The organism is Roseivirga ehrenbergii (assembly GCF_001593005.1).
Classification (GTDB): domain Bacteria; phylum Bacteroidota; class Bacteroidia; order Cytophagales; family Cyclobacteriaceae; genus Roseivirga; species Roseivirga ehrenbergii.
In genome coordinates this window covers 173,015-230,685 of sequence record NZ_LQZQ01000002.1, presented here as the reverse complement: position 1 = coordinate 230,685, position 57,671 = coordinate 173,015, and the positions used below count along the sequence as shown (strand labels likewise).

The 57,671-nt window shown below is 39.4% G+C and carries 49 protein-coding genes (1 of these 49 cut by a window edge); 37 read left to right on the top strand and 12 right to left on the bottom strand.

Features of this window, described 5'->3' with window-relative positions:
• The first annotated feature begins 1 nt into the window (after window position 1).
• The 4 genes from MB14_RS02995 (at window position 2) to MB14_RS02980 (ending at window position 3,893) form a co-directional block, all read left to right on the top strand.
• Window positions 2–340: a hypothetical protein gene (locus MB14_RS02995; RefSeq protein ID WP_062588551.1), complete on the top strand. Its 339-nt coding sequence runs from the start codon at window positions 2–4 to the stop codon at window positions 338–340.
• Window positions 315–1,283, top strand: coding sequence for an IS3 family transposase (locus MB14_RS02990; protein WP_089082144.1), 969 nt, complete (start codon window positions 315–317; stop codon window positions 1,281–1,283). Before MB14_RS02995 ends, MB14_RS02990 begins: the two co-directional genes overlap by 26 nt.
• A gap of 151 nt (window positions 1,284–1,434) precedes the next feature.
• Window positions 1,435–2,754, top strand: a complete 1,320-nt coding sequence (locus MB14_RS02985) for an acyl-CoA dehydrogenase family protein (protein WP_062588549.1) — start codon at window positions 1,435–1,437, stop codon at window positions 2,752–2,754.
• Between the two features lie 110 nt (window positions 2,755–2,864).
• Complete coding sequence (locus MB14_RS02980; protein WP_062588547.1) at window positions 2,865–3,893, top strand: RluA family pseudouridine synthase; 1,029 nt, start codon at window positions 2,865–2,867, stop codon at window positions 3,891–3,893.
• Here the strand turns inward: MB14_RS02980 and MB14_RS02975 are convergent.
• Together MB14_RS02975 and MB14_RS02970 are read right to left on the bottom strand one after the other, a co-directional pair.
• Window positions 3,890–4,726 carry a DUF3298 and DUF4163 domain-containing protein gene (locus tag MB14_RS02975; RefSeq protein WP_062588545.1) on the bottom strand — a complete coding sequence of 279 codons (837 nt, stop codon included), beginning with the start codon at window positions 4,724–4,726 and terminating at the stop codon, window positions 3,890–3,892. The genes MB14_RS02980 and MB14_RS02975 overlap by 4 nt on opposite strands.
• The gene (locus MB14_RS02970; RefSeq protein ID WP_062588544.1) at window positions 4,723–5,220 is read right to left on the bottom strand and encodes a DUF6702 family protein; all 498 of its coding nucleotides are present in this window, start codon (window positions 5,218–5,220) and stop codon (window positions 4,723–4,725) included. Before MB14_RS02970 ends, MB14_RS02975 begins: the two co-directional genes overlap by 4 nt.
• A 63-nt stretch (window positions 5,221–5,283) precedes the next feature.
• Here MB14_RS02970 and MB14_RS02965 point away from each other — a divergent pair, with 63 nt between their 5' ends.
• Both MB14_RS02965 and MB14_RS02960 read left to right on the top strand, forming a co-directional pair.
• Entirely contained in the window at window positions 5,284–5,895 is a 612-nt protein-coding gene (locus MB14_RS02965) for a HupE/UreJ family protein (RefSeq protein ID WP_511475973.1), read from the top strand.
• Window positions 5,896–6,058: 163 nt separating this feature from the next.
• Window positions 6,059–8,395, top strand: a complete 2,337-nt coding sequence (locus tag MB14_RS02960; RefSeq protein WP_062589024.1) for a M1 family metallopeptidase — start codon at window positions 6,059–6,061, stop codon at window positions 8,393–8,395.
• A gap of 79 nt (window positions 8,396–8,474) precedes the next feature.
• Here the strand turns inward: MB14_RS02960 and MB14_RS02955 are convergent, their stop codons facing one another.
• On the bottom strand, window positions 8,475–11,549 hold the full coding sequence (locus MB14_RS02955; RefSeq protein WP_062588542.1) for a CHAT domain-containing protein: 3,075 nt from the start codon (window positions 11,547–11,549) through the stop codon (window positions 8,475–8,477).
• Between the two features lie 107 nt (window positions 11,550–11,656).
• On the opposite strand from MB14_RS02955, the gene MB14_RS02950 reads away from it, so the two are divergent.
• Both MB14_RS02950 and MB14_RS02945 read left to right on the top strand, forming a co-directional pair.
• Entirely contained in the window at window positions 11,657–12,094 is a 438-nt protein-coding gene (locus tag MB14_RS02950) for an SRPBCC family protein (protein ID WP_062588540.1), read from the top strand.
• 91 nt (window positions 12,095–12,185) lie between these two features.
• On the top strand, window positions 12,186–13,430 hold the full coding sequence (locus MB14_RS02945) for an aspartyl protease family protein (RefSeq protein ID WP_062588538.1): 1,245 nt from the start codon (window positions 12,186–12,188) through the stop codon (window positions 13,428–13,430).
• Window positions 13,431–13,485: 55 nt separating this feature from the next.
• On the opposite strand, the gene MB14_RS02940 is transcribed toward MB14_RS02945, so the two are convergent.
• Window positions 13,486–15,966, bottom strand: coding sequence for a zinc-dependent metalloprotease (locus tag MB14_RS02940; RefSeq protein ID WP_062588536.1), 2,481 nt, complete (start codon window positions 15,964–15,966; stop codon window positions 13,486–13,488).
• Between the two features lie 106 nt (window positions 15,967–16,072).
• Here MB14_RS02940 and MB14_RS02935 point away from each other — a divergent pair, with 106 nt between their 5' ends.
• The gene (locus tag MB14_RS02935) at window positions 16,073–17,188 is read left to right on the top strand and encodes an NAD(P)/FAD-dependent oxidoreductase (RefSeq protein ID WP_062588534.1); all 1,116 of its coding nucleotides are present in this window, start codon (window positions 16,073–16,075) and stop codon (window positions 17,186–17,188) included.
• Window positions 17,189–17,298: 110 nt separating this feature from the next.
• Here the strand turns inward: MB14_RS02935 and MB14_RS02930 are convergent, their stop codons facing one another.
• Window positions 17,299–17,787 carry a hypothetical protein gene (locus MB14_RS02930; RefSeq protein WP_062588532.1) on the bottom strand — a complete coding sequence of 163 codons (489 nt, stop codon included), beginning with the start codon at window positions 17,785–17,787 and terminating at the stop codon, window positions 17,299–17,301.
• 216 nt (window positions 17,788–18,003) lie between these two features.
• Here MB14_RS02930 and MB14_RS02925 point away from each other — a divergent pair, with 216 nt between their 5' ends.
• Window positions 18,004–18,567 (top strand): RNA polymerase sigma factor, encoded by a 564-nt coding sequence (locus MB14_RS02925; protein WP_132644045.1) that lies wholly within the window; start codon window positions 18,004–18,006, stop codon window positions 18,565–18,567.
• Entirely contained in the window at window positions 18,521–19,267 is a 747-nt protein-coding gene (locus MB14_RS02920; protein WP_132644044.1) for a tetratricopeptide repeat protein, read from the top strand. The genes MB14_RS02925 and MB14_RS02920 overlap by 47 nt, the downstream gene beginning before the upstream one ends.
• On the opposite strand, the gene MB14_RS02915 is transcribed toward MB14_RS02920, so the two are convergent.
• Window positions 19,264–22,671, bottom strand: coding sequence for a CHAT domain-containing protein (locus tag MB14_RS02915; protein WP_062588526.1), 3,408 nt, complete (start codon window positions 22,669–22,671; stop codon window positions 19,264–19,266). The two genes, MB14_RS02920 and MB14_RS02915, sit on opposite strands and share 4 nt — an antisense overlap.
• Window positions 22,672–23,033: 362 nt before the next feature.
• The gene (locus MB14_RS02910) at window positions 23,034–23,939 is read right to left on the bottom strand and encodes a UbiA family prenyltransferase (RefSeq protein ID WP_062588524.1); all 906 of its coding nucleotides are present in this window, start codon (window positions 23,937–23,939) and stop codon (window positions 23,034–23,036) included.
• 50 nt (window positions 23,940–23,989) lie between these two features.
• Between MB14_RS02910 and MB14_RS02905 the strand changes: the two genes are divergently transcribed.
• From MB14_RS02905 to MB14_RS02895, 3 genes are read left to right on the top strand one after another with little or no spacing between them, the layout of a single operon-like run.
• Window positions 23,990–25,081: a type III polyketide synthase gene (locus tag MB14_RS02905; protein ID WP_062588522.1), complete on the top strand. Its 1,092-nt coding sequence runs from the start codon at window positions 23,990–23,992 to the stop codon at window positions 25,079–25,081.
• An 11-nt stretch (window positions 25,082–25,092) separates the two neighbouring features.
• On the top strand, window positions 25,093–25,401 hold the full coding sequence (locus tag MB14_RS02900; protein ID WP_132644043.1) for a DUF3192 domain-containing protein: 309 nt from the start codon (window positions 25,093–25,095) through the stop codon (window positions 25,399–25,401).
• A gap of 26 nt (window positions 25,402–25,427) precedes the next feature.
• Complete coding sequence (locus MB14_RS02895; protein WP_246032606.1) at window positions 25,428–26,117, top strand: methyltransferase domain-containing protein; 690 nt, start codon at window positions 25,428–25,430, stop codon at window positions 26,115–26,117.
• 55 nt (window positions 26,118–26,172) lie between these two features.
• On the opposite strand, the gene MB14_RS02890 is transcribed toward MB14_RS02895, so the two are convergent.
• Window positions 26,173–26,766 carry a nitroreductase family protein gene (locus MB14_RS02890; protein WP_062588518.1) on the bottom strand — a complete coding sequence of 198 codons (594 nt, stop codon included), beginning with the start codon at window positions 26,764–26,766 and terminating at the stop codon, window positions 26,173–26,175.
• Window positions 26,767–26,864: 98 nt separating this feature from the next.
• On the opposite strand from MB14_RS02890, the gene MB14_RS02885 reads away from it, so the two are divergent.
• Genes MB14_RS02885 through MB14_RS02870 form a run of 4 tightly spaced genes read left to right on the top strand, consistent with a single transcriptional unit; the run spans window position 26,865 to window position 31,040 of the window.
• Entirely contained in the window at window positions 26,865–27,647 is a 783-nt protein-coding gene (locus MB14_RS02885) for a peptidase-C39 like family protein (protein ID WP_246032605.1), read from the top strand.
• Complete coding sequence (locus MB14_RS02880; RefSeq protein WP_062588515.1) at window positions 27,647–29,095, top strand: RimK family ATP-grasp domain-containing protein; 1,449 nt, start codon at window positions 27,647–27,649, stop codon at window positions 29,093–29,095. Before MB14_RS02885 ends, MB14_RS02880 begins: the two co-directional genes overlap by 1 nt.
• 5 nt (window positions 29,096–29,100) lie before the next feature.
• Complete coding sequence (locus MB14_RS02875) at window positions 29,101–30,366, top strand: carboxylate-amine ligase (protein WP_062588513.1); 1,266 nt, start codon at window positions 29,101–29,103, stop codon at window positions 30,364–30,366.
• Window positions 30,345–31,040, top strand: coding sequence for an N-formylglutamate amidohydrolase (locus MB14_RS02870; protein WP_062588511.1), 696 nt, complete (start codon window positions 30,345–30,347; stop codon window positions 31,038–31,040). The genes MB14_RS02875 and MB14_RS02870 overlap by 22 nt, the downstream gene beginning before the upstream one ends.
• A gap of 7 nt (window positions 31,041–31,047) precedes the next feature.
• On the opposite strand, the gene MB14_RS02865 is transcribed toward MB14_RS02870, so the two are convergent.
• Window positions 31,048–31,824 (bottom strand): hypothetical protein, encoded by a 777-nt coding sequence (locus MB14_RS02865; protein ID WP_132644042.1) that lies wholly within the window; start codon window positions 31,822–31,824, stop codon window positions 31,048–31,050.
• Between the two features lie 188 nt (window positions 31,825–32,012).
• On the opposite strand from MB14_RS02865, the gene MB14_RS02860 reads away from it, so the two are divergent.
• Window positions 32,013–32,795, top strand: a complete 783-nt coding sequence (locus tag MB14_RS02860) for an inositol monophosphatase family protein (protein ID WP_062301266.1) — start codon at window positions 32,013–32,015, stop codon at window positions 32,793–32,795.
• A gap of 107 nt (window positions 32,796–32,902) precedes the next feature.
• On the opposite strand, the gene MB14_RS02855 is transcribed toward MB14_RS02860, so the two are convergent.
• Window positions 32,903–33,145 carry a type B 50S ribosomal protein L31 gene (locus MB14_RS02855; protein WP_062588506.1) on the bottom strand — a complete coding sequence of 81 codons (243 nt, stop codon included), beginning with the start codon at window positions 33,143–33,145 and terminating at the stop codon, window positions 32,903–32,905.
• 161 nt (window positions 33,146–33,306) lie between these two features.
• Between MB14_RS02855 and MB14_RS02850 the strand changes: the two genes are divergently transcribed.
• From MB14_RS02850 to MB14_RS02830, 5 genes are all read left to right on the top strand, one after another.
• Window positions 33,307–34,971, top strand: coding sequence for a hypothetical protein (locus MB14_RS02850; protein ID WP_062588504.1), 1,665 nt, complete (start codon window positions 33,307–33,309; stop codon window positions 34,969–34,971).
• Window positions 34,972–35,020: 49 nt separating this feature from the next.
• On the top strand, window positions 35,021–36,850 hold the full coding sequence (locus MB14_RS02845) for an ABC transporter ATP-binding protein (protein WP_062588502.1): 1,830 nt from the start codon (window positions 35,021–35,023) through the stop codon (window positions 36,848–36,850).
• 65 nt (window positions 36,851–36,915) lie between these two features.
• Window positions 36,916–37,503 (top strand): D-sedoheptulose 7-phosphate isomerase, encoded by a 588-nt coding sequence (gene lpcA, locus MB14_RS02840; protein WP_062588500.1) that lies wholly within the window; start codon window positions 36,916–36,918, stop codon window positions 37,501–37,503.
• Window positions 37,493–39,028, top strand: a complete 1,536-nt coding sequence (locus tag MB14_RS02835) for a YifB family Mg chelatase-like AAA ATPase (RefSeq protein ID WP_062588498.1) — start codon at window positions 37,493–37,495, stop codon at window positions 39,026–39,028. The genes lpcA and MB14_RS02835 overlap by 11 nt, the downstream gene beginning before the upstream one ends.
• Before the next feature lie 130 nt (window positions 39,029–39,158).
• Entirely contained in the window at window positions 39,159–39,641 is a 483-nt protein-coding gene (locus MB14_RS02830; protein ID WP_084375941.1) for a DUF695 domain-containing protein, read from the top strand.
• 766 nt (window positions 39,642–40,407) lie between these two features.
• Here MB14_RS02830 and MB14_RS02825 read toward each other — a convergent pair.
• Both MB14_RS02825 and MB14_RS02820 read right to left on the bottom strand, forming a co-directional pair.
• Window positions 40,408–43,086: an ABC transporter permease gene (locus MB14_RS02825; RefSeq protein WP_221405452.1), complete on the bottom strand. Its 2,679-nt coding sequence runs from the start codon at window positions 43,084–43,086 to the stop codon at window positions 40,408–40,410.
• The gene (locus MB14_RS02820; protein ID WP_062588496.1) at window positions 43,083–43,412 is read right to left on the bottom strand and encodes a PadR family transcriptional regulator; all 330 of its coding nucleotides are present in this window, start codon (window positions 43,410–43,412) and stop codon (window positions 43,083–43,085) included. Before MB14_RS02820 ends, MB14_RS02825 begins: the two co-directional genes overlap by 4 nt.
• A gap of 579 nt (window positions 43,413–43,991) precedes the next feature.
• On the opposite strand from MB14_RS02820, the gene MB14_RS02815 reads away from it, so the two are divergent.
• The 13 genes from MB14_RS02815 to MB14_RS02755 form a co-directional block, all read left to right on the top strand.
• A complete protein-coding gene (locus tag MB14_RS02815; protein ID WP_132644041.1) occupies window positions 43,992–44,387 on the top strand; it encodes a hypothetical protein in 396 nt (131 codons plus the stop codon).
• Window positions 44,374–44,937 (top strand): RNA polymerase sigma factor, encoded by a 564-nt coding sequence (locus MB14_RS02810; protein ID WP_062588491.1) that lies wholly within the window; start codon window positions 44,374–44,376, stop codon window positions 44,935–44,937. Before MB14_RS02815 ends, MB14_RS02810 begins: the two co-directional genes overlap by 14 nt.
• A gap of 37 nt (window positions 44,938–44,974) precedes the next feature.
• Complete coding sequence (locus MB14_RS02805) at window positions 44,975–45,187, top strand: hypothetical protein (RefSeq protein WP_062588489.1); 213 nt, start codon at window positions 44,975–44,977, stop codon at window positions 45,185–45,187.
• Between the two features lie 230 nt (window positions 45,188–45,417).
• Window positions 45,418–45,990, top strand: coding sequence for a Crp/Fnr family transcriptional regulator (locus MB14_RS02800; protein ID WP_062588487.1), 573 nt, complete (start codon window positions 45,418–45,420; stop codon window positions 45,988–45,990).
• Window positions 45,991–46,108: 118 nt separating this feature from the next.
• The gene (locus MB14_RS02795) at window positions 46,109–46,591 is read left to right on the top strand and encodes a cupin domain-containing protein (RefSeq protein WP_062588484.1); all 483 of its coding nucleotides are present in this window, start codon (window positions 46,109–46,111) and stop codon (window positions 46,589–46,591) included.
• A gap of 33 nt (window positions 46,592–46,624) precedes the next feature.
• Window positions 46,625–47,722 carry an L-dopachrome tautomerase-related protein gene (locus tag MB14_RS02790; protein WP_084375939.1) on the top strand — a complete coding sequence of 366 codons (1,098 nt, stop codon included), beginning with the start codon at window positions 46,625–46,627 and terminating at the stop codon, window positions 47,720–47,722.
• Between the two features lie 132 nt (window positions 47,723–47,854).
• Window positions 47,855–48,793, top strand: coding sequence for a cyclase family protein (locus MB14_RS02785; RefSeq protein WP_062588480.1), 939 nt, complete (start codon window positions 47,855–47,857; stop codon window positions 48,791–48,793).
• A gap of 26 nt (window positions 48,794–48,819) precedes the next feature.
• Window positions 48,820–50,028 (top strand): MFS transporter, encoded by a 1,209-nt coding sequence (locus MB14_RS02780; RefSeq protein WP_062588478.1) that lies wholly within the window; start codon window positions 48,820–48,822, stop codon window positions 50,026–50,028.
• A 7-nt stretch (window positions 50,029–50,035) separates the two neighbouring features.
• Window positions 50,036–50,977, top strand: coding sequence for an aldo/keto reductase (locus tag MB14_RS02775; RefSeq protein ID WP_311316233.1), 942 nt, complete (start codon window positions 50,036–50,038; stop codon window positions 50,975–50,977).
• Window positions 50,978–51,031: 54 nt separating this feature from the next.
• The gene (locus tag MB14_RS02770) at window positions 51,032–52,000 is read left to right on the top strand and encodes a TIGR03571 family LLM class oxidoreductase (protein ID WP_062588476.1); all 969 of its coding nucleotides are present in this window, start codon (window positions 51,032–51,034) and stop codon (window positions 51,998–52,000) included.
• A gap of 390 nt (window positions 52,001–52,390) precedes the next feature.
• Window positions 52,391–53,878: a bifunctional metallophosphatase/5'-nucleotidase gene (locus MB14_RS02765; RefSeq protein ID WP_062588474.1), complete on the top strand. Its 1,488-nt coding sequence runs from the start codon at window positions 52,391–52,393 to the stop codon at window positions 53,876–53,878.
• 864 nt (window positions 53,879–54,742) lie between these two features.
• On the top strand, window positions 54,743–55,069 hold the full coding sequence (locus MB14_RS02760; RefSeq protein ID WP_062588472.1) for a PadR family transcriptional regulator: 327 nt from the start codon (window positions 54,743–54,745) through the stop codon (window positions 55,067–55,069).
• Between the two features lies 1 nt (window position 55,070).
• Window positions 55,071–57,671: the 5' portion of an ABC transporter permease gene (locus tag MB14_RS02755; protein ID WP_062588470.1), read on the top strand. Its footprint extends 6 nt past the window's final position; the window shows 2,601 of its 2,607 coding nt (coding positions 1–2,601); the start codon lies at window positions 55,071–55,073; its stop codon lies beyond the right edge, outside the window.

The following is a 57,671-nucleotide window of genomic DNA, read 5'->3' as shown; positions in this document are numbered from 1 at the left end:
AATGAATAATAGGTATGAGACAAGTTTTAAGCATAAGGTATGCCGAGAGTATTTGAAAGGTGGTGTATCGAAGGTAGAATTACAATATAGATATGGTATTGGCGGAAAGTCTGCTATAGTTAATTGGCTTCGAGATTTAGGATATCTTGCAGACGATAGAATAAAGCCTAATAGCCCAATTAAATTGTCAGCGAACGAAAAATCAGATTCTGCCCAACTCAAGGCAATCAAAAAGGAACTAGAAGATGCTCAGCTAAAGCTGGAGGCCTACCAGCGTATGATTGCAATAGCGGAGAAGAAGTTCAAGATTGAGATTGAAAAAAAGTCAGATTCCAAGTGATCCCTATCATGCGGTAAGCTTGGTAAGATTGTGTCGATTACTTGGTGTTAGCCGCCAGGCCTATTATCAGCATTTATGGGTAAGAGAAGAAAGAAGTATTGAGGAGCACCTGATAGTGCAGCAAGTACATGAGATAAGAAAGACTCACAGGCGTATGGGCGGTAGAAAACTGTATGAGTTATTAGAGCCGTTCATGCTGGAACATCAGATTAAGATGGGCAGAGATGCACTATTCGACTTACTAGGCAGAAACTACTTATTGGTTAAAAAGAGACGCAGCAGGGTTTATACCACACAATCATCTCATTGGTTGAGGAAGTATCCGAACTTGATAAAAGACCAGAGCATTGACAGAAAGAACCAAGTATGGGTGAGCGACATAACCTATTGGAAGTCAAAAAGTAAAAACTACTATATATCATTCATAACAGATGCGTACTCAAAGAAGATTGTAGGGTATAGAATAGCTGAGACACTAGAGGCAGTAGAATCAGTGAGAGCGCTCAAAATGGCTGTCTCTGGCTTAAAGAAAGAGCCAGACAGCCCTTTGTCGCTCATCCATCACTCAGACAGAGGAATACAATATTGTTGTAAAGAATATGTAAAGTTATTACAGGACAACCAGATCAACATAAGCATGACAGAGCATGGAGATCCCCTCGAAAATGCAATAGCAGAGAGAGTCAATGGCATTATAAAAAATGAATATCTGAATGACTATGAGGTAGACAACCTCACAGAAGCCAGAGCTTTGCTCAAAGAAATAGTGAAACTATACAATGAAGAAAGGCCGCACATGAGTTTAGATATGTTGACTCCAGAACTAGTACATCAACAAAACCTTAATCCAAAAGGCCTATGGAAAAACTATTACAAGAAAAAACCTGATATTGTAAACATAGATCAGGACAATCAAACAACTGTAAATCTATTACAGTACTAAATGTTAAACCTGTAAACTTTTTTTAGGACGAGTCAGGCAGTGACTTCCCCCTTTTTGGAAAAGGGGGTTAGGGGGATTAGATTTTCGCAAAGCGAATCCTTGAGCTAAAACCTTAATTCCCAAACCAAGTTTATATGCTAAACTATAAACTATGTCTGTTTTCTCCAGCCTACGCAAATTCGGTAAAGTATTCTCTCAAATCGATGTATCCGAAACCATCGATGCCCTAGGTAAACTCAATCAAACCGAGCTTTACCAAATCATGAAAATCATCAAGTCTAAGGGTAAAGTATATCAGCCGCCAGAGATAGACGGAGATTATTACCACCTCAGCCGTTTTCTTACTCCAGAAGAAAGAGAAATTCAGTTGAAAGTACGTGAGTTCATGAACGAGCATGTAAGGCCCATCGCTAACGACTGCTGGAATAAGGCTAAATTCCCGATGGAGTTGATTCCAAAAATGGCAGAACTCAACATTGCTGGCTTAACTTATGAAGGTTACGATAGCCCTATGGGGAGTTATCTGCTTGAAGGTTTTATCACGATGGAAATGGCAAGGGTCGACACGTCAATTTCCACCTTTTTTGGGGTGCAAAGTGGCTTGGCCATGGGCAGCATTTACTTCTGCGGAAGCGAAGAGCAAAAATGGAAATGGTTACCAGCCATGCAGCGAATGGAGAAAATTGGTGCCTTTGGTTTGACCGAGCCCAACGTGGGTTCGGCTGTAGCAGGTGGCCTAGAAACTACCTGCAAAAGAGACGGAGATAGCTGGATTTTGAACGGACAAAAGAAATGGATCGGCAATGCAACATTCGCTGACTTGACCATTATTTGGGCGAGAGATCTGGACGATAATCAGGTGAAAGGTTTTATTGTAGAAAAAGGAACCAAGGGTTTTAAGGCTGAAAAACAAGAAGACAAAATGGCCTTACGAACCGTTCAGAATGCCTTAATTACTCTGACGAACTGCGAGATTTCGGAAGAAAATAGATTACAAGAATGTAATTCGTTTAAAGACACTTCTAAAGTGTTAAAAGCTACCCGAGCTGGTGTGGCTTGGCAGGCGGTGGGTTGTGCCAGAGGTGCTTACGAATGTGCTTTAGAATATTCTACCCAACGTTACCAATTCGGAAAACCCATTGCGAGTTTCCAGCTGGTGCAAGATTTATTGGTGCAAATGCTTACGGATTTAACCGCCATTCAGAGTATGGCTTTTCACCTTTCAAAATTACAAGATGAAGGCACCATGACCGACCAGCAAGCTTCATTGGCCAAGGTCGCCTGTACAAAACACACCCGAGAAATAGTAGGTCATGCACGCGAGATTTTTGGCGGAAACGGAATTTTATTAGAACACAACATCGCTCGATTTGTGGCCGATGCCGAAGCTCTCTATACTTATGAAGGCACCAAAGAGGTCAATTCATTGATTGTGGGCAGAGACATTACTGGGATTAGCGCTTTTGTATAATAGAAGCGACAAACAACTGATTTTCTGATCCCTGTTCAACTTCTTCGCCAAAGGCCATGCCCTTGCTTTATAAGCCTTAATAGCGGAAGTTTGTAGCCAGATAGGAATACATGAAGAATTACGCGGAAGACATAGACGAACAAGACGAACTTTTTGAGCATCATAGAATTGTGGCTGATAAAGGCCAAGTGCCTTATCGCATCGACAAATTCTTGATGGACAGATTGCCCAACGTGACCCGAAATAAGGTACAACAAGGCATCAAAGATGGTTTTGTATTAGTTAATGGTGAAGCAATAAAGCCTAATTATAAGGTACATCCTGGTGATGAAATTGTGGTGGCTTTACCAGAGCCTCCGCGCGATACCGAAGTAGTTGCGGAAGATATTCCTCTCAACATTGTATTTGAAGACGATCACTTGATGATCGTAAATAAAGAAGCTGGAATGGTGGTGCATCCTGCTTATAACAATTGGTCGGGTACGTTGGTAAATGCGCTCACCTACCATTTTCAGAACCTGCCTACCATGCAAAACAATGAGGGCAGACCTGGCCTTGTACACCGAATAGACAAAGATACTTCTGGGCTTTTGGTGATTGCCAAAAGCGAAAAGGCTATGGCTGGTTTGGCCAAGCAGTTTTTCGATCACTCTATTGAGCGTACCTATTATGCTTTAGTTTGGGGCGAACCCAATGAAGAAATGGGTACTATTGATGTGAACCTTGGCCGTAGCGAGAAAGACCGCAGGGTTACTGTGGCCATTGAAGATGGAAGTCGTGGCCGCCATGCGGTAACGCACTATAAAATCTTGAAGAAACTCCGTTACGTAACTCTAATCCAGTGTAACCTAGAAACAGGCCGCACGCATCAAATTAGAGCGCATATGAAGCACCTTGGGCATCCGCTTTTTAATGATGCTACTTACGGTGGAGATAAAGTTTTGAAGGGGACACAATTTTCTAAGTACAAATCTTTTGTAGACAACTGCTTTAAAATTATGCCTAGACAAGCCCTTCACGCTAAATCGTTGGGTTTTGTGCATCCCGTAACGGGTCAGTTTGAGCAATTCAATTCAGAATTGCCCGAAGACTTTAAAGCGGTAATTGAAAAGTGGGAGCACTATGTGCAACACAATTAATTCTTCAGGTCGCCAATCACTCCCGAAGGTTTAATCAAGTCTATATAATCGGTTAGCTTAAGTTCCAACTCGGTGGGTCCCATAGAATAGGGGCCAATTTCGTATGCATTGTAATAAAACAACAAAGTCTTATTCATAATGGCAAAATTGCTGTTGAGCTGAAATTGGCCATTTTCGAAGAAGTAACCTTGTTCATCTAAAGGTTCGCTAGGCGGAATTTTCTTGTCCATGCGAAATTCTATTTCGGCTAACTTATTCAGTTCTTCTTCATAACCTTCCACAAGGATATCGCTTAACTCCAACACTTTGCCTGTAGTTAAATCATAGCTGCGATACACCTGCATTGAGTTGGGGTGCGCGCCACCCGTGAAGGTGAAAATGGTGGTTGCAGTACTGATATAGCTTGAATCTTGATGAATGATATCTGAGCTAATTTCTAAAAGCCAGCCCGTCTTATAGTCTGAGTTTTCATCCAGTATTTTTTCATACTCTTGGCTCATCTCCTCAATCAGCAATTTGAAGTCATCTTTAGGTTCGCTGATAAAGGCATAGTTCAAAATATCATGCTGTATTTGTCGGTTGATTGAATCCAACACTGCGTCAGAGGCTCCGCCTTCGAGAGTTGGGTACTGAATTTCTATACTCAAACATTTCTCTCCTTTTCCATCGGCCACGCATGGCCCTTTTTTTTCTGAAATTTTATTGAGTTCGTAACTCACAAAAGTGGCTTTGGGAATAGGCTGAACTATTTCTGGAGTAGTTACACTTTCCTTTTTTCCAAACTCACAAGCGGTAAGTAAAAGCAGTATAGATAAAAAACCTAAAGGTTTCATTGGGTAAATTTAAAGAGGTGTGAAATTTCCTTTTTATTGAGTTTATAGCTTTTTAGCTGATCGTTCACTTTAAGGTGAACTATGTTTTCTTGCTCCGGAAACGACTCGAATAATACAACGTTCGAAATGTCTAACTCAGAAATGGAACTTATGTTTTTTACTTCAATATAGCACCAGCGCGCATCGCCTTCTAACTCGCTACCGATATAATCGAGTTTGGCATTTTTACCATCAATGGTAATGAAAATCTTGGCTTGAATGTATTCATTAATCAAACTGTCGAGTTTTTTTGGGTCTTTAGGTTTGTAGGTGTCTATGTAGTCCATTTTATGGAAGCTCTGAAGGCCAGTGGCGAGATCGTCCATAAATATGCGTTGGCTAATTTGAAGTGCTTTTGCCTCTTGATTGTACTCCATATCGCAAACACTCACATGAAAAGGGTGTAAGCTCCAAAAAAGGCCAATTATCACCGTATATAAAAGCTTAGTGGGCATGGTTTAAGCTATTTGTATGTGCTTCAAAAATTAAGTTTTATTATTGCAAAGCTAAGTGAAAATCTGTCAGCAAGTCACCAAAATACAAGAATGGATCAGTTTAAGCTTTATTTCCAACTAGGACACGAACACATCCTCGACATCTATGGTTTCGACCACATACTTTTTGTAATCGCGCTTTGTGCCATTTACGTAGCCCAAGATTGGAAAAAAGTACTGATTCTGGTCACCGCTTTTACCATTGGACATTCCATTACACTTGCTTTGAGTACTTTCGAACTAGTCAATTTCCGTACCGATATCATTGAGTTTTTAATTCCTGTTACCATTTTCATTACTGCTTTTAGCAATATTATTCGCAAACAAAACTCGTTAAAACCTTCGGTACTCAACCTCAATTACTTTTTTGCCCTGTTTTTTGGTCTGATTCATGGTTTAGGTTTTTCGAATTATTTAAAAAGCCTTTTAGGAAAAAACGAGAGTATCATTACCCAATTATTGGCCTTCAATATTGGTCTTGAACTCGGACAGATAATCATTGTCGCGGTTTTCATGATTATTTCAGCAGTTTTTACTGGCCTATTTAGTGTTTCAAGAAGAGACTGGAATTTGGTAGTTTCTTCTGCTATAGCTGGTATAGCAATTACCATGATGATAGAGATGAAGTTTTGGTAATATCCTCTCGGCTTTAATAGCAAAGAGATTAAACTATATCTATCAATTTTAGAATAGCTTTTATAAATTGAGCCCTTATTTCTCGAGGTTTTAGAGGAAAGATATTTGCCTTTTGAGAGAAAGGTTACCCAATAAGTTTTAAAAATCTAACAAACGAATGAATATGAAACGATTACTTTTCGTAGTAGCAGCGGTTGTTTTCATTTCTGGTCAATCATTGGCCCAAGTGATTAATAGCAACCACGGTAAACGTTTTGAGCAATTGGAGCGCATGCTCCGTGACCCAAGTGTGTACCGTACCGCGTCTGGAGCCCCAGGCCATGAATATTGGCAACAAAAGGCCGATTATGTGATTGAAGCCGAGTTGGACGATACCAATCAGCGACTAACGGGTTCTGAAAAAATCACATATTACAACAACTCCCCTGATGCACTTCAGTATTTGTGGATTTCTTTAGATGAGAACGTAAGACAGCCAGATAATCCAGTGTATAAGTGGGAAGAAAGTGCTATTCGAAACAGAATGAGTTATGATCAGATTAAAGCACTAAATGGTCACGATAATGATTGGGGCTTTCACATTACCGAAGTGAAAGATGCGAAAGGTGCTGACATGACCTATACCATTAACCAAACCATGATGCGAATCGACCTTCCTTCGCCTTTGAAGCCAGGAGATAAAATGACATTCGGAATTAAGTGGTGGTACAATACAACGCCAAGAGATGAATCTGGTGCTAGAGGTGGTCATGAGTATTTTCCTGAAGATGGAAACTACTTGTATACCATTACTGGCTGGTACCCAAGAATGGCCGTATACTCTGATTTCCAAGGCTGGAACAACAAGCAGTTTACAGGCCGTGGAGAGTTTGCTTTGACTTTTGGAGATTTTGATGTGAAAATGACAGTGCCAAACGATCATATTGTTGGTTCAACAGGGGTGCTTCAAAATCCTAACGCTGTACTCACTGCCGAACAAAGAAAAAGATGGGAGCAAGCGAAAAAATCGCATGATGAACCAGTTGAAATTGTGACTTTAGAAGAAGCCAAAGCTGCTGAAAAAGGAAAACCAACAGGTAAGAAAACTTGGAATTTTAAAGCGGAAAATGTTCGTGATTTTGCATGGACGTCTTCTAGAAAATTTGTTTGGGATGCGATGGCCGTAGATATTGAAGGCCGTAGTGAAAATCCAATGGCCATGTCGTATTATGCGAAAGAAGCCTATGGAATTTATGCGCGTTATTCAACCAAAGCCGTAGCGCATACGCTTAAAACGTATTCAAAATATACTATACCGTATCCATATCCAGTAGCGATTTCTGTAGAGGCTTCTAACGGAATGGAGTACCCAATGATTTGTTTTAACTATGGAAGAACATTGCCTGACGGCACTTACCCAGAATCGACTAAATGGGGTGCAATTGGTGTAATCATTCACGAAGTAGGGCATAACTTCTTCCCAATGATTGTAAATTCTGATGAGCGTCAATGGACATGGATGGATGAAGGTTTGAACACTTTCATGCAATACTTAACCGAACAAGAGTTTGACGAAAACTATCCGTCAAGAAGAGGACCAGCACATAAAATTGCTCCTTATATGGCTTTACCAAAGGACCAATTGGAGCCAATTATGACCAACTCTGAAAATATTATTGGTTTTGGAAATAATGCTTATGCTAAAGCGGCTACTGGTTTAAATATTTTGAGAGAAACCATTATGGGCCGTGAGCTTTTTGATTTTGCGTTTAAAGAATATGCAAAACGTTGGGCTTTCAAACACCCTACTCCGGACGATCTTTTCAGAACTTTAGAAGATGCTTCAGCAGTAGATATTGACTGGTTTATTAGAGGTTGGTACTTCACTATTGATCATACTGATATTTCGATTGACGATGTAAAATGGTACAAACTAGATACTAAAAATCCAGAGGTGGAGTACCCAAGAATGAAGGCAGAAGCAGATGCAGCTGATTATGACATCAGAAAGGACAAGAATAAAGAAGAAGGCATGACATATTATGCAGAGAAGGACAAAGGCCTTCAAGATTTCTATTATTCTTATGATGAATTCAAAGTGACCGAAGAGGCTAAAACTGCCTACCGAAGATTCAGTGCTTCATTAAGTGATGAGGAACGAGCCATGTTAGGTAGTAACAAAAACTTCTACCAAATAGATTTTTCTAATCAAGGCGGCCTGGTAATGCCAATCATTATTGAATGGACATATGCCGATGGAACTACTGAAATTGAAAGAATTCCTGCTTATATCTGGAGAAAGAACGAAGATAAAGTGACAAAGGCTTTTATGAAAGACAAGGAAGTGGTTCAGATTCGTATTGACCCTAAGCGCGAAACAGCAGACACCAATGAGGACAATAATTACTTCCCAAGAGTAAACAAACCTTCTCGTTTCGAAATGTTTAGAGGTGGAGGCGCTGGCGCTAGAGGCCAAGCCACAGGTTCTAACCCAATGCAGAAAGCAAACGGAGGAAATTAATCTTTCTCAAATAGAAATAATGGAAGCCCAGAGCGCTATATGTGCTTTGGGCTTTTCTTTTTTCAACCTTTATTTTGAATTAAAATACAGGAGATTGATTTGATTTTCTCTTCCGCCAGATTAGAAATAAAAGCAGTACTAAAACTACTATGGAGCCAATTAATACAATATTGACCCATGTATGAGTTGTTGATTCTATGGCAATTGGAGAACCTAATGATATGAATGCTGCCCAATAATATGGGTGAGCAGTATAGTTGTCGGATTTTTTTAGATAGTCCCTTTTGGTTTGGGCAATGGCCATATTAATCGGCACTTTCTCATTCAGTAGCTTATGTGTATTCACCATTAACTCTGAAGTAACTTTATCATTTACACTCCAAAGGCTCATTACTATTGAAGGTACTCCAACAAGGGCAAAACCCCTAGCAATACTAAATGCTCCTTCACCTTTGTTTAATTCTCCTACCCCGCTTTCACAAGCGCTGAGTATGGCTAGTCTGGCCTGTAATCCGGCCAAATAGAGGTCGCTGGTTTTAAGAACGTTGTCTTTCCCATTAAAAATCAATTTAGACTCGTACTTCCCTGTACTATCAGCTCGCCCATGAATGGCCAGATGAAGTATATCATAATCCTTAGCGGTTTCTAAAAACACGCTCTTGGTACCTTCATTGCCTAAATAATAGTCGCCTTCAATTTTCGATTGCAGAAACTTGATTTCTCTATCCGTACCAGGAAGCCCCGCAAATCCTAAATTATTATCTCCCTGACTGTAGCCAATTCCCATTAAATTCTTTGGGGTTCTTTTTGTTGTGGCTTTGTTAAGGTCGCGATTTGAAGAAAGCTGATAATTAATGATGTAGTTGTTAATAAGGTAGGGCAAGTCCTTAAATGATCTTGGGTTTTTTACTTCAGAAGTAATTAGCGTTTCAAAAGGAAGTCGGGATAGATACTCATCTGGAATAATGGTGAGGTCGTTTATCTTATTATCTAGTTGATCGATAACAGGCTTTAGAAGTAGATTATAGATATAATTAGCGTTTGCGCTGAATGCGCTAAGTTTGTTTTCATAATCCGAAAGTTGTGGTCTGTTGCCTACTTCTGAGATTAAGTCATTAAAAGAATTTTTGAATCGTTCGTCAATACTTATCCTTTCAAAAACTTGCTTATTGGCCGATTTTCCTAATATGAATATTTGACTCTCGCCAACAAAAAACTCGATTATGGCTTTGTTTTGGGCTATTTTATCTTGGGTGTTGTTTTTAAAAACTAGGTAGTCGTCATTGGCTTGGTCATCTAAAAAGAGGGAAACACTGTCTTTTAAATCCTTCAGTTTTTCACTGGCATTTAATAACCTGTTGTTGATTCTTCCTACAGAATCACTTGTAGGAGATGATTTGTCTAAAATTGAATAGAAGGTAGAGTTTAAACCTTCTATTTCGGTTTTTAACTGGTAAAACTCACTTCTTAAATATTGGGGAACATTGGAGTTTTGAATTTTTCCAAACTCACCCGATTGCTCTAAAAACAATACCGCTTTACTCAACCTGAAAAACTCAGAAGCATTTTCGAAACCAAGGTTTTTACTGCCAAGTTTAAACATTAAGTAAGATGCCTCTATGCCTGCCTCATATAACGATTTAAAGTTTTCTGACAAGAATAGTTTTCCTTCGGTTCTCATTAATTCTTGCCTACTGCTCATTAAAATATTGTGTGTGTTACTAGCATAATTGCTAGCGGATAACAATACACTTAAACTGTCTTTTAGGCTTTGGTTATAGTAGCTAATTAATGATATGGCTTTGTCGCGTAATGAGCTAAGGGCAGTAATTGTAAGTTTTTGATTTTTGATTTCTGGAAACTCTAAAATATCAGCGCTGTAGTATTCAGGAATACTGTTTCTCACGGCAGAGTCGTAGTAATAGAACGAAAGCTCAGCTTTGCCAAGCTCTTGATAAAGCGACCCTGCTACATTGAACAGTGATTCGGCCTGCTTATTCGGAAATGCAGGCCTTAACTCAGTTAAAACATCTTCTATATATGACCTCGCCCCTTCGTAATTACCTAAACCGAGTAATCCGTTGGCAATATTTATTTTTTGTTGAATAACAAACCGTGACTCACCAGGATTTGCTATGATAATTTCTTGAAGGCTATTGATGGACTCTTTATACCGGTTTAACCCCAGTAGAATGGCTGCTTTTAAAGCCTTCATTCCAATAATTCCGTTTTCTACACTTGCCCTTTCTCTAGGAGAAAGTGGGCCGAAAAACTGAGTTATATTTTTGGTTTCATTAATTAATTCATTGCATACTTTTAAGCCACGCTCCAAGTCCTTCATTTTATAGAGAACGTTCCCCAGGTTAAACCGGGAGTCTATATATTTTGATTTGTTTACCGAGTCGTATTTTTCTTTTGAGTAAGCCACTTCTTCAATAGCATAGGCCAATGCTTGAGCGTAATCTCCTTTTTGCATATATACCTTGGCGAAGTCGTTCATCACATAGAGGATTTCATCGGGGTTAGGATTTTTCTTGCTTAACCGCGTTTCCATCCGTTGTTCTAAATACTTTGCAAGGGTATCTAGGTTCATTTCTCCGTAACTGTAGGCATAATATTTATATTCTATCAAGGTCTCATAATAGGCCGAATCGTAGTTTTTTGAAGCCTGATAAACCGTTTGGGCAGAGTCTAAATCAGAGCCAGCATTGTAGAAGTTATTCGTGCTGTGTTCTATGGACCCTCTTCTAAAGTATGCTCTCGACAGTAAAAAGTGATTTTTTGGAAGGTGTTTCTTAGCTGTTTCGACAGACTTGTTTGCTGAAGCCAAGGCTAACGAATCGCGTTTTATGCTGAATAAGATCATCGCATTTCGCTCTAAAAAATAAGTCAGCGACTCGTAGTCTTTTGCGGCTTCAATTTGCGGCAACACCGATTGAATATACTCTAAACTGTTGGCGTTCAATAAATACGAATTCTGCCGATCTTCTTTAAGCTGTTCGTTGAGTTTATCAACCCAAGTGTTTTTAAATTCAAAGGGTGTTTTTACTTTGCTAAAATCGCTTTGCTGGGCATTTAGCTGGGTACATAGAAATATTAGTAAAAGCCAGCTTAGTAGGGTAGAGTTAGAATAGCATCTCGGTAGTAGAGACATTCCAGTGTTTAGAGTCGAGTGAATATTATGAAAAATAGGAAGTTTAGACTGCAGTTCCAAATAACTAAAAGTGATAAACTTTCGCTTTAAATGTTAGTTATTGGGGTATGAAAATCAAAATTTCTACAAAGGTAGAACAAGACTTGTCAAATGTAAAGGAAGGCTTTAACGAAAGGTTATTTATTCGCCTAAATCCTCCATTTCCAAAAGTTGAGTTAAATCGATATGATGGCTGCAAGTCGGGTGATATTGTGGGGCTTACACTAAACTTTTTCCTTTTCAAACAAGAATGGATAAGTGAAATTATAGACCAAACCGAAACCGAACAACGCTTTGAATTTATCGATGTTGGTAAAAAACTTCCTTCTTTCTTTAAGCGTTGGAGGCATAAACATATAATGGAGCGATTAGAATCGGGGACCATGATTGTCGATGACATTGAATACACAACACCATTTCTGTTGTTGAATTATATACTATACCCTTTGATTTACTTTCAATTTATATATCGAATACCAATATATAAAAAGTGGTTTAGAAAATGAGAAAAGTATATCAAAACTTACACTGGTAAGGGTTTACCTTTTTCAGAGTGTTATTTAATTGATTCATTCAGAACGCAAAACACCCACTCATATGAAATATCTGCCAATTATACTCTTATCCACGTTCCTCGTTCATGGCACAAATCTTCATGCTCAAAACTCAATTGGTTTCGGTCTAGAAAACGGAGCCAATAGGGTATCGCTGTCTTTCAAGAATGAAAGCAACCTAATGATTGTCCCTATTAAAATAAACGACCAAGGACCCTTCAATTTTATTTTAGATACAGGCTCTGAATCTGGGATGATCTTTGACAAACTGATTATAGGAGAAAATAACTTGGTAAACGCGAGAACCATTCCCATTTATGCGGCAGATGGAAATAAGGTAACCGACCTTTGGGTAGCTAACGACATTCGAATAAATTTTGCAGGGGTGCATGGTAAGGATCAGTCTATGTTGGTGCTTCAGAGTAATTTTGTTGATATAGAAAATGTGCTTGGTGTTGAGGCACATGGAATTTTGGGTTCAGAAATCTTTAACCGTTTTGTTGTCCACATTGATTACTCAGAAAGAAGAATCAACTTATCGCACCCAGAAGATTTTAAGCGGCTTAAGAAATACAAAAAAATTCCAATTTCGATAGAGAATTTCCGACCTTATGTAAAGGTGAATGTAAAGCAAAAAGGGGAAAAGCCTATTACCGTAAAGTTGCTTATTGATACAGGAGCCAGCAGCGCATTATTTCTTGATGCGGAATCCAATGAAGACATCATTTTACCAGAAAGAACGCTTGATCATACCATTGGAAGGGGCCTTGCGGGAGTGATTAAAGGAAAAATAGGAAGGGTAAAGAAAATAAAACTCGGTAAATATAAATTCAAAAAAGTACTGACTTCCTATCCTGAGGAGTGGGGTTTGTCTAGACCAGATGATGATACAAAACGAGAGAATATCCGATATGGAACAATTGGTTCTGACATTCTTTCTAAGTTCCATGTAATTTTCAATTACTCCGAAGGCTATATGTACTTAAAGCCAAATGATAACTTTCGTGAACGATTCCAATTCAATACCATTGGTATGAATGTAATGGCCTTTGGAGAGCGATTAAATGAGTACTACGTGAATGATATTATTCCTGGTTCACCAGCAGAAAAGGCAGGCTTAGAGATTGGAGATGAAGTAATTGCCATGAACAACAACCCTGCATTTTTTTATAAGTTGGATGAAGTTGTTTCTGTTTTGAAACGTACACCAGGGGAAAGGCTTAAGCTAATTATTCGCAGAAATGGTGAACTCATGCAGTTTAACCTAAAACATAAGCGACTACTATAAAAAAATAGGGCTACCATAAAGGAAGCCCTATTTTTATTAGTTTGTTTTGGTCCTATTACTTCGGATCAAGAATGTTATTCACTTTCTCCAATGCATCTTCTAAATGTATTTTCGACATTCTATCAGAAGTTCTTGGAATAGCAGCTTTAATTCTAGACTGCAAAGTTTTTAGCTCTGCTCTTGCTACTGAAGAGATGTCAGACTGACTATTGTCCTTCATTAAAGTTTCCATTCTATCGATATATCCACTTTGCAAGTTTCTTCTGTAAGTGTCAATTGTTTTACCAGCAGACAATTCAGACCAAATACCGTCTCTTACATCGCTGAATAACTCTAGCATTCCGTAAGCATCCTTACCGTTTAAGGCTTCGTTTTCAATAACTCTTCCTAGTTTTCTTGGCTCTAAAACAGAGTTTAAAGTTCTTACTTGCATAGATTTCATTGCAGTTACCGCACCGTCATCTTGAAGTCTGTTCAAAATCTCATTGTCAAGAATCCATTTTGGAGTATTGAACAATTGATCGTTTAAGAACTTAACAGCTTCTTTTTGCTTGGCTTTTGGAGCATGTGTATAAACTGCACCTTCCTGATCAACTGTTTTGTAATCTTCTTTAACACCACCTACATAACGGCCTACATGACCCATGTAACGGTTAAACTGAGACTGAACTTCTCCATACATTTCTTCCAATTCAGTATAATCAGAACCTGGCACATAAGTCCATTTCTTTAGGTTGTTCATGATTATTTTTAGGTTTCTAATTCCATAATCACTTGCCTTCATGGCATCATCACCTAAATCTTCACTTTGAGCCGTGTAATCATTGGCATTACCCTGTCTTCCATATCTATATAGTGGATCACCATTTTTTTCTTCGATCCATCTTCTTAAAGTAGGAAGTTCTTCTTCAGGAGTTTTTGCATCTAATATTGGTCTATAACCCCATGCAATTGAGTATTTATCATAAACTCCTACTTCTGGCATTAAAGCAACACCTTTATCTTCTGGTTGAGCTATGTAATTGAATCGAGCGTAATCCATAAGAGATGGCGCTGTACCCATTTTTTTGGTGAACTCTGCCGATCTCAAAGAATCTACAGGGTAGGCATTACTTGAGCCGAAGTTATGTGGTAAACCTAAAGTATGGCCTACTTCATGAGATGACACAAAGCGGATCAAACGAGACATTACTTCATCGTCAAACTCTGGGCTTTGAGCGTCAGGGTTGATGGCAGAAGTTTGAACAAAGAACCATCTTCTCAATAATGTCATTACGTTGTGATACCAGTTGATATCACTTTCTAAGATTTCACCAGAACGTGGATCACTCACGTGTGGGCCGTTTGCGTTTGGAATTGGAGAAGCCAAATATCTAACTACAGAGTATCTAACATCTTCTGGACTCCAATCTGGGTCTTCTTCTGGAGTTGGAGGTGTTTTAGCAATAATAGCATCTTTAAAACCAGCGGCTTCAAACGCTACCTGCCAATCTTCGATACCATCTTTAATCGCTTTTACCCACTTTTCAGGAGTTGCTCTATCGATATAGTAAACGATTTGTTTCTTCGGAACAACTAACTCTCCTCTACGGAATTTAGCCATATCCTCATCTCTTACTTCAAGTCTCCATCTGTCTAAATATCTAACAGTTTTAGACTGCTGAACATCCAAACCATAATCGGTTGTTCCTCTAGCAAACCAACCTACTCTTTCATCATAAAGTCTTCTTTGCATTGGCACTTCTGGCAAAAGAATCATTGAATTGCTCATTTCAATAGTAATGGCTCCATCTTCTCTAGACGATGGTGAATCACCAGCTAAATAAGTTTTAACATGTCTAAGCTCAATGTTTTCAGGGTAGCTGCTTACTCTAGTTACATAAGAACGGTCGTTATCCATTCTAGAAACTTTATACTGAGTTCTGTTACGCTGTGGCAAACCAAGAGGCTTTATGTCGCTAGTCAATAAAGAAGAAGCATCAATTACTACTCCGTTACCGTCTTTAGATAAAGCTTCAACTTGGAAAGACGCTAAGATTGGGTCTAAGTTTGAATTTTTAACCGCTTCGCTAATTGGTAGATTGTCATCCGCTGTTACTTGAGTTGAAATGATTTTGAGAAGAATCTTATTCTCATAACGCTCCCATCTCAACATTAAGGTGCTTGTTTTTCCACCACCAAAACCAATGCCTGAAGCAGTTTTTGCAATTCGGGAAACCATAAGCATATCTCTTCCTAATAGATCATTCGGAATCTCGAAGAAGTACTTATCATCAATTTTATGAACTTGGAAAAGGCCATCGTCTGAAACGGCATCTTTTGTAATCACCTCGCTATAAGGTTTTGGCTCACCTTTTTTAAGTTTAGGTTTTGCTTCTTGCTTTGGAGCAGCTGCAGCTGCGGCAGCTTTTTCAGCCGCTTCTCTTTTTTCCTTCCTAGTTTGCCCAAAAGAGTTGTCTGCGAACCCTGCGAGCAAAAATAAGACGGCTACAGCAACCAATAATGGCCGTTGTGTAATCGTTTTAATCTTTTTCATTCCTTTAGTGGTTTAATAATTGTCGCTTAAGCTAATTGCTTATGTTGTACGATTAAGCCTATATTACTTGAAAGGCACTTTAGAATTATAAAAGGGGAATGTAAAATTGAAAAAAATAGCAATAATTGGTGGAGGTTTAGCAGGCTTAGTGACTGCTGTACGACTTTCTCGCTTGAATTTCGAGGTTTTGCTTTTTGAAAAAAAGCAGTACCCCTTCCATAAAGTATGTGGAGAATACCTTTCAAATGAAGTGTTAGACTTCATGAAAGTAGAGAATCTTCTGCCTGAAAACCACGACTTCCCGCAAATTAGTAAGTTTCAAATCAGTGCTTTTAACGGTCAGTGTTTAACCATGCCACTGGATTTAGGCGGTTTTGGTATAAGCCGTTTTTTACTCGATGATTTTTTGGCAAATCAAGCCAGAACATCTGGGGCAAAAATTCTCGAGAATACATCCATCATTAATGTTGAATTTGGCAACGATCAATTCAAACTAGAAAGTAGCACCAATGAAGTTTACTATGCTGATTTAGTGATTGGGGCTTATGGCAAAAACGGGGTGCTGGATAAAAAACTTGAGCGGAATTATTTGAAGTTTGACACGCCATTTATTGGTGTAAAACACCACATTAAAACAGATTTTCCTAGAGACTTGGTGGCTTTACATAACTTTGAAGGAGGCTATTGCGGTATCGTAGCCATTGAAAACGATCAATTTAACTTATGCTATTTGGGAAGAAGAGAAGATTTGAAAACAGCGGGCTCTGTAGAGGCCATGGAAGCGCAAGTACTTAAAGTCAATCCGTTTCTAAAATCCATTTTCGATAATGCTGAATTTGTGCACGAAAAACCGGTGGTAATTAATGCATTTTCTTTTCGTCCCAAGAAGTTAATTGAAAACCATATTCTGATGTCGGGAGATACTGCTGGCCTCATTACTCCTTTGTGCGGCAATGGAATGGCGATGGCAATTCACTCTGCTAAAATTCTCTCCGACACCATTGCTGAACATGCCCTTTCAGAGAGTTGGGACAGGCAAAAAGTGGAAAGTGCTTACAGTGAGAAATGGAATACGACTTTTAAAAGAAGGCTTTGGGTGGGAAGAAAAACCCAGTCCTTTTTTGGTTCAAAATGGAGCAGTAACGCTGCCCTTTCGGTAATGAAAAATTCACCTTGGTTGGCGAAAAAAATCATGAAGAACACACACGGAAAGCCGTTTTAGTTTTTAGCGAATATGAAAGAATTTTTTTATAATAAAGATGTGTGTATTCAAAATATAAACTAAAATATATAAAAAGAAGCTGTCTATAGCAGCTTCTTTTTATGTGATTCTTAATACATAATAATTGGACCACCTGGACCACCACCAGAATTGTTAATAAATTCACTGAATGAAATATTTCCTGTGATCAAGAAATACTCATGATTACCTGATATGGCAGTGTATTTAATTTTTACGAACCAGGAGATTATTTCTGGATCAGAAGATTCTATCCACATTTGTTTATCGGATATCTTAATTTCTCCATGGCCAGTGTAAAGAACTCCTCCGCTACCCTCAGGTAATGAAAAGCTATAGGAATTTAATTGTTCGAACTCTCCATCTTCTAATGTGGCGTTTGCATTCATCTCTATAAGAGGAAAGATCATACCAGCACCTGGCATTGAGCTTACACCTAGCGCAAAATAAGGGCGAAATTCAGTTTGATAATTCATTGTAGCTGATCCGCCTGGTATTAAGAGGTCCCCAGGCAAGTCTTGGGCTTGAGTAATTTGGGCCATTGCGAATACGCCAAGTAAAGCGATAAATAATTTTCTCATTTTTAATTAATTTTAGTTTACAATCAAGACTTTCTTGATATTCACCTACTAGTCTCTTTTAAAGTCAAAAGGTCATCATGTTTTTTCAAATTTTATTTGAGCTAATTAAATTTTACTGTTAGCAGTTTGAAATCAGCAAGTTGTGGGGATTGATTGTTATTAGTAGTTCAGATAGAAATAGTTTTATTTTAGGTTTAGAACCTAGAAGGTTTTTGAATGATGACAAATAAGAGTTTAGCTGATCAATTACTATCAACGGTCGACAAGAACAAGAATGCTGCATTTAAGTATTTATATGCAAAGTATTATGCGACTTGCCAAAGTTATGTTTTAAAGAATAGTGGTACAGAAGCCGATGCTGCAGATGTTTTTCAAGATACATTGGTAGTGTTCTATTTGAAACTAAAAAAGGAACCGAATTTAAATTTAGATATTGGCGCTTACCTTTTTGGTATTAATCGAAATATATGGTTAAAAAAAATTAAGAAATCATCGCTAACTGTTTTTGAAGAAATTGATAATACTTCTGGTTTTCAGGAAGAAGTGGTTATATACGAAAATCAAATAATCGTTCGAGAGGTATTGAATAAGATTGATAAGGGCTGCTCGGAGCTACTGATTGATTTTTACTACAGGAGTATTTCAATGAGGGAAATCTCTGAGAAATATAAGTTGGCCAGTGAGAAGGTGGCTAAAAATAAAAAGTATAGGTGCTTACAGAAGTTGATTGCCTATGTTAATAAAAATAAGATTCGGAGAACTGATTTTAGCAATGAGTAAGGAAATAAACCTTGAATTATTAGAAAAATACATTGTTGGCGAAATTACCAAAGAGGAGGTGCTTTCTGTTAATAATGAGCCCCTAGATCCTATGGAGTTAAGTAAATTCATAGAGGACTATCTTGACGTTCAAAGCCATTTGGAAGCAGAAGGATTGAAAGCTGAATTAAAAGAAAAACATCGAGATTTAGTGGGTAGAGGTAGTCTGTCGTTCTCCAGAATTATAGCTGTGGCTGCCTCCGTTATTCTCATAGGAGTTGTCAGCTTTTTCTTAATTCAGAGAGATTCCTCTGGCCCAAAATTCGATAATTACTTTGATCACTTTGACCAATTAATCACATTTAGAAACTTGGGAGAAACAGATTTTTCTAAGGCGCTAGAGGCATATTCGGATAGAGAATATAAGGAAGCATATGATCTTTTTGATAAGTCAAATGATGTTAATCTTAATGAGGCTTTGAAGTTTTATTTTGCGATGAGTGCACTGGGGAGTGAAAAATTTGAAGAGGCAGTTAACTTATTTCTAAGCATTGGAACAGATCCATCTAACGAATATTACCAACAGACCAGGTGGTATTTAGGTTTAGCATATTGGCAAAAGGGAGATATAACATTGGCGCGGGAATCCCTTCTTTTAATAGAAGAAGGGGACTTTGAATACAAGAATGCTCAAAAACTGTTAAGCGCTATTAATGATTAGCTTCTTTGTCCTCTCCGCTTTTTCTTGCGTAATGCAAGAACTGCAAGAAATAAAAGGATTGAGGCTACAACAATATAATACCAGCGAGGGGTGCGAGGTCTAAAATCTATAGGCTCAGTATCTCCAAGTATAAAAAAGCTTCCCCAATAATACGGATTTGCCGATATGTTGTTTGCGTTTTCTAAAAAATCCAATTGAGCGCTTCTTAAGGCCTCATCTTTATCAATTCCTTTGTTTAAATATTGATAAAAGCTCTCCATAATTTCGGGAGCCACAGCATCAGAAAGGGGCCATTGTGTCAATAAAAGGCTTTTCACACCAGCGTTAAAGAACCCTCTCCCAATACTCATAACCCCCTCTCCGTTGACAATCTTTCCAGCCCCAGTTTCGCATGCACTCAAAACTGCGAGATCCGCACTGAGGTCTAATTCAGTCAACTCGAATGGATATAACCTTCCATCTTCTTCTTGTAAACTATCAGCAAAAAACGCCAAATAGGATTCATTAATTGAGCTGTCGATCATTACTCCATGCATAGCTAAGTGAAGTATTCCGTACTCAGAGCTTTTTTCTTTGAATAATGCTTCAGTTGCCTTTTGCCCGTAAATGAAATCCCCATCAACTAATTTTTCAATAGCTTTTAATTCAAAAGCAGTCCCCCGTATTTTAGCAAGAGGGGTGTTTCTAAATGATGAAAGTTGAGGCTTTGTACCATTATCATCACCATAAGCTAAAGCCAGTACTTTCTTGTTATCCAATTGTTCCTGCTTGGGAGGGTTTTTACCCATGAGCTTAACTGCATAAGCATAGCTTATTTGGTAATCCTTTAAAAGGTATGGAAGTTTTTTTGTATCTATATGCTCTTTATCATCAGTTAATAGTAGCCCGAAATTCACATTCCATAGTGTCTTGTCAGGAATAATAAGGAGTTTCTCTATGTCTTTTAAATCGCTTTTTATTGGGGCAATAAGTATGTCATAAAGTGCTCTGCTGCCCCGTGCGTAATTTTCTATATCATTGTTCTTAAGGCTCTGGTGGTTACTGATTTGCTGTAAGAAATTGTCGTTTAGAGTTTGGGCAGATACTTTAGTTTCATTCTTTTTGATTAGCAAGGTAAATAACTTGTCGTCCGTTAAGAAATACTCAATTATAGTATGTGTATAACCAACTTCTTTCTGAATTATATCAACAGATTTCATCATGCTTTCTTCCAAGAAATTTTTGAAAGTTGTTTCCTCTGATTCGAGCTTTGAAAGGATCTGTCTTTTTTTATTTAGAAGGTTGAAAAGCCAATCTTGGTAGTATTTTAAATTTTCATTATTGGGATATTCGATCTCAAACGTGGTTATTTGACTTTTTACAAAGGAAGCTTCTTTAGTAATAGACCTAAGACTATCCACTTGATTAGATTTACCTTTGAATGATTTTAGAGCTTTATGTTTGAATAGAGAATAAGAAGTTACAATACCCTTAGAAGCCTCAGAATAGTTGAAATGATTCTCTAGATACTCTTGTTCATCCAGAATGCCTTTTTCCTTCATTTCATATAAAAGGTTTATTGCACTTGAATAGTTGGCGTGAAATAACTTGATTATTTGAGCAAGATCTTCTTCTTGGGTGGTTTCAAATAGGATTTCTGCTAACAGGTTTAGTAGAGTGTCGTATAACTCACGACTTTTTTGAAGGAACGATAAGTCGTTTTCAGTTTCTGAAATTTCCCATTCGACTTTAGCTAGTAGCTCAAGGGATTGAATGGTTTGTAATGGGTTTATTATGTTATATGACCTAGGAACTACCCCTAATTTAACTTCTTCATACTCGTATGTATTTGAAAGAATAGCTTTCCATAAAAGCTCTTTGGCCTCAACCAATTCTTGATTTTCTATTTTCAGTTTGGCCAACTGAATAAGTATTTCCCCTACTCTTGGATGGCGCTCCCCAAAAATATTTATAAAGCTTTTATAAGCATTCAAAAAGGACTCTTCTGCTTTTAGCGGATTCTTTTGCTGGTTATAAAGTACACCTTTTCGAATTTGCACTTCACCAAAAATTTGATGGTTAACACTAGGTAATTTATGTGTTAACTCATTGGCTTTGGAAATTGCTTTGTTAGCTTTTTCTAAGTCTCCAATTTTTATAAAATTGTCTGCTAAATATAAATGATTTCTGACGATTGATTCTATGTTTGCGAAATCTCCATTGAGCCCAATACTGATGGCCTGTTTAAAGTATTCATTAGACTTAGTGTAGTCACCTAAACCACTCTGTGCTATCCCTAATTGCGATAAAACATTGTAAGTACGCCAGTGATTCAGGCCAAAGTTGGACTCAATTATTTCGAAAGATTTGGAATAGTAGACAAGTGATTCTTGGATTTTACCTTCTTGCTGAAGAGTAATAGCCAAAGCACTATATGACTCAGCTAAATCCGGATGATTTTTTGATAATGTTAATTCTGTAATGTTTAGGCTTTTTCTAGCATAGTAAATGGCTGAATCATAATAGCCTTTGAATTGATGTATTGAACTAAGGTTTCTGTAAAGGTTTGCTAATGATTTATCGTTCTCGCTTAATACAATCTCATTAATGTTTTTTTGCTTGCTATAGTAGATAAACGCAGAATCGTAATAGCCAGACAAATGGTGTAAGTTTCCAATGTTTCCTAATATGTCGGCTTTGCCCTTTTGTGTTCTTTTTGATTTTTTTGCTTTGTTTAGAGATGACAGTGCTTTGTTGTAGTATTTTATAGCTTCAATCGTGTAGTTAGAAATACTTAAACCAACAGCTTTTAGTCGGTAAGTATCAGCCAATTCCATATGCTTTTCTGAAAAATAGATTTCTTGACTATTTATAATGGTATCCAAAGCTGTTGAAGCAGAATCTATGAGTCCTTTAGTTAATAGGATAATGACTAGATCTTTGCTAAGCTCTATTGACAAATATGGCTTATCACCCTCCAAACTATTAAGTACTTTTAAACCTTTTTGGTATTCTTCAGCAGCTTTTGATAGATCATTGTCTCTTAATTCATAAACTAGGCCAATGCTTCTGGAAAGTTCAGCTAATAAAATCGGGTCAGTGTAAGGCAGTTCATGCATCAATTGAATGCTAGCTCTAGCTACTATCAGAGAACTATCATATTGAGCTTGTTTACTAAAAGTATACGCCTTTTTATTTAGACTTTGTAAATAACTAAGAGTGTCTTTTTCTCTCAATGCTTGAGCTGAAGCTAGACTCAATACTTCTTGGGCACTCTCCAGAGATTGAATATTAATCAACGAATCGGCCTTTATAAGTAAAGATCGCCCGGACAATGAAGCGCTAATAGCTTGGCCTTGAGAGTACTGATAGGTAAATAAAAAGAGTATGAATATATGTGTATAAGTAATATAATACTTTATCATAAATTATTTGTGTGAAATAGATTCTTGCTATTTAGAGTTTAATGTGTTGTGTTAAGGTATTCAAATCATTGCATTAAAAGCAATCAACCACATTAATTTAGTGAAGAAGTGGAGAGTAATAAGTGTTTTTAGCTGAACTGATAATAGAGTCTAGAACATATAATTACGAGACTCCCGTTGATGCTTGAGTGTTACTAATTAATACATAATTATGATCTGTTTCATGTCTGATTTTTCATCTTTTAGAAATTAGCAAAGACAATTTCTAGAGGTGGGTATTTCTTAGTTAACTCTTGAAAGCTATTGATTAAACCTATTCAAACAGGTTTAACATTATATTGAAATTATTTACAAAAGCCGTTTTAGTATTGACCCACTGCCGATAAAATGTTAGTAGAATCCAGAAAAAAGTAGAGGAAAAACCCACCCAAACAGGTAGCCGAAATAAAGTTCAGCCACATGGTATTTTTGTAATTCGCTTTGTCTTCATTTTTAAGCACCGCTAAAAACCAGCCTATAAAAAAGAGAACAATAGGGATCATTGCGATAATAAACGTCCAGCCATATTTAGTTTGATGATAGGCGTCAAAATAGAAGAAATAAAGCACTGCTGCCATCACAAAAAAGACAGCGGTGAATAGAAAAGTGCCTTTAATCCCCAACTTTATACTGAGGGTTTTGTCACCTCTTTTGGTATCTTCTTCATGTTGATAAATTTGGGTCATAGGATAAGCCCCCCACAAAATAACAGAGGCCAAAAGTCCAGGAATAAGGACATGAGGTTTTAAAATATGACTGAACTCGAAATTATTAAGCCCAATGTAAATGATCCAAACTACCCAAGCGCCTTGAAAAAGCCCAGCGATAAACCAGCTCAGGAGGGCATATTTTTTTAATCGAATTGAAGGGTGGCTGTATGCCCTTGAAACCAGAATATAGACAAGTAGCATAAGCGTCAACGTCCAGTTGTTTTTGAACTGCCAAATGGAAAGTGCAATTCCGATGATATCGAAAAGCCAAGCCATGTAAAGCAGATTTCTATCAACGGGAGGTGGGTTTTTTAGGCCACCAATGCTCTTTTCATCCTTGTCGAAATAGCTGTTAAACGCATTACTGGCAGGGTAAATAAAAAGATGAAGAATAATAAAAAGCCAGAGCAGATTGGGCTCACTTAGGTTGGGGCTAATAGAAATTCCAAAGAAATAGATAGGGAGAAGAAAGTAGCTAAACGGAATTCTTAAATGTAACCAAGTTGACTTTTTAAACATATGTGGAAGTTATACTGAACAATTTAGCGGAAAAAAGGATAATATAGAACGTGAGATCAGTCATATCGGCCATAGGCACCGCAGTTCCGGAAAACAAAATTCCTCAGAAGGAAATTCTTGAGTTTATGGCAAATGCCCATGGGTTTGAAGGTAAGGATAAAACCCGACTGAAAGCACTTTACCGCGCTAGTGGAATTCAAACCCGCCATTCTGTAATTCCGGATTACGGTAGTCTGAATATGGAAGACTGGACATTCTACCCCAAAAGTAAAGACCTCAGCCCTTTCCCAACAACCCAACAACGGTCACTTTTATATAAAGAAACAGCACCAGATTTGGCCATGCAGGCAGTGAGAAACTGCATTCAAAAATCGAATATAAAACTGGACGAAGTTACCCATTTGATCACCATTAGTTGCACAGGTATGTATGCCCCTGGTTTAGATATTGATTTGGTCAATGGACTAAAATTAAGACCCAATGTTCAGCGTACTTGCATCAATTTTATGGGCTGTTATGCAGCCATAACGGGTATTCGTACCGCTGATGCTTTTTGCAAAGCCGATCCCAAAGCTAAAGTTTTGGTGGTTTCAACGGAGCTATGTACCATTCATTTTCAGAACAAAACAGACGAGGATAATTTACTGGCCAACGCACTTTTCAGCGATGGCGCAGCAGCCCTTTTAATGACTTCTTCAGAACAAGGAAATAAAGGCTTATCGCCCGTAGCCTTCCATAATCAAATACTGAATGATGGTGGCGAGAACATGGCTTGGGACATTGGTGATTTTGGCTTCGAAATGAAGCTTTCTTCTTACGTGCCTATACTAATTGAGTCAGGTATTGAGGGAATGATTGACCAATTGAAAACGAAAATGGGAGGAAGTTCTATTCAACAATATGCCATTCATCCAGGCGGAAAGCGGATTTTAGAAGTGATTGAACAAGAACTAAATCTTGACAAAAACGATAACCGTTATGCCTATGAGGTGCTCCAGAATTATGGAAATATGTCGTCCGCTACTCTAATCTTTGTATTGGAAAAACTGATGCAAGAAAAGCCTACAAAAGGCGAAAATTGTCTTTCGGTAGCCTTTGGCCCCGGCCTTACCTTGGAGTCGATGGTATTGGAAATTGCTTGATGTTTAAGGTAATGAAAAAGGTTTTCATATTTATTGGTGTTTTAGTTTCACTGCTGGTTTTAGTGTTTTTCTACTTTACAGAATGGAATGCTGTTGCCAGAAAAAGCAAACAAAATGTGACCAACTCCGAAAAGCTGGAAATAGGAATGGACTCATTGCAGGTAAAAAGCATAATGGGTGAGCCTGATGCGAGAAATGAATATGATTCAGAGAGTAATGTTCCTTCGTTCTATTATCAGCCTCCATACCTTGCATCAGATGGTATTTATATTCATTTCGACTCTTTGGGGATAGTAAAACGGATTGTCTACTTTGAATGAAAAATATTGACCTTTAAAATAATACATTGAGCAGCCGATCATACGAAGAAGAATTAATGGATGACCTTGAGGTCTCTGGTGAGGTAATTTCGCAGACGCTAAAGGAGCTAGAAACCATCAATAAATGGCTCGGTGGAAACTTTGTGACCATTAATGGTTTGGATAAACTCATTCGGTCACAAACGAATGAGAAACTTGTAATTGCCGACTTGGGCTGTGGCGGAGGTGATATGCTAAAGCTTGTTGCGCAGTGGGCAAAGCAAAGAAAGCTAGAAGTTGATCTGGTCGGTTTTGACGCCAATCCCGCCATTGTGGAGTACGCCATAGAGAACTGTAAGGCCTACCCGAACATCCGTTTCGAAGTGTCTGATATTTTTTCAGAAGCATTTAAAGAAAGGCAATTCGATGTCATTCTTTGTACCCTCTTTACCCACCACTTTACCGATGAACAACTCATCAATATTTTCAATCAGTTTAAAACCCAAGCAAAAAAAGGGACGGTAATTAATGATTTACATCGCCATGGTTTGGCCGAGTTTTTAATCAAATGGCTGACTCACTTTTTCTCCAAATCTGAGATGGTAAAAAACGATGCCCCGCTTTCGGTAAGGAGGGCCTTCAAAAAAGCAGAGTTAGAAAAAATCATGAAGCAAGCCGACATTCCGTTTTTCAAGCTACGCTGGATGTGGGCTTTTAGGTGGCAGTTGATTTTTTAGTTTTTGAAGTGAACGAACCCTCCAAGGGTTTCAAACCCTTGGAGGGTTGACAAATTTAACCTTCCACCCAACTCACTTTTTCTTCAATTGGGCCACGTTTTCCTGTCGGCCATTTGTCCGTTTTTAAGTTTCCTACATAGAGAAAGCCGAGTAGTTTATCTTCGGCACCTAAGCGAAAAAAGCTTTTGGCTTCTTCTTTATAAGTAATTCCGCCAGAGCCCCAATAACAGCCAACTCCATAAGCAGTAGCCGTTAAATACATGTTTTGCACCGCACAGGCCACTGCCGAGATTTCTTCAATTTCTGGGACCAGTGCTTTTGGGTCACGCTTCATGCCGAGAGCAATAATATGCGATGCCATCAATGGTTTGGTGGCCAGCTTCTCAAATTTCGATGCATCAAAATTGCCAGCCTTGGTGGAAAGTTCTTTATAAAGTTCAGATTGAAAAGCAGCGAGCTTCTTCAAGCCTTCACCTTTGAAAACCACAAAGCGCCAAGGCTCGGTAAGTTTATGGGTAGGTGCCCAATTGGCATTCTCAAGCATGTCATTAATGATGGCGTCATCCACGGGCACATCAGAATACATGGCGGGATATATTGATCTGCGGTTTCGGAGCAGGTTATTAGTTTCTTCTATCGAAAATTTCATATCGTTCTAACTTAAAAAAAAGGGACTAAAATAGTTGTTCAGGTTGCGTTTGCTTCTGTCAATAACAGTGGCTCTTCTTCATAAATTCCCTGTGCAAAGTGACTTTTTATTATGGCTTCGTCAAAGGAGTATTAAAGGTAGAAAAATACATGATCGTTTTAGATAAAGCATGGTTTGGTATTGATATGCTTCCGCAGCCAACGGACTCCACTTGTGGGCCCACTTGTTTGCAAGCGGTTTATCAATATTACGGAGACTACATCTCTTTGCCTGATATAATTGGTGAAGTAAAGCAGTTGAAAAGCGGAGGAACCTTAGCGGTAAACTTAGGCAACCACGCCTTAAAACGTGGTTACAAAGCAACGCTCTACACCTATAATCTCAACTTGTTCGATCCGTCATGGTTTGATGCAGAAGAGCCAGATTTACTTCATAAACTAGGATTGCAAAAAAGATATAAACCACAGCGTAGAATTCAGTTCGCATCTGTGGCTTATATGAAGTTTTTAAAACAGGGAGGAGAAATCAAATTTGAAGACTTGAGTCCAGAATTAATCAAGAAATTCCTCTTCTCGAAGCAACCAATTTTAACAGGCTTAAGCGCCACTTATTTGTATGGTAGCAAACGTGAAATTGGAGATACAGTAACCGAATATGATGACTTGAGAGGTCTGCCTGTAGGTCACTTTGTGGTACTCAACGGTTATTCTGAGGCAACAGGAATGGTATCCATTGCCGACCCATTGAAGAACAACCCGATGAACAACGGTGAGCAACACTACAAAGTGGATATTAACCGCCTGATCAATGCGATTATGTTGGGCATTGTAACCTACGATGCCAATTTATTAATTATTGAACCAAGAGATAAAAACCAGTAATGTCGAAACTAATAGTTACAGAGAACCCAAAGAAATGGAATTTTGATATTCCTGGCGTAGAGGTTATTTCCGCCAGAGAATACTTTGCAAACGAAGGATTAAGACACCTGAACAAGGTTAAAGTGATTAACCTCTGCAAATCATACCAATACCAAAGCACGGGATATTATGTGTCGCTTTTGGCGGAAGCCAGAGGCCATAAAGTATTGCCAGAAGCTTCTACCATTCAAGACTTCCGTTACCCGGCCATGATCAAGGACGATGCGCAAGATTTTGATGAAGTGATTCAAAAAACCTTTAAAGGAAGTAAAGAAACTAAAGTTGAACTGAGAATATATTTTGGTTTTACGGGCAGTGCACACACCACTAAACTGGGGCTGTTGCTCTTCAACCTTTTTCAAACCCCTATTTTAAAAGTGGTTTTTGTAAAGAAGGAAAAGTGGGCGCTGGAACAATTGAAACCACTTAACATTCATGATTTAAGTGAAGAAGAACGCACTACTTTGAGTAATCAACTGGGGCTTTTCCTCACCAAAAAAATGGTGGTGAGAACCAGCAACCCAAGAAGAAAATTCGACTTGGCCATTTTGGTAAACCCAGAAGATGACAACCCGCCATCGGACGCTAAGGCATTACAAAAGTTTGTGAAGGCAGCCGAAAAAACGGGTTTCAATACGGAAATAATTACCAAAAACGATTATGCCAGGCTTACCCAGTTCGATGCGCTTTTTATAAGGGAAACCACGAACGTAAACAACCACACTTTCCGCTTCGCTAAAAAAGCAGAAGCAGAAGGCTTGGTAGTTTTTGATGACCCAATGTCGATTTTGAGATGCACCAACAAAGTGTATTTGAATGAATTGATGACCAGCAACAAAATCCCTGTTCCTAAATCAACCATCATTTCAAAAGACAAGGCTACGCCCGATACTGAAAAGCTAGAGTTCCCTTTTATTCTGAAAGAGCCCGATGGCGCTTTTTCAAGAGGCGTGAAAAAGGTAAAAAACGAAGAAGAATTGAAAGCCCTTTTGAAAGGCTTTTTCAAAGGATCGGAATTGCTGATTGCGCAAGAGTTTATGCCAACTCCTTTCGATTGGCGAGTAGGAATTATTAATAACGAACCGCTTTATGTGTGTCGCTATTACATGGCCCGCGACCATTGGCAAATTGTAAACTGGAAAGAAGGCGACAAGCATGTGGAGGGTAATGCCGACACCTTGGCGGTAGAGCAAGCTCCGGTGGGCTTATTACAAACCGCTTTAAAGGCCACAAAACTGATTGGTAACGGACTTTACGGAGTGGACATCAAAGAAGTGAATGGCAAATTCTATGTAATAGAAGTAAACGACAACCCGAACATTGATTCGGGTGTGGAAGATAAGATTATCAAGAACAAGCTCTACGAACGCATAATGGAAATTATGTTGGAGCGGATTAAAATGAAATAAAAAGAATGAGTAATACCAACCGCCTGCATCTTTTCGAAGCATTTGGAATAGAGCTGGAATACATGATTGTGGATATAGAAACCCTCAATGTGAAGCCAATCGCAGACGAGGTGTTTAAATCTTTGACCGGAGAATATATCGGAGAAATAAATATGGGGTCAGTAACTTGGTCCAACGAGCTAGCTTTGCACGTGCTTGAACTTAAATGCTCGCATCCAACCAAAGATTTGGTGCAATTGGGTGTGGATTTTCAAGAAGCCATTGAGCAGATGAACGAGCTTTTGAGCACTTTCAATGCTCGATTAATGCCAACGGCTGCACATCCTTGGATGGACCCTGAAACGGAGTCTTTCCGTTGGACGCACGACAGTGGGGAAATCTATGCGGCTTACGACAGGATTTTTAACTGCAAAGGCCATGGCTGGAGCAACTTGCAAAGCACGCACATTAACTTGCCGTTTTATGACGATGAAGAGTTCTCAAAACTTCATGGTGCCATTCGCTTAATCTTGCCATTGTTGCCTGCTTTATCGGCCAGTTCGCCCATTATTGGAGGTAAGTTTACCAACTTTCTAGACAAGCGTTTAGATTACTACCAGAACAACCAAAAGATCATTCCTTCCCTTACGGGGAAGGTGATTCCAGAAGCTATTTTCTCGAAAAGGACTTATAGAAAGTACATTTATAGCCAGATAGAAGAAGACATTGCTCCGCATGATCCTGATGGAATTTTAGATCCGATTTGGTTAAACTCACGTGGTGCAATTGCTCGTTTCGATCGTGGTGCCATTGAAATCAGGATCATTGATATTCAGGAATGCCCTTCTGCAGATTTGGCCATTGCCAACTTGGTTATTGCCTTTTTGCAAATGCTTACAGAAGAGAAAATCATGACTACTGAAGCGCAGCATGAGTTTAAAACCACCGATTTACAGGCCATTTTTAAGGGAGTAATTAGGCATGGTGAAAACACGGTAATCAACGACAAGGAATATCTAAAAGCCTTTGGTTTTAACCCTTATGAGGAAGTTACTGCTGGTGATTTCTGGAGAAAGATGCTGATTAATCTGCACATTATGTATCCTGAAAGGCTTGAGCCTTGGTACGACCAAATTCATAAAATTTTAGATCAGGGTACTTTGGCCAGTAGAATTTTAGCCAGCACTAATGAGAATTACGAGCACAGCAATTTAAAAATGGTGTATCGCGAATTGACTGACTGTTTGGAAAACAACCAAATGTTTGATCCATGCTTGGAAGGCGCATTCTAATTACCTGCGAGCATGCAGGCAACGAATTGCCTGAGAGTTATAAATATTTATTTAAAAGAGGGAAAGAGGCGTTGGAGTCGCACCGGGGTTGGGACCCTGGTGCTGCTATTCTTGCCAGTTACCTTGGGGCAGAATTGGCCGTTCCGGTTTTTATACATCCTACTTCGCGACTTTTAGTGGAGGTAAACCGGTCTTTAAGCCATCCCCATCTCTTTAGTGAATTCACCATTGACTTGGAGCCTTCGGTAAAGCAGTTTTTGCTAAATAAATACTATCGCCCTTACCGAAATGCCGTAACCGATTGGATTATAAGAGAAACAGAAGCCAAAAATGAAGTAGCTCATTTTTCTATACATTCCTTTACACCAGTTTGGGAAGGTAAGAAACGCCCCACCGACATCGGTATTCTCTTCGACCCAAAAAGAAGATTGGAAAGCAAAATTGCATTAGAATTAACCGATAAGCTTAGAGAGTTGGCACCTTTATTTACCATCGACCTGAATGAGCCTTACAAAGGCACTGATGATGGTTTTACCACCAGTTTACGCAAGAAGTTTGGCGTAAAAAGTTACTCAGGTATCGAAATCGAAGTCAACCAAAGATTCTTCTTTAATAAGGAATTGGACTTTGTGAAAAGCGTCCTTTCACCAGCGATCAAAAGTTTAGAAATCTAAAAATAGTTTAACCACATAAACCACCACCAAAAACTACTTTTCCGTCTTCTTTGGTGGTGATGTAATTTCCATTTGACTCTTCAGAATAGGTGAACTCTAACCTAGAACCCGCTATGTTTTTTAGTCTAACTATACTTCCCGTATCTACGTAATAGACGCCTGCTCTCATATAATGAAATGCCGTGAACATAAAATAGACTTGGTTGATATTGGCGCCACTAATGAAAAACTCTCCCATATCGCAGCCTTCTATATTTACCCAATGTATATAGCTACCATCAGCGAATTTAATGTCTTTAATCCAACGATAGTAAATGTTAGGTTCAGTCCCTAGAGGCTCCTTTTTTTCCGTAACCACTCCCTCTCCTAAAGTCCGCTCTAAATAATCATCTTCTCTTTCTGGTCGCTTGTTTTCAGGCAGTTCCAATGGTAATCTTTTAGAAAGTTCACCGTCAAATACATAGCCTTCAACGTCTTCCGCAGATATTTTTACCCAATGACCTTTCAGGGAATAATCAATTTGATCTTTATCTGATTCGACCTGAAAGTTTCTAATGACTTTAGGGTAAGAAGCGTCTGTTACTTGAACCTTGGTTCCAAAAGCAAGGCTATCCAAAATTTCTGACGCGGTATTTGTGTCTGAGTAAACCACCGTCCCTTTTACATTCCAAGCGTAGTATTGCGCTCCGTTTACTAAATTTTGAGCGGAGATTTCTTGAGAAAAAATTAAACTCATTAGTGAGAAGACCATTACAAGTCTAACTCTATTTTCAAATCTATTCATACTTTAAAGTAACTATTAAAGAATGAAAAATATTATAAATTAAGGTTTAATATTTACAAATATATGAATGAGGGTAGATCTGCTTTTGGTGGTCATTACTACAGAAACTGTCGTTTTTACAGTCTTCGCTTTTTTAATAATGTCTGCGTTTTGAAACCCCTATATTTGTAAGGTTAAGAAAACAAACCATGCAGCAATTACTTCAAGATGTTATCGTGCTTGCCAAAGAAACGGGAGAATTCATTCGGCAGGAATCAAGAAAATTTGATCATTCGAAAATTGAATACAAAGGTAAAAACGACCTTGTTTCCTATGTAGACAAAGAGGCTGAAAAGCGAATTGTTGCTGGCTTAAGTAAAATATTACCTGGTTCTGGCTTTATAGCCGAAGAAGGCACTTCCACAAAAAAGTCTGATACCTATAATTGGATTGTTGATCCGCTGGATGGCACCACCAATTTTGCACACGGTATTCCTGTTTTCGCGGTTTCAATTGCCTTAATGAAGCGGAACGAATTGACTTTGGGCGTTGTGTATGAAATCAACCGCGATGAATGTTTTCATGCTGTAAAAGGGCAAGGAGCATTCTTAAATCACTTTCCTATTACGGTTTCTCCCATAAAAACTTTAGACAAATCATTGCTGGCTACGGGTTTCCCTTATTACAACTTTGAGCAGATGTCGCAGTATTTGGTGATTCTAGATGAGTTTATGAAATCTACCCATGGTTTGCGCAGAATGGGCAGTGCGGCAGTAGATTTAGCCTACACCGCTTGTGGTCGTTTCGAAGGCTTTTTTGAGTACAACCTACAACCTTGGGATGTAGCAGCGGGTGCTTTAATTGTAAAAGAAGCAGGCGGAATGGTGACCGATTTCAATGGTGGAAGTGATTACATTTTCGGAAGACAAATTATAGCTGGAAACGAAGTGCAACCTGCTATGCAGCAATTAATTCAAGAACATTGGTTTTAAACCTAAGCTAAATAATGCGGCTAATTATGTCAAAACGAAATGCAAAAACGCACAACAAAAAAAAGCCCCGACATGTCGGGGCTCTTTTGTATAAGCTAAATTGATGATTACTTCTTGTAACGTCTGTTGAACTTCTCAACACGTCCTGCAGTATCAACAAATAATTTCTTACCAGTGTAGAAGGGATGCGAAGCAGAAGAAACTTCCACTTTAATCAATGGATAAGTGTTTCCATCTTCCCACTCAATGGTCTCTCCTGAAGTCATTGTAGACTTCGTCATAAATTTGAACTCGCTTGAAGTATCGTAAAATACAACTGGCTTATATTCAGGGTGGATTTCTTTTTTCATAACGCTATTCTTAGTACTTCCCTCAAAAAGGACTGCAAATGTAGTGAGCCACAGTCTATTTCACAAATATAATTGCTTTATTATTGATGTTTTTAAGCTTTCGATAAAATTAAACCATCTGTACCTTAGCAGTGCTTATCTTGCGACAGCTATATACGCCTATGAAAAAGCTATTTTTACTACTCTGCATTTCATTCTTTACAGTTTCTGCCTTGGCTCAAAGCAGTCTAATTCCCTACAATCGAGATTATTACCATATCATCGATCGTTTTGTAGCCAAATTTCCTGAGCAGGCCAAAGAGTTTCAAACGACCTATAAACCCGTAAGCCGAGAAAATTTAGCGGGATTTTTAAATTCGATTAAAGAGGAGTATTCAAATTTTTCGGAACAAGATAAATTCAATTTCGAGTTTTTAATGAACGACAACTGGGAGTTCACCAATTCAGAATACATAGAAAACGATAAAAGTTGGTGGGATGTCTTCTACACTAAGAAGTCGGACTTACTTTATTACCAAGGTGGAAATTCTACCATACACATTAACCCGGTTTTTGATTTTACTGGCGGAAAAGGCTCAGAAGCTGACGGCACATTGTACACCAACACTCGTGGTGCAGAAATTCATGGTTCGATTGACAAAAAAATTGGCTTCTACACTTTTGTAAGCACCACTGAAATGCGCTTGCCCGAATATGTCAATAGATATATTACTGGCCCGCAAAAGGCATTTCCCAACGAGGGCATTTGGAAAGCATTTGGTGATAACGGTTGGGATGTGCTTCACGCTAGAGGATATTTCAACTTTGGGCTTACCAAAAGCATTAAAGTACAGGCGGGTTACGACAAAAATTTTATTGGCAACGGGCATCGTTCCATGATTCTTTCTGACTTCTCTAGCCCTAATTTATTTCTGAAAATAGATACTCAAGTGGGGCCTTTCCAGTATACTACCATGTTTTCCGAACTTACCGAAGACATTGCCTTTACGGGCAGAGGCGTACCTGGCGATGGCGACTACCCTAAAAAATTCTGGGCTTTCCACCGTTTAGGACTGAACATTACTCCGAAATTCAGTTTGGGCTTATTTGAGTCAGTAATGAGCGAAAAAGCCACTTTGGCTTATTTCAACCCTATTATATTTTATAGGGCTGTAGAATTACAGGAAGGCAGCCCCGATAACGTTTTGCTCGGACTGGATTTTAACTGGAAAGTGAAAAAAGGCATCTCAATTTACGGCCAAGCACTGTTAGATGAGTTTGTGATTGGCGATTTGCGCGCTGGTAATGGCAGTTGGCGAAACCGATTTGGTATTCAGTTGGGAGGCAAAAGCATTGATGCGTTTGGTGTGAGTAATCTCGATTTACTGGCGGAGGTGAACTTAGCACGTCCGTATTTGTACCAAAGCGAATTCAAAAATAGTTATTCAAACTACAGAAACCCGCTGGCGCATCCGCTGGGAGCCAATTTTCAAGAATTGGTTTTAGTAGGCAGGTATCAGCCTTTGGAAAGACTTTCGGTAGTTGGCAAAATCATCTATTCCGATTTGGGCGAAGACCTTGGCGATGGCGTAAATTATGGTGGAAACGTATTGGCCGATACAGATGACCGCGTGTCTACTTCGGGTAATAAAATTGGGCAGGGCGCAAATGCTAAAAACATGTACATCGAATTAAGAGGTTCGTACATGCTTATACACAATGTGTTTTTCGATTTAGGCCTGTTACAAAGGAACTTCGATAGTGAATTGGCAGCTCGCGACTTAAACAGTACAACCATTAGCGCTTCACTTCGTTGGAATTTGGCCAAGCGCCAACACGAGTTTTGAAATCGGGCTTTCCCCATTATTTATATTTAACTTTGGCCGAAATTGAATTATGAAGACTTTTCGGAGAATTCTGGCATTTGCCAAACCCTACCATAAACACTTCCCGCAGTATTTTCTGTTTGCTACGCTGGCCATCATTTTCAGTTTGACCAATTTGGCTTTACTCGAGCCTTTGTTCAGTATAATATTCGAAAACACAAAAGAAGGACTTGACCCTGTGGCGGCAGTAGGTGATCAAATGGGTTTTTTAGATCGCCTTAAATCTATTCTTTACGAAAAACTGATTTACCTGCGCGACACACAAGGCAAATCGAGCAGCTTAATTTATGTCAGTATCATTATTGCCATCTCAGCCCTGCTCTCGAACCTCTTCACTTACCTTTCCAATGTGACTATGGGCATTGTAAGGGCCAACGTGGTGCAACGTATTCGAACTAAGGTTTTTAAAAACACTACTAATCTGCACTTAAACTTCTTTTCTGGCGAAAGAAAAGGCGATATCATGTCGCGTATGACGAACGATATTCAGGAAATTGAAGTCACATTGGTCAGCTCTATTAAAGTGCTTTTTAGAGAACCTGCCACCATCATCATTTATGTGGCTTTCCTTTTAGCCACTTCGCTTCAGCTAACCTTATTCGTTTTGGTTTTCTTCCCTGTTATGGGTTTTCTGATTTCGTGGATTGTAAAAAAATTGAAGAAAAAGGCGGTACTAAGCCAAGAGTCGTTGGGTAGAATTGTGAACCTGATGGACGAAGTTTTTTCAGGCATGCGCATTATCAAAGGCTTTAATGCCAAGGATTATGTAGACGACCTTTTCGAAAAGGAAACCCTGACCTACCGAAAGATCAACATTTCCATGGCACGTAAGAACGAACTGGCATCGCCCGTTTCTCAGTTTTTAGGTATTGTGGTAGTGGCTTCCCTTTTGGTTTATGGTGGAACACTCGTTTTGAACGAACAAGGTGGCTTACAAGCGGGTGAGCTTTTGGCTTACATTGCCGTGTTCAGCCAAATTATTAATCCAGCAAAAAGTATCTCTCAGTCCTTGAGTAACATTCAGCGCGGTATCGTTTCAGCCGATCGTATTTTTAAATTGATTGACGAACAGCCAAAAATCGAAAATGAACCTAATGCTACCGTACTACAGGGTTTCAATAATGAAATTGAGTTCCGAAATGTGAGCTTTGCTTACGACAAAGAAACGGTATTAAAGAACATCAACTTTACGGTTGAAAAAGGGAAAACGGTGGCTTTGGTGGGTTCTTCCGGAGGCGGAAAATCGACCATGGCAGATTTGATTCCTCGCTATTTCGACCCAACAGATGGCGAAATTCTAATTGACGGACATCCGCTCACTAGCGTAACAGCCGAGTCTTTACGTGCGCTGATGGGTATCGTCACGCAAGAGTCTATTTTATTTAACGACACCGTATTTAAGAACATCGCTTTTGCCATGCCCAATGCCAAGCTGGAAGATGTAATTCAAGCGGCTAAAATTGCCAATGCCTACGACTTCATCATGGATTTGGAACATGGTTTCGAAACCAATATTGGTGAGCGAGGCGGAAAGCTTTCTGGTGGTCAGCGCCAACGATTGAGCATTGCCCGCGCAGTAATGAAAAACCCACCGGTATTAATTTTGGATGAAGCCACTTCGGCACTCGATTCTGAATCTGAAAAGCTGGTGCAGGAAGCTTTGGCCAACCTAATGAAAAACAGAACATCGATTGTGATTGCCCACCGATTGAGTACCATTCAACATGCCGATGAAATTTTGGTAATGCAAAAAGGTGAAATCGTAGAGCGGGGGAATCACCAAACTTTATTGCAACAAAACGGGGTCTATACTAAGCTTATCAACATGCAATCCATTTAGATTTATTTCAGATTGCATTGATATATTTCGTATAATTTCCTTTCTTCGATTAAAACCTCTTCAACATGGACAATTACAGTCTGATTAAGCAAGAATTACAGGAAGCCGCCAAAGTGCTAGAAAACTTTCTGGACAACGAACAAAACATTGAAGCCATAGAAAAGGCTGCGCAAGCCTTTGTAGATACCATAAATAATGATGGTAAAATTTTCAGCTGCGGCAACGGTGGTTCGCACTGCGATGCCATGCATTTTGCCGAGGAACTGACTGGTCGTTACCGCGAAAACCGCAGGGCATTGCCTGCCATTGCTATTTCAGACCCCAGCCATATCAGCTGCGTTTCAAACGATTTCGGTTACGAATCCATTTTCTCTCGCTATATCGAAGGTTTAGGACGCGAAGGCGATGCTGTTTTGGCGATTAGCACCAGTGGAAATTCGAAGAACATTCTTCGCGCAGCCACAGTGGCCAAGCAACGAAAAATGAAAGTAATTGCCCTTACGGGGAAAAATGGGGGGGAATTGGCAGAACTGGCCGATGTAGAAATCCGTGTGCCACACATGGGCTATGCCGACCGAGTTCAGGAAATTCACATTAAAGTAATTCACATACTTATTCAACTGATAGAAAAAGGAACCATAGATGCTGAGTAAAGGCTACGGAGCGGCTGTACATGGTGTAGATGCAAGAATCATCACCATTGAAGTGAACATTGTGCAAGGCACTAAGTTCTGGCTCAGTGGTTTGCCCGATAGCGCTGTGAAGGAAAGTGAGCATCGCATAGAATCTGCCCTAAAGCATTTTGATTACCGCATGCCACGGCAAAAAGTGGTGGTCAATATGGCGCCAGCCGACATCAAGAAAGAAGGTTCTGCCTACGATTTGCCCATCGCCTTGGGCGTGTTGAATGCTTCTAACCAAATCAATGCACCAGAATTAGAGAAGTACCTCATTATGGGTGAAATGGCCTTGGATGGAAATCTTCGGCCGATTAAAGGTGTGCTGCCCATTGCCATTGAGGCTAGAAATAATGGTTTCAAAGGTTTTATTCTTCCGAGCGAAAATGCGAACGAAGCAGCCATCGTCAACGACCTTGATGTAATTGGTGTAGGCAACCTAATTGAGGCCATCGAATTTTTGGAAGGAAAACGGCACATCGAGCCTTTAGAATACGATACTCGCGACAAGTTCTTTACCCATTTGAATGACTATGAAGCGGATTTTTCGAATGTTCAGGGACAAGAAAATATCAAACGAGCTTTAGAAATTGCAGCAGCGGGTGGTCATAACGTCATCATGATTGGCCCGCCTGGCGCAGGAAAAACCATGTTAGCGAAAAGGCTTCCTTCAATCCTTCCTCCATTGAGTTTGTATGAAGCGTTGGAAACCACCAAAATACATTCGGTAGCTGGTAAACTGACTGCCAATGGCGACTTGGTTACGAAAAGACCTTTCCGTTCCCCGCACCATACCGTAAGCGATGTAGCCTTGGTCGGGGGCGGTGGAAATCCGCAACCCGGAGAAATTTCATTGGCGCACAATGGCGTACTTTTTTTGGATGAATTACCCGAGTTTAAACGCACGGTTTTAGAAGTAATGCGTCAGCCGTTGGAAGAACGTAAAGTGACCATTTCTCGTGCTAAGGTTTCGGTAGATTTTCCTTCCAACTTTATGCTGATTGCCAGCATGAACCCTTGCCCTTGTGGCTATTATAATCACCCGGAAAAAGACTGCGTTTGCGGTTCGGGACAAGTGCAGCGCTACCTCAATAAAATCAGCGGCCCATTGCTCGACCGCATTGATTTACACGTAGAAGTAACGCCCGTTTCCTTCGATCAAATGACGGAAAACCGAAAGGCCGAAGACAGTACCGCCATTCGTGAAAGGGTAATCAAAGCTCGCGCTATTCAAACGGCCCGACTCAAAGACCACGGCCTGCATTCCAATGCCATGATGCCTTCGCAAATGGTTAAAGACATTTGCCAGATTAACGAAGCAGGAAGGGTACTTTTAAAAACCGCCATGGAGCGGTTGGGGCTTTCTGCCCGTGCTTATGACAGAATCCTAAAAGTAAGCCGCACCATTGCCGATTTAGCCGGCAGCGAAGAAATCAAAATTGAGCACCTGGCCGAAGCCATTCAATACCGCAGCTTGGACAGAGATGGATGGGCGGGGTGAGTTTGTGAAGTTTAGGGTTTATTGTTTAGGGTTTATAGTTTAGAATTTGATTAGACTTTAGCTACTTACCATTGTACTGTTTATCTGTAAACTTTAATAGTGAGTGATATTACATTCTTAAAAACATCTAATGGCATCATTTTTCGGATTTGCAAAAAAGAAAAAGCTAAATGAATCAGAGGCCGCTTCTGAAGAAAAGGGAATAATTGGAAGGTATTATGAAAATGAGTTTCCCGTAATAGTAAAGTTCGTTGATGAGATTCCGAATGATTCAATAATAAAAAAATCCCCTGTGCTGACTGTTATTTCTTGGAAATACGAAGGTGAAACTAACAATGGAATGCCTCCCCATGAGATAAATGAAAAAATGATTGACCTAGAGGAAGCCATTGAGAACATAAAGAGCTCGTTCAAAAAATATCAACACGCCTATAGTCGAACAGGAAATAATTTAAAAGAACTCGTTTATTACAGTGCTTCTCAAGATGATTTTATGGCTTCACTAAATAAGACGCTTACTAAACATGAAAGATACCCAATTGAGATAGATTTTTATGAAGACCCTGAGTGGAGAGAATTTAAAAAATTGATAGAAGATTTTAAAAAAGACTAAAATCACCTCCCTGTGTCGCAGGTTCTCCGATTTATCTGCCTCTGGCAGAACCTGTGACCCAATATGAGCGCTAGGACCCTGTCCGTTTTAAATCAATAAAACCCCAATTAGTTCTCCAGTATTTTGAGGGATGTTGAAACACCCACGAAGCTTCGGAGCAGCATGACTGTTCAAACAGTCAATGTCCAGTACCGTCACTGCGAGGCACGAAGCAGTCTCAATCGACCTAAGCCTACTATTACAGTCACCTCGTAGAGGTCTTTTTACGTTTCACAAGATATTTCCCTATCTGCGCTTCTGAAAAAGATGCTTACAGCATGACTTAGCTTGTTAGTGACTGCTCATAACTAGCATTGTTCAAAGCGCCATCAATCGAAGCAGTCTCAAAACAGTCATTCGGTGCCGACCATCGAATAGCCTCTGTGTTATCGGTCGGTACCGCAGGTCAGACCGTAGCCCAAGTTGACCTCAACTCAAAACACTAACCATCACTCGGTGCAACCGAGCGATTGCTCTTCGATTAAACCTTTGTGAAACTCAGCGCCCTTAGCGGTTAAGAAAACCGCCCACTATTACAGTCATCTCGTAGAGATCTTTTCATGCTTTACAAGACAAAACACCCTCCAACTTTGTTACTGAAAAAGATGCTTACAGCATGACTTAGCTTGTTAGCGATTATCCAGAAACTAGCTTTAATAGAATAGCTAACGGACTATATTCTGCAATCTTTGCGAAACTCAGCGCTCTTAGCGGTTAAGAACAGAAATCACTCCTGCTTCAAAGCTTTAATCGGACTACTCATAGCGGCTTTTGTGCTTTGAAAACTCACGGTGAGGATAGAAATAACCACCGCCATAAAAGCCGTAAGTACATACACCCACCAAGGGATCTCAATCCTGTAAGAGAAATCTTGTAGCCAGCGGTTCATGAAATAGCCTGCTAAGGGCAGTGACACTATTGTCGCTAAGCCCACCAGCTTTAGAAAATCAATGGACAGTTTGTAAGTAATTTGACCTATGCTGGCGCCCAGCACTTTTCGGATACTGATCTCTTTCGCTCTTTTTTCGGCATTGAAAGCCGCCAAACCAAACAGGCCAAGGCAGGCAATAAAAATGGAAAGCGAAGTGAAAATCACAAATATTTTGCCCAAACGCTGTTCAGTATCATAAGTATTATTGAAGGAATCGTCCATAAAATAATAACTGAAAGGCTGACCTGGCGCGAACTTTTCCCATACGGTTTCTAATTCCGAAATACCTTTCGAAAAATCTCCAGCATTCAGTTTGACTAGCATTTTCTTAGGCTTTCCTCCCAGCGTCAGGCTAAGGGCATCAATGCTGTTTCTCAGGGTTTCAAAGTGGAAGTTTTTGACTACTCCAATCACAGTGAAGTAGCGCATGTTTTCCTTATCCTCTCTATGGAAATCATCCGTGAATCGCATTCCTATGGCTTCTTCGGGAGACAAGCCAAGCAGTACAGTTGTGGATTCGTTCAAAATCATGGCGCTAGAATCCGTGGCCAATTCCCTGTTAAAATCACGACCTGCCACTAATTCCAGCCCCAAGGTGGAGAGGTAGTCGTAATCAATATCCCAACTGCCAATGATCAAAGCATTTTCGCTCCCAAGCGATTTATCAGGAAAAAGTGTGGTGGCACTTCTTGGTGAAGGAGTCGGCAAATAGCTACTCAATGAAGCACTTTCTACCTGAGCAATTGTCTTCACTTGGTTTTTAAAAGCTTCGATTTGTTTACCTGTAGCATCTACATCATCAATAATCAGCACCTGATCTTTTTGATACCCTAGGTCTTTATTCTGAATGAAATTGAGTTGCTGAAAAACTACAAAAGTACCCAACATGAGAAATAGTGAAATGGCAAACTGAACAACCACAAGGCTGTTGATCACCGTTCTGCCTCCATTTCCTTTAATGTCCCCTCCTTTCATTCCCTTAATGGGTGCAAATCTCGACATTAGAAATGCAGGGTAGCTCCCCGAACCAAAACCCAAAACAAGCGAAACCCCCAAGAGTACCAACCAAAACAACGGATTCCCAAAAGGAATTGAAATGGCTTTTCCCGCCAATTGATTAAAGTAAGGCAAACAGAGGGCTGCAATGGCTATGGCCAATACCAGTGCCATGAATGCTACTAAAGTAGATTCCGTTAGAAACTGTTTGATCAACCCTGACCTACTGCTGCCTAACGTTTTGCGCACGCCCACTTCTTTTGCTCTTTTCAGAGACCGCGCGGTAGACAGGTTCATAAAGTTGACACAGGCAAGGATGATTAAGAATAGACCAACCGCAGCGAGTATATATACATTCTGAATATCGCTATTGGTGCTTAACTCATCTTCAATATTGGGTGAATGCAGGTGAATATCAGTTAGAGCAATGGGCGTAAACCGCATAAAATCACCAGAGGATTTCTCCATTTCTTTGGCACTTTCTACGGTGAGTCCTGGCATAAAAGTCATGGCCCAAGGAATTAAGTAACGATCTTTCACCGTGCTCAAATAAACCTGTAAATTTTCTTCATTTGCCGTAGGGCTAAGTTTCACAAAAGTGGGAAAGCTCCAAGTATTCCAAGCCAAGCTTTTGGCATCATCAAAACTGGAAAGTGAAATAAAGACCTGATGATTTCTTAAAAACGAGTTTTTAGGTAAATCGTCCATCACGCCAGTGACCACATATATCTCATCATTATTGAGCACCATGCTTTGGCCAAGTGCTTTATCTAAATCAAAATGCTTGAGGGCTGCGGTTTTGGTGAGTACAATAGAGTTTGGCTTTTGCAATGCGTTTTTTGCATTTCCATAGAGCAGTTTCAAACCAAACATTTCGAAAAAAGTAGAGTCTGCACCAGCAACGTAATCTTCTTTTACATTTTGTTCGGCATTTACCTCCTTAAGTAAAATGCTGTTGCTCACTTTTAATCGAGTGATCATTTCTGCCTGCGGAAAATCACTTTGCATTACATTGGCCAAAGGGCTAGAAACGGCTGCAAAATGATTGGTTTCGCCCGCGGTTCGGTTGTCGATATTGACGCGGTAAATGCGATCTGCATCGGCAAACATTTTGTCGAAGCTGAGCTCATCGTGGAGAAACAAAGTAATAATCAAGGCGCCTGCCATACCAATGGCAAGACCCGATGTGTTGAGGAAAGTGAAGAAAGGTTGTCGAAGCGCATTGCGCCACGCCACCTTCAAGTTGTTTTTAAACATAGCTGTTGTTATTGAATAGTTGACCTTATAAAATGCTTTCATAAACCCCGGCCTGAAAGAGCGCATTACGCCCCAAAAGAATTTTCTTTTCGCCTTTTTGGGTGATGTTTCAAAATGCTTCTCAAAGAGCTCAATCAGATCACCCTCGAATTCTTCGAGGTAATCTTCCCTGCAAAACCAGCGCAGAAATTGGAGTGCTCTTTTTGGCGGCTGGGCTTTCATTGACCAAATGAAATTTTAGGAATCTGCTGGTAAATCGAAGTTCTGACTTCGTATTGCTGATCCAGTACCTTTTTCCCTATTGAAGTAATACTATAATATTTTTTTCTGCGGCCTCCACGTTCGTTGGTGATGCCGCCATAACTAGATTCTACAAAACCCTTGTTTTCCATGCGTTTGAGGGCCACATGCACGGCACTGACATTTACCTTCTTTCCTAATTTTTCTTCAAGGTTTTCAAGGATCAGTACGCCATAGGCCTCTTTATTATTGGCGGCTACCAGCAGTAATACCAGTTCCTCAAACTCACCCAACGAATGTTCTGACATAGTTATTTGTTTACTTAACAAAAGTAAAAGTAATAATTAGTTTCATACTTGTTAAGTAAATAGGAAAAAATAATTGAAACGAGTGGAGTTATTGCTTCTCAGGTAATGTCTCGTCCTGATTTTAGTTGACAATTATCAATTGATTGTGTCAACCTATTTCAGGACGTGACCTAATTTTGAGGGATGCTGAAACCTTCCGAAGCTTCGGAGCAGTATGACGGTTCAAACAGTCAATGCCCAGTACCGTCACTGCGAGGCACGAAGCAGTCTCAATCGACCTAAGCCTACTATTACAGTCACCTCGTAGAGGCCTTTTCACATTTCACAAGATATTTCCCTATCTGCGCTTCTGAAAAAGATGCTTACAGCATGACTTAGCTTGTTAGTGCCGACCATCGAATAGCCTCTGTGTAATTGGTTGGTACCGAAGGTCAGACCGTAGCCCAAGTTGACCTCAACTCAAAACACTAATCATCACCGAACGATTTTGCTCCGATTCTAAAAAAAAATTCTGCCCACTTAAAATATTCTTCTCTCTCATTTGTCTACCTATACAAGAGAACATAATTAATGATCGAAATGAGAAAGAAAGAATTTATATATAAGTACAAATACATTTTCTTCCCTGTATTTGGCGCAGCAGCGTTGTTTTTATTTGGTTCCGTAATCATGCTTTTATGGAACTGGTTAATGCCAGAAATCTTTGGTCTCACTACCATTAGTTTTTGGCAGGCCTTAGGACTCTTCATCCTTTCCAGAATCCTCTTTTCAGGAATTGGGGGTAAAAAGAAACATTCTCATAAACACAAATGGAGTGACTTAAAAGGTCGTGAAGAATGGAAGACCATGAGTTCAGAGGAACGTAAAGAATGGTTTAAAAAGAGGAAGTTTGCGCAATGGATGGAGCATAAAAATGATTGTTTTTCTGATTCGGACGTAAAAGAAAACGATGGTCCTGACCGTGAGCAAAACTGAACATAGGGAAAATGTAGAAAGGCAGATTAAGGAACATCAGCCTAGAATCCGCTCTTTTATCAAGAACAGGGTTCCTTCTACAGAAGATGCTGAAGATATTGCTCAGGATGTGTTTTTTCAGTTCGTGAAAACCATGGACACCACGCACAATCCTATTGAGAATATTTCTGGTTGGCTGTTTCGCGTTGCCCGAAACCTGATTGTCAATAAAAGCAAGAAAAAGAAAGAAGCGTCACTTTCCATGGAACACGATGGCGATGATTCGGAAGGTGTGATTGCCTCGCTATTTCCCCAAACAGATGAAGCGGACAGTCCGGTGAATGTTTATATACGGTCATTGATGTGGGAAGAACTGGAACTTGCGCTTACAGAGCTGCCTATTGAACAACGCGAAATCTTTGAATTGACTGAATTGGAAGGTGTACCTGTAAAAGAAATTTCAGCAGTTACAGGAATTTCCATCAATACTTTGCTTTCAAGAAAACATTATGCCGTTAAGTTTCTTCGCAAGCGACTCAAATCGACTTATGAAGAATTGATTAACGAATAATAAACGAAATACCTCAAACTATACAACAACAATCACCATGGTTCATATCTTTAAAACTTCCGTAGCCAGTAAAAAAGAAGTGCGGCAGGTGGGCTCATTTTTGAATATCTTATTGCCTAGCGAAGAGTGGAATTTTGACCTAGAAGACTGCGATAAAATCTTACGGGTTGAAACCGAAGAAGTAGCCCCCGAAACCGTTATTACTATATTGACCAGCCAAGGTTTTTATTGCGATGAATTGGCTGGGTAGGAATAATTCTCCATTCAGGTAGTTTAAGAATATAGCAATCGCTTGGCTTTGCCGAGTGACTAGTTTAAGTTGGCTTGAAGCCAAAACCCTATCACGCCCTTAATCATAAGCGACACAAATAGGTGCCCTAAATTTGAGAAAAACGAAAACATTAATGAAAACGGAACGCTCAGAAGACAAGAAAAATGTAAAGTTTTTTCTTATCCAGAAAGTAAGAGTAAATTCACTTTATGGAAGAGAAGTTTCATTTACTAAGACGCCATTTTGAGGAAGTATCTTCAATAACTGATGACGAATGGAATTTTATTCGACTTCATTTTGAATACAAAAGCCTTAAAAAACACCAATTCTTAATTCAAGTTGGCCAACCTGTAGATTTTGAATATTGGATTATCAAAGGTTTAGTAAAAGCGTACTCTATAGATGATAAAGGTAAAGAACATATTCTTCAATTTGCAATGGAAGACTATTGGGTGAGCGACCATTGTGCTTTTCAACATCAAGAACCCGGGACTATTTTTGTGGATTGTCTTGAAGATTCTGAGTTCTTCTGTTTATCCCTAGAGAATAGGGAAAAGATTTGCTTTGAAGTACCTGCGGTTGCCAATTTTTTCAGAATTAAATCCAACCACGGTTATATCAATCTGCAACAAAGAATCCTTTCATTGCTTACTATGACCGCAGAAAGCAGGTATGAGTACCTATTAAACAAACTTCCAAAATTGATTCAACGCGTTCCTAAAAAATTAATCGCTTCTTATTTAGGCGTATCCAGAGAGACTTTAAGTCGTTTTAACAGCTAAAAGTGACCTAAATCACTTTTCAAGATTGATATACATCACAAAAAATCCGTGATGTATGTCCTCGCACACATCTTGGTTTTCATAGAATTTTGTATCGAACAATTAAATACAATGTACTATGAAAACTACAAGAACACTTTTTCTATTATTTACAGTAATTGCCATAGGCTTTAACACCTATGCGCAAGAAGATAAGAGACCGTTAATAGGTAACTCCTACGGTATTATCAATATTGATGAATATGTAACGCTACTACCTAAAAGTCATAATGGTATCATCAAAGACATCAGATTAATAGACCGTGAACACGCAGGCGTTAGAATCTTCAGGTTGTATGACGAAGTGCCTATGCACTACCACGCAAAATCTGATGCCTACCTCTACATCTTAAATGGCAAAGCAGAATTTTATGTGGCTGACAAAGGGCCTGTTGTTGCAGGAAAAGGCGACTTACTTTTTTGGGGGAAAGGCACAGCACACGGAAACGGAAAAATTTTAGAAGGCCCCTTAGATGTACTCGTTTTTGATGCCATTGCCAGAGACCCTAGCGATGTTATCTGGGTAGATCCTTCAACCCAAAAGAAATTTTTAGGCAACTAATCAAATCACATTCAATTTTTAAAAACAATAACGATGAAAACGATAACAATTATAAAAACAGTCTTCTTGACATTTGTAATGAATTTTACAATGCTGGCACAAGCACAATTGGAAACCATAGCAACATTTCCTGAGTCTCGACCTGGTAATATTACAGTCTCTACCGATGGAAGAATATTTGTAACAATGAGTGCCTTAAGCGCTTCAAAATATATGGTGAAAGAAATTTTGCCTAATGGAGAAGCCATTCCTTTTGGTGATAAAGAATGGATCGTAAAACCAGAAAACGGGAGCTTAAAAGGGATCAATTCAACTATCGGAATTCAAGCCGATGCCAACGGAATTCTTTGGGTATTGGATATGGGCAACGTAAAACAAAATCAGGTTCCAAAATTGGTGGGTTTTGATTTGGTAACCGGTAATGTAACAAAGGTTTTTCCTATTCCAAATACGGTATTATCAACAAAACCTTTTTTACAGGATTTTGTGATTGATGTGAAAAACAACACTGCTGTAATTGCAGATATGACAGATGCTTTAAATCCGCCAGTTGCACCAGCTTTTGTCGTGATTAACTTAGAAACGGGTTATATAAGACGTGTTTTGGAAGGGAATGCTTCATTTTTACCTGCTGATGAACCAGTGAAAATTCACGGCAGATTAGTATCCAACAAAAGAAATGACGGTACTACCATTCAGCCAAGATATCCTTTAAACCCAATTTCTATTGATGACGAAAACAACTACATCTACTATGGTGCAATGGGTAATACTAAAATTTACCGCATTCCGTCTGCTGTATTAGCAGATGAAAGTAAGCAAGATATTGACCTGAATAAATACATCGAGTTTTATTCCAACAAACCAAAATCTGACGGATTTAAAGTGGGTGCAAACGGAAAAGTATATGTAACCGATGTTGAAAATTCGGCCATTGTAGAAAGTACGCCTGCTGGAATGAAAACCATTGCGCAATCCAAAAAAGACTTGTCTTGGCCCGATGGTGTTGCCATACACCGAAACTACTTGTATATCGTAGCAAATCAGCTTCACAATCTGCCTTTATTAAATGAAGGAAAAGACGCCAGTAAACCGCCTTACTTGGTGCTAAAAATGAAGCTTCAAGATTAAATAAAATTAAAAGTAAAGTGATGTATGAGCAGTATTAAATGTGACATATATCACTTTAAAATGGTGATCTACATCCTCGCACAGCCCTCGATTTAAACGGAAATTTGTATAAGAAATTTAAAACATATTAAAATGAAAACAATAGTAAATACATTAAAAACAATTGCGTTAGCAGCTACGCTTTTTACTGCTGTAACAACAAATGCACAACAAGTACCAACATCACCTTATGGAGCAGATGACGAAATTGGTGCGTTAAATCTTTTGAATGAAGAAACGGTTTTAGATGCCGTAAAATTGGTTAAAAAAGGAAAAGTATACCGCTTAGGAATGGTGGTAAATGCACAAACTGCAGCTTTCCGTCACAGATACTTTCACATTGAAACTGTACAACCAGAAACTGCTGCTGCAGGTTCCAACAAATTCACTTACGTAGATGACCAGTTAATTGGTTGGACAGGTGTTGGATCTCAAATAAACGGATTGGCACATTATGGTAGAGACAATGTGCATTATAACGGACATAAAGTGGAAGATTTTTTAACCGTTTCTGGTGTAAAAAAATTAGGTCTAGAAAAATTACCCCCAATTGTTACTAGAGGTGTTGTGCTAGATATGCGCTCTTACTACAATCAAGATATTATAAAAGAAGGCACTGTTTTTACGGTAGAAGACATTGAAAAAGTAGCTAAAAAACAAGGCATTGAAATCCGTAAAGGAGATGTGGTTCTGTTTTACACAGGATGGACAAAATTAATGGGTAAAGATGACAAACGTTACCTAGCTGGCGGACCTGGAATTGGTACTGAAGCTGCACATTACTTAGGTAAAAAAGGAATTGTAGCAGCAGGTGCTGATAACTGGTCTTTTGAAGCGGTGCCACACGAAAACAGCTCACTTTCTTTCCCTGTAAATCAAATGATGGCAACCGAATACGGTGTACAAGTATTGGAAAATATTCTTGTAGATGAATTGGTTGAGGATAAAGCTTGGGAATTCCTTTTTGTGTTGGGTCATCCTTTATATGAAGGCTCTACACAAGTACAAATAAATCCTGTTGCTATTAAATAACAGTAACAAAAAAAAGCTTAGAAACTATGGAAACATCAACAATACATAGAGATACTACGGTAGCCAAAAAGAAGAGTCTACCAGCCGCATTATGGGCATTGACCATTAGTGCATTTGCCATAGGAACAACGGAATTTGTAATTGTAGGTTTATTATCTACCGTTGCAAGTGACCTAGGCACCTCATTAACATCAGCAGGACTATTAGTTAGTCTGTACGCCATTGGTGTTGCCATTGGTGCACCCATATTAACTGCCTTAACAGGTAAAATTCCTAGAAAACAGTTATTAATGGGTATTATGTTACTATTTATAATTGGTAACGGATTGGCAGCTATCTCACCAAGTTTTGAGTTGTTGCTATTATCAAGAGTGGTAACAGGTTTTGCACACGGTGTATTTTTCTCTATCGGTTCTACTATTGCAGCTAGTTTGGTTCCAAAAGATAAGCGAGCAACTGCTATTTCCATAATGTTTGCTGGTCTTACCGTGGCTATTGTAACTGGTGTGCCTTTAGGAACATATATCGGTCAGAATTTTGGATGGAGAGCAACCTTTATTGGTGTTGCCCTATTAGGATTAGTAGGTGCAATAGCTAGTTTAGCGTTGGTTCCTAAAAATATAAAACAATCAGCGCCATTACGTCTTATAGACCAATTAAAAGTGATTAAGAATCCGTCTATTTTATTGGTGTTAGCCATTACTGCATTTGGTTATGGTGGTACGTTTGTCACTTTTACCTACTTAACACCTTTGTTGGAAGAAGTAACCGGTTTCTCTTCGGATATGACTAGTGTATTTCTTTTAATTTATGGTATCGCCATTGCGATTGGGAATATCATAGGTGGTAAAGTTTCTAACAACAAACCAGGAAAAGCCTTATTGGTCATGTTTGCTTTACAAGCCATCGTATTGTTTGTGTTATACTTTACCGCTTCTAGTCAGATTTTTGCCATAATAACCTTGTTTTTTATGGGAATATTAGCCTTTTCAAACGTACCTGCATTGCAATTATATGTTGTGAAAATGGCTGAAAAATACTTGCCAGGAACCGAAGATGTAGCATCTGCCTTGAACATTGCAGCATTTAATGTAGGTATTGCTATTGGTGCTTATGTAGGCGGAATGGTTGTAGAATCGAGCTTAGGAATTGAAGCGACGCCTTGGGTAGGTGGTATACTAGTAATCGTAGGATTCTTGTTGACCATAGTTTTATTCAAAAAAGAAAAAATATAAATATATAATGATGACTACATTAAAATTTAGAAATAACGACGAAATGCCAATTTTAGGTTTAGGAACATTTAGATCTGAACCAAATGAAGTGTACAATGCAGTACTTTCCGCTATTAAAATAGGATACAGACATATTGATTGTGCTGCGGCTTACGGTAACGAAAAAGAAGTAGGTAATGCCATTGCCGATGCGATAAAACAAGGTTTGGTTACGCGTGAAGATTTATGGGTGACTTCCAAATTATGGAATGCTTCTCACGGTGAAGATAATGTGATTCCTGCACTGAACCAGACTTTAGAAGATTTACAGCTAGAGTATCTAGACCTGTATCTTATCCACTGGCCTGTCGCTCTTAAAAAAGGAACGGAAATGCCAGAAAAAGCATCTGATTTTGTTCCATTATCAGAAGTGCCATTAACCAATACTTGGAAAGGGATGGAAGCTGTTTTAGAGCAAGGACTTGCAAAGCATATTGGCGTGAGCAATTTCAATGAGAATCAGTTGAAAGAAATAATAGCGACTGCAGTGCATCAACCAGAGATGAATCAAGTAGAAATGCATCCGTTTTTACAACAGAAAGAATTAAAAGCATTATGCTCGCATTTTGATATGCATCTAACGGCATATGCACCATTAGGTTCGCTTGTAGATAAAAATTCCAAACTACGTTTGTTGGAAAATGATACGATAAAAAACATTGCCAACGCAAGAAATATGTCCCCTGCGCAAGTAGCATTGGCGTATACGGTGCAACGAGGTATTGCGGTCATTCCTAAATCTATAAATGAAGCGAGATTGCTTCAGAATTTAGAGACTTTAAACCATACACTTACTGAAGAGGATATAGTGTTGTTGAAGGATCTAGACAAAGGACACCGTTTTATTGATGGCAAATTTTGGGAAGTTGAAAACGGACCCTACACCGCAGATAGTATCTGGAATAACTAATCTTGAAAATCATCAGGTGTCCTCACAGATACCTGATGATTTTAAACACATACTATGAATCCATTTGATAAACTATACAAGCCAAGTAAAATGACACTTGGTATAGAGTTTCCTTTAGATAATGATTGGTCATCAGAAGGAAATCGAAAACGTTTGGAAGACAACAGACCTTTTGGCGTGCCAGACATTTCTAACCATTTAGCATTGGCCCAACAAATTGACGAAGCAGGATTTGCTGCTTTATGGGTGCGAGATGTTCCTGTGTACGACCCAAATTTTGGTGATGGTGCACAATTGTTTGACACCCTACCGTACTTGGGTTATTTAGCTGCAGCAACTAAAAACATTTTGTTGGGTACTGCAGCCATTGTACTACCTTTACAACAGCCTATAAAATTGGCAAAGGCTGCTGCGACTATTGAAAATTTAAGTGACGGTAGACTTTTGTTAGGTTTAGGTTTGGGAGACAGACCTGTGGAGTTCCCGATGTATAATATCGATTATAATAAAAGACCGGAAATCTTTAGAAATAATCTTGACATCATTAAGGAAGCTTGGAAAACCAATAGCGATTTAAAATCTAAATACGATTTTTTAACTAACGGTATAGAAGTTTATCCTAAACCGAAAAAAGACATTCCGCTAGTCGTAGCTGGTCATTCTGGACAAAGTATTAATTGGATTGCCAAAAACGCTCAAGCTTGGTTTAACTATCCAAGACCTGTTGCCGAAACTTTGGAGAACAGAAAGTACTGGTGTAATGCTTTGTATGACGAAGACCAAGCGGCAAAACCTTATATTTCAGCTATACATTTAAACCTGTCCAAAGACGACAATGCGACTTTTAAACCACAACGTTTTGGTGGTACAGTAGGTATCAATCATCTTACCGAATATTTAAAAGCATATGAAAATGTGGGAGTCAATCATATGGCTATCAACCTCAGAAAATCTGAAACACCAGTAAGTGAGGCTATTGTTAAAATTAAAGAAATTGTTTTACCAGAGTTTGTTGCTATCTAGTTATTTTATTACTATTCTTTAAATGATTAATAAAAAAAATAAAGAATAATAATTTTCTAAATTAAAAACGTGTGGCAACACAGAACTAAGCTAAAAAGTAAGTTGTAGTTCAATTTTGTTTCTCACCACACCATTACTCATTAACAGTGATTTAAGCTTCGATAAGTTGGATCAAAAGGTATTCTCCAACAGTCGCTTGGCTTTGCGGGGTGATTCGTGGTACATTGGCTTCAAGCCAAAACGCTAGGCATCACTCAGTCCAACCGAGCGATTGTGCTCCGATTTAAACTTTGAGTCACTCAGCGCACTTTGGGGTTAAATGCTCTTTTAAGTCTACCGGTTTAAACTTCATTTTTACTAACTTTATTTCAAGTTTAAAAACGCATCTTCATGAAACGACTTTCCCTTTTTTTGCTGTCTGTTTTCTTAATTTTTTCCAGCGCATGTTCGCCTAAAAAACCTTCGGATACGGTAGATTTCATTGTTTTACAGATGAATGATGTCTATGAAATTGCTCCATTAGAAGGCGGTAAAGTAGGTGGAATGGCCCGTGTAGCCACAGTCAGAAAAAATCTATTAAAGGAAAACCCAAATGTTTTCACTATCCTTTCAGGAGACTTTGTAAGTCCTTCGCTTATTGGCACCCTAAAGTATGAGGGTGCAAAAATTGCGGGCAAGCACATGGTAGAAGTGATGAATGCCATGGGTGTTGACATCGTAGTGCCTGGTAATCACGAGTTCGACTTAAAAGAAAATGAAATACAGGCCAGAATTGATGAATCTGACTTTGAATGGACCACTACAAATGTGCTTCATGCGGTAGAGGGTAAAAACACTTCATGGACACAAAAAGGAAAACCCTTTCCTGATCATATTATGAAGTCTGTCGATGGTGTTGATATTGCCTTTTTCGGATCAACCCTTCCTTTTAACAAGGCTCCATATTTGGCTTATACCAACAAATATGAATCGGTGAAAGCGGTCTATAATAAGGTGAAGGAAGAAGCTGAAGTATTCATTGGTGTTACACATCTCAAGCAAGTGGAGGACGATTCTTTGGCTACTTATTTTGTGCCGGAGCTCGATCTTATTTTAGGTGGTCATGACCACGCTAACATGAAATATACTTTCGGAAATACACTAATGACCAAGGCCGATGCCAATGCAAAAACTGTGTATGTGCACAGGGTGAGTTATAATAAAACCACAGGTGAAACGAGTATTGCTTCTGAGCTGGTTTCTATAGATGATAGTCTTGAGGAAGATCCCGAAGTGAAGATTGTGGTAGATAAATGGGTAAACATTTCGAATGAGAGTATGGCGGCAATGGGTTATACGCCCGATGAGATTGTGATGACCACTACCGACACCCTCGATGGACGCGAAGGCAGTATTCGCTATCGCCCTACCAATTACCCAATTATGACAGCCGAGGCATTTTTATTTGCTGTACCAAAAGCAGATTTTGCCATTTTTAATAGTGGCTCCATTCGCTTAGACGACCAGCTTACGGGCACCATCACGGAGTATGATATTCTTCGTTCTTTTCCTTTTGGCGGTGGAATTTCCATAATAGATGTAAAAGGCGATGTAGTACAACGCATTTTAGAAACCGGCACAGTCACCAATGTAGGTATTGGTGGTTATTTACAATTGGCGAATGCCGAAAAGAAAGCGGACGGTTGGTACATTAAAGGTGCCAAGCTCTCTAATGCCAAAACCTATAAAATGGCACTTCCTGATTTTGTTCTTAGCGGTGGCGAAGCCAACCTTGAGTTTATCAAAGATTATGAAAGCCAAGCCATCGCCCCTCCAGATTTCAATGGTATCAAAAACGATGTTAGAGATATTGTAATGGCTTATTTTAGGGGGAAGTAAACGATATGCGTCACTGCGAGGCACGAAGCAGTCTAACATCAACTTAAGCTTGCTATCACAGTCACCTCGTAGATTCCGAAGCCACGGAATTTCACGCCCTACAAAACGGCTTTGCTCCCTGGGTTTCTGAATACCCCGAAGCTTCGGGGCTAACAGCATGACTGAGCTTGTTAACTATTACCCAAAAGCTAGCTTTGGTTTTATAGCTAATGTACGTCCCAATACCGCCTTCGCAAAACTTCGTGTTCTTTGCGGTGAAAGGATTCCTCAACAGTCGCTTGGCTTTGCCGAGTGACTAGTAGTACGTTGGCTTCAAGTCAAAACGCTAGGCATCACTCGGTACAACCGAGCGATTACGCGCTGATTTAACCTTTGCCACCTTAAACGCCCTTTGCGGTTTAAAAAACAAGTCCACTATTACAGTCACCTCGTAGAGGTCTTTTCACGCTTCACAAGAAATTGACCTTTACAAATTTGTTACTGAATACCCCGAGGCTTCGGGGCTTACAGCATGACTTGGCTTGTTGGCTATTACCCAATACCACCTTCGCGTAACTCCGTATTCTTTGCGGTAAAAGGATTCCTCAACAGTCGCTTGGCTTTGCCGAGTGAGTCGTAGTACGTTGGCTTCAAACCAAAACGCTAGGCATCACTCGGTACAACTAAGCGATTGCGCTCCGATTTAACCTTTTTCGAAACTTAGTTTACTTTGTGGTTAAAGAGCTCTCAGTTATTCTCAATACAAGTCCCGATATTCCCTTTGCGTAATTCTGCGCTCTTTGCGGTTCAAAGCTTTTTTAATAAAAACTGCAATTACGAATAAAATAATTTTCTATATTTACTGCAATTACGAATGATATAGCCATGAAGAAAACCAAATTAGGAGAGTTTGAAGAGCTGGTGCTTATGACGGTGGTTGTACTTCAAGCCGAAGCTTATGGGGTAGAAATTAAGCGCGAACTGGAAGATCGACTCAAAGAAAAACTGAGCGTGGGCTCCATCCAGTCTGCTTTAAAGCGTATGGAAGAAAAGGGTTTTCTAACTTCAGAATTTGGGGAAGCCACCCAAAAACGAGGAGGAAAGCGCAAACGTATTTATAGCGCCACACCTTATGCTCACAGGGTTTTGGAAGAAATGAAAGACATCCGCACCCAACTTTGGTCAGCCATGCCCAACATAGCCACCAGTTAATTTGAACAATCCACAAAACGATATTCAACCGCCTCGTTGGTCACTAAGGCTTCTACGCTTCTTTCTGAAAAAAGACTTTTTGGAAGAAATAGAAGGCGATATGGAGGAAGTATTCGCTGAAAATTTAGCGGAGTACTCGGTCAAAAAATCCAGAAGGCTTTACAATCGTGAAGTCTTAAAACTACTGCGCCCTGCTTTGGTCAGAGGGCTTGGCGGAAATCATCAACTCAATTATCTCGGTATGTTACAACACAATTTATTAATCACGCTCAGAGGTTTCAAGCGACACAAAGCTACTTTCCTCATCAACTTAATCGGCCTTTCCACGGGTTTAGCTGCGGCCTTGCTCATTTTCCTTTGGGTGAATGATGAACGTTCGGTAGATACGTTCAATGAAAAAAACGATCGGCTATATTGGGTCTTCACCAATTTCACTTTACCCGAAAGTGTGCTCACTTGGGATTATACTTCGGGCAAATTAGCACAAGCCATAAAAGAAGAATTCCCCGAAGTGGAAGATGCCGTCAGGGTCGGAAATCACTTTTTCAGGCCCCAAGGCACTATTAGCCACAGCGAAAAAAACTTTGAAGTAAACGGACTTTTTGCGAGTCCAAACTTCTTCCAAGTAATGACTTACCCGCTGATTTCGGGAACAACAGAAAGGATCATTCAAGACAAAAACTCAGTTGCAATTTCAGAGTCGCTGGCCATCACCGTTTTTGGTACTGTTGAAAATGCAGTTGGCAATACCATTGATTGGGAGAGTTCACTTCTCAACCAGCCTTTTGTGGTATCTGGTGTGTTTAAGGATCCGCCCAAGAATGCCACCGAGCAATTCAACATTGTTGTCAATTACCAAGCATTGATCGATGCTGAAGAATGGGCCGAAGATTGGAAAGGTGGTTATGCACGCACCTATTTGCTCTTAAAAGAGGGGGCAGATGCTGAGCAATTGAATCAAAAAATTGCGCGTTTAATGTATGGAAAAACAGACAATAATAAACAGGCACTGTTCATTAAGCCATATGCGAAAAACTACCTCTACGGTGCATATGAGAATGGGATCCAAGTAGGTGGAAGAATTGAGAATGTTCGGCTTTTCACGGTCATTGCCATTTTTATTCTGCTGATTGCCTGCATCAATTTCATGAACCTCTCTACAGCGCAAGCTTCCAAAAAGATGAAAGAAGTAGGGGTGAAAAAGGCAATTGGGGCCAACCGAAGAGACTTGGTTTTCCAGTTTTTGGGAGAGTCCATTTTACTCTCGCTACTGGCGCTTTTAGTGGCCATTGGTTTAGTGGTTTTACTCCTTCCTCAGTTCAATGAGATTACTTCTAAGCAGCTTGAATTTAATTTAAGCGATTTCATTTTACCACTTTTAGCCATCGTAATGAGTACAGGAATACTTGCCGGTAGTTACCCTGCTTTCTACCTTTCAGGCTTTAAGCCAGTGGCGGTGCTTAAAGGAAAAGTAGCCAACCTAAGGGGTGAAGAATGGATCAGAAAAGGTTTGGTGGTGGTGCAGTTCACCCTGTCCATTATTTTCATTATCGGGGTAATTACCATCAACAAACAGATCGAATATACCTATAGCAAACCGCTGGGTTATGACCGTGAAAACATCATTACGTTTACCAGAAAAGGCCCAGAAAGCTTCGATCCTACCCCGTTTTTAACAGAGCTTAGGGTACTGCCTGGCGTAACCAGTGTTGGCAATATGTCTGGAGACTTTCTTTGGGGAAACGACAACAGCAGCGGCTACTCATGGGAAGAAGGTGACGTGGATGACAATCACCTGTTCAAATCGCCAAGAATAGGGTACAACATTGTTGAAACGCTGGGGCTAAAACTGGTCGCGGGGCGCTCATTTTCTAAAGAAATGAATGACGATGAGAGCAAAATCATGCTCAACGAAACCGCGGTAAAGTTTATGGGACTAAAAGATCCGATTGGCTTTCAGCTAGAAGCTTCGCCAGACGACTTTAAGGAAGTGATAGGTGTGATAAGTGATTTTCAATATGGCTCATTACACCAAGAAATTGAGCCCATGCTTTTCCGTTTCAGAAGCAGCGGAGATGATTTTATCGTCAGACTGCAACCAGGAACTGAAGTAAACACCCTTGAAAAAATCAAAACGATTTACGCCAAGTTCAACCCAAAATATGACTTCGAACCTTCCTTTTTAGAAGATGATTATCGTGCCCTGTACAGCACGGAAGATAAGGTAGCCCAACTGTCCAACTACATGGCGGGCATTGCCATTCTCATTTCGTGCCTTGGCCTTTTTGGCTTGGTCACTTTTACTGCAGAACGAAGAAGCAAGGAAATTGGGATCAGGAAAATATTGGGAGCAAGTCAGGTGGTAGTCGTGAAACTACTTACTGCTACATTTACCAAAACGGTATTGATTTCTATAGTTCTGGCCATTCCTATTGGCTATTACTTCTCCAACGAATGGCTTCACAACTTTGCCTATTCCATCGAATTGAAATGGTGGTTCTTTGCTTTGGCTGGCATTTCCGCCTTACTGATTGCATGGCTTACCGTAGGTTTTCAAACACTTAAATCAGCCAAAGTTAACCCTGTGGACTGTTTGAAGAAT

Excerpts from the sequence above, each read along its gene's own strand:
- MB14_RS02995 (WP_062588551.1), top strand. The coding sequence starts at position 2 with ATGAATAATAGGTATGAGACAAGTTTTAAGCATAAGGTATGCCGAGAG.
- MB14_RS02985 (WP_062588549.1), top strand. The coding sequence starts at position 1,435 with ATGTCTGTTTTCTCCAGCCTACGCAAATTCGGTAAAGTATTCTCTCAA.
- MB14_RS02980 (WP_062588547.1), top strand. The coding sequence starts at position 2,865 with ATGAAGAATTACGCGGAAGACATAGACGAACAAGACGAACTTTTTGAG.
- MB14_RS02975 (WP_062588545.1), bottom strand. The coding sequence starts at position 4,726 with ATGAAACCTTTAGGTTTTTTATCTATACTGCTTTTACTTACCGCTTGT.
- MB14_RS02970 (WP_062588544.1), bottom strand. The coding sequence starts at position 5,220 with ATGCCCACTAAGCTTTTATATACGGTGATAATTGGCCTTTTTTGGAGC.
- MB14_RS02960 (WP_062589024.1), top strand. The coding sequence starts at position 6,059 with ATGAAACGATTACTTTTCGTAGTAGCAGCGGTTGTTTTCATTTCTGGT.
- MB14_RS02955 (WP_062588542.1), bottom strand. The coding sequence starts at position 11,549 with ATGTCTCTACTACCGAGATGCTATTCTAACTCTACCCTACTAAGCTGG.
- MB14_RS02950 (WP_062588540.1), top strand. The coding sequence starts at position 11,657 with ATGAAAATCAAAATTTCTACAAAGGTAGAACAAGACTTGTCAAATGTA.
- MB14_RS02945 (WP_062588538.1), top strand. The coding sequence starts at position 12,186 with ATGAAATATCTGCCAATTATACTCTTATCCACGTTCCTCGTTCATGGC.
- MB14_RS02940 (WP_062588536.1), bottom strand. The coding sequence starts at position 15,966 with ATGAAAAAGATTAAAACGATTACACAACGGCCATTATTGGTTGCTGTA.
- MB14_RS02930 (WP_062588532.1), bottom strand. The coding sequence starts at position 17,787 with ATGAGAAAATTATTTATCGCTTTACTTGGCGTATTCGCAATGGCCCAA.
- MB14_RS02925 (WP_132644045.1), top strand. The coding sequence starts at position 18,004 with ATGATGACAAATAAGAGTTTAGCTGATCAATTACTATCAACGGTCGAC.
- MB14_RS02920 (WP_132644044.1), top strand. The coding sequence starts at position 18,521 with ATGTTAATAAAAATAAGATTCGGAGAACTGATTTTAGCAATGAGTAAG.
- MB14_RS02915 (WP_062588526.1), bottom strand. The coding sequence starts at position 22,671 with ATGATAAAGTATTATATTACTTATACACATATATTCATACTCTTTTTA.
- MB14_RS02910 (WP_062588524.1), bottom strand. The coding sequence starts at position 23,939 with ATGTTTAAAAAGTCAACTTGGTTACATTTAAGAATTCCGTTTAGCTAC.
- MB14_RS02900 (WP_132644043.1), top strand. The coding sequence starts at position 25,093 with ATGAAAAAGGTTTTCATATTTATTGGTGTTTTAGTTTCACTGCTGGTT.
- MB14_RS02890 (WP_062588518.1), bottom strand. The coding sequence starts at position 26,766 with ATGAAATTTTCGATAGAAGAAACTAATAACCTGCTCCGAAACCGCAGA.
- MB14_RS02880 (WP_062588515.1), top strand. The coding sequence starts at position 27,647 with ATGTCGAAACTAATAGTTACAGAGAACCCAAAGAAATGGAATTTTGAT.
- MB14_RS02875 (WP_062588513.1), top strand. The coding sequence starts at position 29,101 with ATGAGTAATACCAACCGCCTGCATCTTTTCGAAGCATTTGGAATAGAG.
- MB14_RS02870 (WP_062588511.1), top strand. The coding sequence starts at position 30,345 with ATGCTTGGAAGGCGCATTCTAATTACCTGCGAGCATGCAGGCAACGAA.
- MB14_RS02865 (WP_132644042.1), bottom strand. The coding sequence starts at position 31,824 with ATGAATAGATTTGAAAATAGAGTTAGACTTGTAATGGTCTTCTCACTA.
- MB14_RS02860 (WP_062301266.1), top strand. The coding sequence starts at position 32,013 with ATGCAGCAATTACTTCAAGATGTTATCGTGCTTGCCAAAGAAACGGGA.
- MB14_RS02855 (WP_062588506.1), bottom strand. The coding sequence starts at position 33,145 with ATGAAAAAAGAAATCCACCCTGAATATAAGCCAGTTGTATTTTACGAT.
- MB14_RS02850 (WP_062588504.1), top strand. The coding sequence starts at position 33,307 with ATGAAAAAGCTATTTTTACTACTCTGCATTTCATTCTTTACAGTTTCT.
- MB14_RS02845 (WP_062588502.1), top strand. The coding sequence starts at position 35,021 with ATGAAGACTTTTCGGAGAATTCTGGCATTTGCCAAACCCTACCATAAA.
- lpcA (WP_062588500.1), top strand. The coding sequence starts at position 36,916 with ATGGACAATTACAGTCTGATTAAGCAAGAATTACAGGAAGCCGCCAAA.
- MB14_RS02835 (WP_062588498.1), top strand. The coding sequence starts at position 37,493 with ATGCTGAGTAAAGGCTACGGAGCGGCTGTACATGGTGTAGATGCAAGA.
- MB14_RS02830 (WP_084375941.1), top strand. The coding sequence starts at position 39,159 with ATGGCATCATTTTTCGGATTTGCAAAAAAGAAAAAGCTAAATGAATCA.
- MB14_RS02825 (WP_221405452.1), bottom strand. The coding sequence starts at position 43,086 with ATGAAAGCCCAGCCGCCAAAAAGAGCACTCCAATTTCTGCGCTGGTTT.
- MB14_RS02820 (WP_062588496.1), bottom strand. The coding sequence starts at position 43,412 with ATGTCAGAACATTCGTTGGGTGAGTTTGAGGAACTGGTATTACTGCTG.
- MB14_RS02815 (WP_132644041.1), top strand. The coding sequence starts at position 43,992 with ATGAGAAAGAAAGAATTTATATATAAGTACAAATACATTTTCTTCCCT.
- MB14_RS02805 (WP_062588489.1), top strand. The coding sequence starts at position 44,975 with ATGGTTCATATCTTTAAAACTTCCGTAGCCAGTAAAAAAGAAGTGCGG.
- MB14_RS02800 (WP_062588487.1), top strand. The coding sequence starts at position 45,418 with ATGGAAGAGAAGTTTCATTTACTAAGACGCCATTTTGAGGAAGTATCT.
- MB14_RS02795 (WP_062588484.1), top strand. The coding sequence starts at position 46,109 with ATGAAAACTACAAGAACACTTTTTCTATTATTTACAGTAATTGCCATA.
- MB14_RS02790 (WP_084375939.1), top strand. The coding sequence starts at position 46,625 with ATGAAAACGATAACAATTATAAAAACAGTCTTCTTGACATTTGTAATG.
- MB14_RS02785 (WP_062588480.1), top strand. The coding sequence starts at position 47,855 with ATGAAAACAATAGTAAATACATTAAAAACAATTGCGTTAGCAGCTACG.
- MB14_RS02780 (WP_062588478.1), top strand. The coding sequence starts at position 48,820 with ATGGAAACATCAACAATACATAGAGATACTACGGTAGCCAAAAAGAAG.
- MB14_RS02775 (WP_311316233.1), top strand. The coding sequence starts at position 50,036 with ATGATGACTACATTAAAATTTAGAAATAACGACGAAATGCCAATTTTA.
- MB14_RS02770 (WP_062588476.1), top strand. The coding sequence starts at position 51,032 with ATGAATCCATTTGATAAACTATACAAGCCAAGTAAAATGACACTTGGT.
- MB14_RS02765 (WP_062588474.1), top strand. The coding sequence starts at position 52,391 with ATGAAACGACTTTCCCTTTTTTTGCTGTCTGTTTTCTTAATTTTTTCC.
- MB14_RS02760 (WP_062588472.1), top strand. The coding sequence starts at position 54,743 with ATGAAGAAAACCAAATTAGGAGAGTTTGAAGAGCTGGTGCTTATGACG.